General features: G+C 63.8%; 40 protein-coding genes and 1 pseudogene. 19 read left to right on the plus strand and 22 right to left on the minus strand.

The features are described from left to right. Positions 1-80: 80 nt before the first annotated feature. From VGH98_23085 to VGH98_23100, 4 genes are all read right to left on the minus strand, one after another. Entirely contained in the window at positions 81-1,076 is a 996-nt protein-coding gene (locus VGH98_23085; protein ID HEY2378883.1) for a pyruvate dehydrogenase complex E1 component subunit beta, read from the minus strand. 38 nt (positions 1,077-1,114) lie between these two features. After that, positions 1,115-2,185, minus strand: coding sequence for a pyruvate dehydrogenase (acetyl-transferring) E1 component subunit alpha (gene pdhA / locus VGH98_23090; GenBank protein HEY2378884.1), 1,071 nt, complete (start codon positions 2,183-2,185; stop codon positions 1,115-1,117). Positions 2,186-2,268: 83 nt separating this feature from the next. Then, entirely contained in the window at positions 2,269-3,177 is a 909-nt protein-coding gene (lipA, locus tag VGH98_23095) for a lipoyl synthase (protein HEY2378885.1), read from the minus strand. 145 nt (positions 3,178-3,322) lie between these two features. Continuing rightward, on the minus strand, positions 3,323-4,369 hold the full coding sequence (locus VGH98_23100; protein ID HEY2378886.1) for an FAD-dependent oxidoreductase: 1,047 nt from the start codon (positions 4,367-4,369) through the stop codon (positions 3,323-3,325). A gap of 119 nt (positions 4,370-4,488) precedes the next feature. On the opposite strand from VGH98_23100, the gene VGH98_23105 reads away from it, so the two are divergent. Next, on the plus strand, positions 4,489-4,713 hold the full coding sequence (locus tag VGH98_23105; protein HEY2378887.1) for a hypothetical protein: 225 nt from the start codon (positions 4,489-4,491) through the stop codon (positions 4,711-4,713). Positions 4,714-4,798: 85 nt separating this feature from the next. Here VGH98_23105 and VGH98_23110 read toward each other — a convergent pair whose 3' ends face one another. The 3 genes from VGH98_23110 to VGH98_23120 are packed head-to-tail and all read right to left on the minus strand — an operon-like array spanning position 4,799 to position 7,411. Continuing rightward, positions 4,799-5,800: a hypothetical protein gene (locus tag VGH98_23110; GenBank protein HEY2378888.1), complete on the minus strand. Its 1,002-nt coding sequence runs from the start codon at positions 5,798-5,800 to the stop codon at positions 4,799-4,801. Then, the gene (locus tag VGH98_23115) at positions 5,797-6,633 is read right to left on the minus strand and encodes a DUF3108 domain-containing protein (protein HEY2378889.1); all 837 of its coding nucleotides are present in this window, start codon (positions 6,631-6,633) and stop codon (positions 5,797-5,799) included. The genes VGH98_23110 and VGH98_23115 overlap by 4 nt, the downstream gene beginning before the upstream one ends. 4 nt (positions 6,634-6,637) lie before the next feature. Then, positions 6,638-7,411: a glycosyltransferase family 2 protein gene (locus VGH98_23120; protein HEY2378890.1), complete on the minus strand. Its 774-nt coding sequence runs from the start codon at positions 7,409-7,411 to the stop codon at positions 6,638-6,640. 180 nt (positions 7,412-7,591) lie between these two features. On the opposite strand from VGH98_23120, the gene VGH98_23125 reads away from it, so the two are divergent. Both VGH98_23125 and VGH98_23130 read left to right on the plus strand, forming a co-directional pair. Beyond that, positions 7,592-9,226: a M28 family peptidase gene (locus VGH98_23125; GenBank protein ID HEY2378891.1), complete on the plus strand. Its 1,635-nt coding sequence runs from the start codon at positions 7,592-7,594 to the stop codon at positions 9,224-9,226. Between the two features lie 120 nt (positions 9,227-9,346). Further along, positions 9,347-10,078: a hypothetical protein gene (locus tag VGH98_23130; protein ID HEY2378892.1), complete on the plus strand. Its 732-nt coding sequence runs from the start codon at positions 9,347-9,349 to the stop codon at positions 10,076-10,078. A 24-nt stretch (positions 10,079-10,102) separates the two neighbouring features. On the opposite strand, the gene VGH98_23135 is transcribed toward VGH98_23130, so the two are convergent. Beyond that, on the minus strand, positions 10,103-10,831 hold the full coding sequence (locus tag VGH98_23135) for a gamma-glutamyl-gamma-aminobutyrate hydrolase family protein (GenBank protein ID HEY2378893.1): 729 nt from the start codon (positions 10,829-10,831) through the stop codon (positions 10,103-10,105). A 203-nt stretch (positions 10,832-11,034) separates the two neighbouring features. Between VGH98_23135 and VGH98_23140 the strand changes: the two genes are divergently transcribed. Both VGH98_23140 and VGH98_23145 read left to right on the plus strand, forming a co-directional pair. After that, on the plus strand, positions 11,035-11,532 hold the full coding sequence (locus VGH98_23140; GenBank protein ID HEY2378894.1) for a hypothetical protein: 498 nt from the start codon (positions 11,035-11,037) through the stop codon (positions 11,530-11,532). Between the two features lie 16 nt (positions 11,533-11,548). After that, positions 11,549-13,306, plus strand: a complete 1,758-nt coding sequence (locus tag VGH98_23145) for a hypothetical protein (GenBank protein ID HEY2378895.1) — start codon at positions 11,549-11,551, stop codon at positions 13,304-13,306. A 7-nt stretch (positions 13,307-13,313) separates the two neighbouring features. Here VGH98_23145 and VGH98_23150 read toward each other — a convergent pair whose 3' ends face one another. The 7 genes from VGH98_23150 to VGH98_23180 form a co-directional block, all read right to left on the minus strand. Further along, entirely contained in the window at positions 13,314-14,906 is a 1,593-nt protein-coding gene (locus tag VGH98_23150) for a peptide MFS transporter (protein HEY2378896.1), read from the minus strand. A gap of 20 nt (positions 14,907-14,926) precedes the next feature. After that, complete coding sequence (locus tag VGH98_23155) at positions 14,927-15,994, minus strand: ABC transporter ATP-binding protein (GenBank protein HEY2378897.1); 1,068 nt, start codon at positions 15,992-15,994, stop codon at positions 14,927-14,929. Beyond that, entirely contained in the window at positions 15,991-17,028 is a 1,038-nt protein-coding gene (locus VGH98_23160; GenBank protein HEY2378898.1) for an ABC transporter ATP-binding protein, read from the minus strand. The genes VGH98_23155 and VGH98_23160 overlap by 4 nt, the downstream gene beginning before the upstream one ends. Positions 17,029-17,048: 20 nt before the next feature. Beyond that, positions 17,049-17,990 (minus strand): ABC transporter permease, encoded by a 942-nt coding sequence (locus VGH98_23165; GenBank protein HEY2378899.1) that lies wholly within the window; start codon positions 17,988-17,990, stop codon positions 17,049-17,051. Continuing rightward, on the minus strand, positions 17,956-18,924 hold the full coding sequence (locus tag VGH98_23170; GenBank protein HEY2378900.1) for an ABC transporter permease: 969 nt from the start codon (positions 18,922-18,924) through the stop codon (positions 17,956-17,958). Before VGH98_23170 ends, VGH98_23165 begins: the two co-directional genes overlap by 35 nt. A gap of 11 nt (positions 18,925-18,935) precedes the next feature. Further along, entirely contained in the window at positions 18,936-20,513 is a 1,578-nt protein-coding gene (locus tag VGH98_23175) for a peptide ABC transporter substrate-binding protein (protein ID HEY2378901.1), read from the minus strand. A gap of 159 nt (positions 20,514-20,672) precedes the next feature. Continuing rightward, positions 20,673-21,464 (minus strand): lipoate--protein ligase family protein, encoded by a 792-nt coding sequence (locus tag VGH98_23180; GenBank protein HEY2378902.1) that lies wholly within the window; start codon positions 21,462-21,464, stop codon positions 20,673-20,675. Positions 21,465-21,663: 199 nt separating this feature from the next. Between VGH98_23180 and gcvP the strand changes: the two genes are divergently transcribed. Then, the gene (gene gcvP / locus VGH98_23185; GenBank protein ID HEY2378903.1) at positions 21,664-24,585 is read left to right on the plus strand and encodes an aminomethyl-transferring glycine dehydrogenase; all 2,922 of its coding nucleotides are present in this window, start codon (positions 21,664-21,666) and stop codon (positions 24,583-24,585) included. A gap of 178 nt (positions 24,586-24,763) precedes the next feature. Here gcvP and gcvH read toward each other — a convergent pair whose 3' ends face one another. After that, positions 24,764-25,153: a glycine cleavage system protein GcvH gene (gcvH, locus tag VGH98_23190; protein ID HEY2378904.1), complete on the minus strand. Its 390-nt coding sequence runs from the start codon at positions 25,151-25,153 to the stop codon at positions 24,764-24,766. Between the two features lie 88 nt (positions 25,154-25,241). Next, complete coding sequence (gene coaE, locus VGH98_23195; protein ID HEY2378905.1) at positions 25,242-25,853, minus strand: dephospho-CoA kinase; 612 nt, start codon at positions 25,851-25,853, stop codon at positions 25,242-25,244. Positions 25,854-26,137: 284 nt separating this feature from the next. Between coaE and folE the strand changes: the two are divergent. After that, positions 26,138-26,707: pseudogene (folE, locus tag VGH98_23200) on the plus strand (GTP cyclohydrolase I FolE). A gap of 23 nt (positions 26,708-26,730) precedes the next feature. On the opposite strand, the gene VGH98_23205 reads toward folE, so the two are convergent. Both VGH98_23205 and VGH98_23210 read right to left on the minus strand, forming a co-directional pair. After that, the gene (locus tag VGH98_23205) at positions 26,731-27,360 is read right to left on the minus strand and encodes a thymidine kinase (protein ID HEY2378906.1); all 630 of its coding nucleotides are present in this window, start codon (positions 27,358-27,360) and stop codon (positions 26,731-26,733) included. Continuing rightward, positions 27,357-28,901, minus strand: coding sequence for a DbpA RNA binding domain-containing protein (locus VGH98_23210; GenBank protein ID HEY2378907.1), 1,545 nt, complete (start codon positions 28,899-28,901; stop codon positions 27,357-27,359). The genes VGH98_23205 and VGH98_23210 overlap by 4 nt, the downstream gene beginning before the upstream one ends. Before the next feature lie 767 nt (positions 28,902-29,668). Between VGH98_23210 and VGH98_23215 the strand changes: the two genes are divergently transcribed. Further along, a complete protein-coding gene (locus VGH98_23215) occupies positions 29,669-30,322 on the plus strand; it encodes an aminotransferase class I/II-fold pyridoxal phosphate-dependent enzyme (GenBank protein ID HEY2378908.1) in 654 nt (217 codons plus the stop codon). Positions 30,323-30,332: 10 nt separating this feature from the next. On the opposite strand, the gene VGH98_23220 is transcribed toward VGH98_23215, so the two are convergent. Continuing rightward, positions 30,333-31,604, minus strand: a complete 1,272-nt coding sequence (locus VGH98_23220) for a Xaa-Pro peptidase family protein (protein ID HEY2378909.1) — start codon at positions 31,602-31,604, stop codon at positions 30,333-30,335. Positions 31,605-31,839: 235 nt separating this feature from the next. On the opposite strand from VGH98_23220, the gene VGH98_23225 reads away from it, so the two are divergent. The 9 genes from VGH98_23225 (at position 31,840) to VGH98_23265 (ending at position 42,077) form a co-directional block, all read left to right on the plus strand. Further along, the gene (locus VGH98_23225) at positions 31,840-32,361 is read left to right on the plus strand and encodes a hypothetical protein (GenBank protein HEY2378910.1); all 522 of its coding nucleotides are present in this window, start codon (positions 31,840-31,842) and stop codon (positions 32,359-32,361) included. Between the two features lie 7 nt (positions 32,362-32,368). Continuing rightward, positions 32,369-32,647 (plus strand): Lrp/AsnC ligand binding domain-containing protein, encoded by a 279-nt coding sequence (locus VGH98_23230; protein ID HEY2378911.1) that lies wholly within the window; start codon positions 32,369-32,371, stop codon positions 32,645-32,647. Between the two features lie 140 nt (positions 32,648-32,787). Then, positions 32,788-33,417 (plus strand): O-methyltransferase, encoded by a 630-nt coding sequence (locus VGH98_23235; GenBank protein HEY2378912.1) that lies wholly within the window; start codon positions 32,788-32,790, stop codon positions 33,415-33,417. A gap of 104 nt (positions 33,418-33,521) precedes the next feature. Beyond that, positions 33,522-34,517, plus strand: a complete 996-nt coding sequence (locus VGH98_23240) for a hypothetical protein (GenBank protein ID HEY2378913.1) — start codon at positions 33,522-33,524, stop codon at positions 34,515-34,517. Next, entirely contained in the window at positions 34,514-36,481 is a 1,968-nt protein-coding gene (locus tag VGH98_23245; GenBank protein ID HEY2378914.1) for a hypothetical protein, read from the plus strand. The genes VGH98_23240 and VGH98_23245 overlap by 4 nt, the downstream gene beginning before the upstream one ends. 9 nt (positions 36,482-36,490) lie before the next feature. After that, a complete protein-coding gene (locus tag VGH98_23250; GenBank protein ID HEY2378915.1) occupies positions 36,491-37,345 on the plus strand; it encodes a hypothetical protein in 855 nt (284 codons plus the stop codon). Between the two features lie 91 nt (positions 37,346-37,436). After that, on the plus strand, positions 37,437-38,639 hold the full coding sequence (locus VGH98_23255) for a DNA repair exonuclease (protein ID HEY2378916.1): 1,203 nt from the start codon (positions 37,437-37,439) through the stop codon (positions 38,637-38,639). A gap of 4 nt (positions 38,640-38,643) precedes the next feature. After that, the gene (locus VGH98_23260; GenBank protein ID HEY2378917.1) at positions 38,644-41,100 is read left to right on the plus strand and encodes an SMC family ATPase; all 2,457 of its coding nucleotides are present in this window, start codon (positions 38,644-38,646) and stop codon (positions 41,098-41,100) included. Then, positions 41,100-42,077, plus strand: a complete 978-nt coding sequence (locus VGH98_23265) for a GNAT family N-acetyltransferase (GenBank protein ID HEY2378918.1) — start codon at positions 41,100-41,102, stop codon at positions 42,075-42,077. Before VGH98_23260 ends, VGH98_23265 begins: the two co-directional genes overlap by 1 nt. A gap of 8 nt (positions 42,078-42,085) precedes the next feature. On the opposite strand, the gene VGH98_23270 is transcribed toward VGH98_23265, so the two are convergent. After that, the gene (locus VGH98_23270) at positions 42,086-43,372 is read right to left on the minus strand and encodes a hypothetical protein (GenBank protein ID HEY2378919.1); all 1,287 of its coding nucleotides are present in this window, start codon (positions 43,370-43,372) and stop codon (positions 42,086-42,088) included. Between the two features lie 34 nt (positions 43,373-43,406). Then, positions 43,407-43,673 carry a helix-turn-helix transcriptional regulator gene (locus tag VGH98_23275; GenBank protein HEY2378920.1) on the minus strand — a complete coding sequence of 89 codons (267 nt, stop codon included), beginning with the start codon at positions 43,671-43,673 and terminating at the stop codon, positions 43,407-43,409. Positions 43,674-43,898: 225 nt separating this feature from the next. On the opposite strand from VGH98_23275, the gene VGH98_23280 reads away from it, so the two are divergent. Continuing rightward, on the plus strand, positions 43,899-44,426 hold the full coding sequence (locus tag VGH98_23280; GenBank protein ID HEY2378921.1) for a hypothetical protein: 528 nt from the start codon (positions 43,899-43,901) through the stop codon (positions 44,424-44,426). A 66-nt stretch (positions 44,427-44,492) separates the two neighbouring features. Further along, positions 44,493-44,784, plus strand: a 292-nt coding sequence (locus VGH98_23285; GenBank protein HEY2378922.1) for a hypothetical protein, incomplete at its 3' end; no start/stop codon positions are given.

Raw genomic sequence — 44,784 nt, forward strand, 5'->3', positions numbered from 1 at the left:
TGGGGCTAGGGGCTAGGGGTAGAGCATGATGAGAAAACCGGACCTTGATGCCTGAACGTTCGCACCCTAGCCCCTATTCTCTAGCCCCTCGCCCCTTCCTCCGCATACATGACTTTCTTCACCGCGGCGATCGTTTTCGCCGCGTCCGGTTTCGCGGCACGCTCGAGATTCTTCGCGTACGGCATTGGAACGTCTGCCTGGTGGACGCGCAAAACGGGAGCGTCGAGATAGTCGAAGCACTCGCGCTGCACGAAGTCGACGACCTGAGCACCGATGCCCGCGAGCTCCCAACCTTCCTCGAGCACGACGGCGCGATTCGTCTTCTGCACCGACGCGCGGATCGCTTCGTAATCCATCGGGCGCACCGTGCGCAGATCGACGACGTCGATGCGAATGCCATCCTTCGCCAACTGATCGGCCGCCTGCATCGCGACGAGCGCCATCTTGCCGTTCGTGATGATCGAGCAGTGATCGCCTTCTCGCTTGAGATCGGCGACGCCGATCGGGATGAGATACTCCTCGTCAGGCACCTCACCCTTGATGTTGTACAACATCTCACCTTCGAGAAAGCAAACGGGATTGTCGTCCCGGATCGAGCTCTTGAGGAGGCCCTTCGCGTCGTACGGCGTTCCCGGCGTCACGACCTTGAGGCCGGGGATGTGCGCGAGCCACGACTCGAACGCCTGCGAGTGCTGCGCCGACAGCTGCAGCGCCGCACCGTTCGGTCCACGGAATACGATCGGTACATTATACTGCCCACCGCTCATGTACAGCATTTTGGCGGCGGAGTTCAATACTTGATCAAGCGCGAGGACGGCGAAATTCCACGTCATGAACTCGACGACCGGCCGCAAGCCAACCATTGCCGCGCCGACGCCGACACCAGCGAAGCCGAGCTCCGTGATCGGCGTGTCGACGATACGCATCTCCCCGAACTCCTGGAGCAGGCCTTTAGAGACTTTGTAAGCTCCTTGATAGACGCCGACCTCCTCGCCCATGAGGAAAACGCGATCGTCACGTTGCATTTCCTCACGGAGTGCTTGATTGAGGGCGTCTCGGTAAGTGATAACGGCCACGATGAGGTGCCAGGTGATGGGTGCCAGGTGCTAGCGATTCAGTCTGCGGCGACCGGCTGCGCGGTCGAGTCGCTTGTCGTATCGACGTACACGTCCTCGTACAATGCTTCGAGCGGTGGCTCGGGGCTCTTGTCGGCGAAGTCCCACGCATCCTGCACGGTCGCCTTGATCTCCGCGTCGATGCGCTGCAGCTCTTCGTCGGTGAGCTCGCCGTTCTCCTGCATGTGTACGCGCAGAAGCACGATGGGATCCCGCTTCATGTACTCGTCGAGCTCGGCCTTCGTCCGATATGTGCCGCTGACGGCGTCGGACATCGAGTGGCCCATGAAGCGATAGGTGCGGACCTCGAGCAGCGTCGGGATTTGATCGCGACGTGCGCGATCGACCGCTTCCTGCGTCGCCGCGCGCACGGCGAAGACGTCCTGCCCGTCACACTGCGCGCGCGGCATGTTGTACGACGCGCCGCGCTCGTAGATGTCGTGGATCGCCGACGCGCGCTCGAGCGCGGTCCCCATGCCGTATCGATTGTTCTCGATGACGTACACGACCGGGAGCTTCCACAGCCCTGCCATATTGAGCGCTTCGTGGAACGCGCCCGTGTTCACGACTGACTCGCCCATGTAGCAGATGCAAACCTGATCGCCACCGCGGTACTTGATCGCGAAGCCAACGCCGGTCCCGAGCGGCACGTGAGCACCGACGATGCCATGCCCGCCGAGGAAGTTCACGTTGCGGTCGAAGAGGTGCATCGATCCGCCCTTGCCACGCACGACGCCGTCAGCTCGCCCAAAGAGCTCGGCCATAACGGCTCGTGGCGATATGCCGCGCGCGAGTGCCTGACCGTGATCGCGATAAGTCGTGATGACGTAGTCGTCAGGACGGAGTATCGAGAGCGTTCCGGTACTGACGCCTTCCTGGCCGATGTACAAATGGCAGAACCCACCGATCTTCCCGAGTGCGTACGCCTCGGCGCATCGCTCCTCGAACCGTCGCTGCAACAGCATCGAACGCAGAAGCTCGCGATCGAGGTCAGGGTTGGATTTTCCGTTGCCCGATGTCGCGGTCTCAGTCGCCGTCATCGTTGGTTCGTTCTTCTTCTTTGCCGGCATGAAAAGCAGATCCCTCCCGTCGCCGCTGGCGCTCCTCGAGGGCGAGCGCTTCGCTCGGGATGACTGTGTGTGATGAGAACCTGTTAAACGCCCGCGGCCTGAACCTGCTCCCAGGCGTGATAGCTCGATCGCACCAGTGGTCCCGATTCCACGTGCCGGAAGCCCATCGCCATTCCTTCTTCACGGAACGCCCGGAACTCGTCCGGCGTGACGTAGCGATCGAGCTTGATGTGCGATTCCGATGGTCTGAGATACTGGCCTAACGTGATGATGTCGACGTCCACTCCGCGCAGGTCGCGCAGCACCGCGAGTACCTCCTCGTTCGTCTCCCCCATCCCGAGAATGATTCCGCTCTTGGTCGGGATATGGGGCGCGAGACGTTTCGCGGTGGTGAAGATGCGCATCACGCGCTCGTAGCGTCCGCCGGGTCGGCACTTCTTGTACAGCCGTGGAACGGTCTCCGTATTGTGATTATAGATGTCCGGGGACGCGTCGAGCACGGTTTGAATGGATTCCTCATCACCCTGGAAATCCGGCACGAGCACCTCCACCGAACAATTGGGCACGTGCTGCTTGATCTGCCGGATCGTCTCGGCGAATGCCCAGGCACCGAAATCCGGGAGATCGTCACGGTCGACCGAGGTGATCACGGCGTGTTGGAGCCGCATCTCGGCTACGGCTTGCGCGACGCGCTCCGGTTCCGCGGGATCGAATTTCGGCGGCCTGCCGTGGGCGACGGCGCAGTACGCACAGTTCCGCGTACAGACGTCGCCCAGAATCATGAACGTCGCAGTACCATGCTCCCAGCACTCGCCGACGTTCGGGCAGTGGGCCTCCTCGCAGACGGTGTGGAGGTCCAACTCACGCATGAGCTGCTTGAGCCGAAGGTAGTTGGGCCCCCCGGGGGCTCGGACCTTCAGCCAGCCAGGCTTTCTTTCCGGCAAAGGCTCGACGCGGTGACGCCCGATGATCTGATAAAGAGTCTCGCCCATGGTTGAGTCGTAATGATATTGGGCGCAAATGTCGCGACCGAAATCGTTGAGCAGGCTAAATCTATCCCTCGCCCAGGGACGGTGGTAGAACAGCAGGCAGGCTATAACCGTTCACGACGGGACAGCGAGTTACGCAACTACGTGATCAGTCGAACCGCTCGACACCGAAGCGGGAAAGATCCATTGGCGGGCGCACGTCCCCGACGAGCGCCGCGACACACTCCGCGGTCAGGGGTGCGAGGAGAATCCCATTCTTCCCGTGACCACAAGCGTATAAAACGTTCTCGACATCCGGATCGCGTCCGATCACAGGAAGCCCGTCAGGAGTCATGGGCCGCAATCCCGCCCAGGTGCTCTCTACCTCGGCGCTCGCCAGGCTCGGAACACTACTCGCCGCAGACGCTCTCAGATGCGCAAGGGCGCCGGGCGTCGTCGTGTTGTCGTAACCAACTCGCTCCAGCGTGCTGCCAACGAGGGTGAACTCCCCGCGCGGAACGAGGTAGGCGTCTGGAGTGGACACCGCGTGCGAAAGCGGGCATCCGAGCAATTGCAGCATCTGACCGCGGACAGGTTCGACGGGCACGGAGCGCGGCGCGCCAACAATGAGGGCGCTCCACGCGCCGGCGGCGACCACGACGCACTCTCCGTGTTGCGTTCGACCATCCTCGGTCATGACCGAGCATCCACCAGCGCCGGCCTCGATCTTCGCAGCTCGGCCATCGACCACCTCGATGGACCACTCGCAGCGCACGGCTTCGCGCAACGCAGCGAGCAACCGCACGTTGTCGACGAACCCATCATCGCGGTGCAAAGTAGCTCGCCCCGGCGCGAGTGCGGGCTCGAGCGCGTGAAGCGTGGTGCTGTCGAGACGATCGGCGGTGGGGGTAGGCGCGCGATCGGCCTGGCCACCATCCAGTTCGATGATACCGAGCCGGTTGAGCGTTACCTCGATTCCGGTGCGCTCGGCAAGCCAGTGCATCCAGGACGGGTACCGATCGCGGGAGGCGATCATGAACTCGCGAATGTCGGGTTCGGCGGCGCCAATTGACGGCGCGAGCAAGCCGGCTGACGCTACCGAGGCCGAGCCTGGGACGTTCCGTCCCACGATGCGGCAGGATCCACCGCTCCGGGCGATGGCGAGCGCCGACGCGAGACCGATGATGCCGTCGCCGAGGATGAGAGCGTCAGTCATCCGAGGGGGGTAGCGCACGACGCCATGGCACGCGAGAATCGATGTGAAACTCTTGCCGGCGGCGCGGCGTACGACCGCTCGGTGACGGTTGTCCTTTCAACGTTTGGGAGATTCGCCGCATGCTCCGCACAATTTTCATGATCGGGCTGTTCGCGGTGCTCGGTCTGATCGCTCTTCGCGTGGTGTTTGGAATTCTGCCCGCGCTGATTGGTTTGTTCGTAGCGATTGCATGGTTCGCGATCAAGATCGCGGCTGTTGGATTTCTGATCTATCTCGTCATTCGCGTGCTGAGCCCGGATACCGCGCGGCGGCTGCGCGAGAAGTGGTCGGGACCAGCTGTGTGATTGGCAGTTGGTGATTGGTGGTTGGTGAATTTGGAAGGCCGGCCGCGCTGCGCGCGGGCCGGCTTTTATCTTTAGTCTGCCCTCGTTAGGCTCGGTGATCCGCCAGCTTCTCCGCCACCGCCCACGCCAGCAGCGGCACCATGATCTCATGGTGGCCCGTGATCTCGTAGCCTTTCCCGCTTTCGAGCGTGGGGCGCTGCACGACGTTCATGCGGGGACGATAGTGGCGCTGCATGTCGAGATCACAGGTCACGAAGTTGCGCGGCCGGCCCTCGTGCAGGTTGCGCGCAATCGTTAGGGCCTTGAGAAAGACCTCCGGCATGATGACCGCGCTGCCCAGGTTGAGTGCGACGCCCCCGTCGTCGAGAGAGGTGAGCGAATGCGCCAGTCGCCGAAAGTCACGATGGCTCGTATCGCCGATCGCGGCGCCGTCGGCTGCCGGGTGCTGGTGAATGATCTCGGCGCCTAACGCGGCATGCACCGTGACGGACACGCCGAGGCGCCACGCGCCGAGGAGCACTGAGAGCTCCGGATGGGTGAGCCGGCCGGCTTTGTCGGCGTCGTCGAGTCCGCGGCCAAGCGACTCGCCCATTCCAGCGTGTTCTCGCATGCCGCGAACGAATGCCTCGTTCATCTCGCGGCCCGTCTCTTCGGCCATACCAAAGCTGCCGTCGCGCAGCCCGGCAGCGACATCCTCGGATGTACCGCCGAAGCGCGCGATTTCAAAGTCGTGAATCGAGGCCGAACCATTCATCGCGACGTGGGTGATGACATGCCGGCGCATGAGATCGATGAGAAGCGGCGCGAGTCCCGTCTTCACGATGTGGCCGCCGAGCATGACGATGACACCGCGCTCGCGACGCGCGGCGTCGGCGATGGCATCCACGACCTCGAGGAAGTCTCGCGCGACGAGCACGTCTGGGAGCGCCGCGAGGAACGCCGCAAAACTCAGGTCGTGCGCTGGAGGATGTGCGAATTCTTCCGCGCGCACTTTGTTCGCCCGGCGCGCAACGGGGATCGTTCGCACGGCGGCGAGGTCCGCCTCCGTCGTCGCGCGTGAGGCGTCTGGTCTCGAATCGCCGCTCACGGCAGCGAGTCGGGGGCGCTACGCTCCGACGAGACGGCCGGTGCCACGCCTCGCTGATACGATGTCAGATACAAGTTGAGCGATCCGAACGGAAGCTTGGACTTCATCTGGAGCATGATGCGGTTCGCATCGTCGGAGAGCCAGATCTCGGCGCGGCCACCCTCGGAGAAGATGCCGTTCGTCTTGATGATCGGTTGTAGAACGATAGCATCGAATTCGCCGGCGGGAACACGAATGTGCTCGCGCCGCAGAACGCGAATGGTGACTGGATTCCGGTCGGGACGGAAGTAGCGATCGAATTCGTACGTCTTTCCGACCTCGAGTGGAATCGTCCGCACGAAATAGAGGAATGCGCCGTCGTCGAGTGGCGCGGCTACCGTTGCCGTTTCCGGCTTGCCCTCCTCGAGCACGATCCCGCGATCGGGCATGATCTCGAAGCGGCGCTCACGACTCCGGCGGCCTTCGCTGAGCTCTTGCCAGTGCCGAAGGGAGACGAGGTTGCTCACGTCGATCCAGCTCTCGAGGCGATCGTTCACCTTGAAGAAGAGCGTCCCGCCCTGCACGTGAAACACCGTATGCCAGGTCGCATGGCCGCGCACCGTGTCGATGCCGGCAACTTGCATCGAGCCTCTGCCGACGTGCAGGAATCCAAACTTCACATCGTACTCGAGTCGCTCGCCGCTGGCAAACGGCACGGGAGCCACCGACAATGAGGCAGCGGCCAGCGATGGTGCGCCGGCTTGCGCGACAACTTGGGCGCGTAGGACCGACGGAACGAGCGCGAGGAGGGCGCAAACTAGAATGGGCGCCGCGCGACGCGAGTGCCGCTGCATCCGCTCAGCGAGCGGTGTCAGCAGTTGTTCGCGACGACGAGGGCGAGCGACGGCGCGTACGCCCGAAGCGGAACAAGTCGACAGCATCTGTCCAGGGATGAATCCGACTCGCGCGCGGGCGGAGATCGTAACGAGGCTCGAGAACGACCGTCTCGATACGTCGCGCGTGTGGCGCGGTGCACACGAGCAGGTCGACGTTCGCCGCCCATACCGTCCCCTGGACGATCGGCTCGTCACCCGCGTGACGAATGAGATCGCGCAGCAGCGTTATGCGATATAGACGAAAGGTGCCGAAGGGATCGGATACGCCCGGCACTTTCATGAGTGGCGGCAGCGTCCACGGCGCCATTCGCCGCAGCCAACGCACGGGCCGCGGCGGCGTGGCGTTCTCCGTGGCGGCAGGGCGTTCGGCGACAACGAGGTCGGCGCCGCCTTCGAAGCGCTTGATCAGCTCGGGCAAATGTTCCGGCTGATCGGTGAAGTCGGCCTGCATGACGATCATCGCATCGCGTCGCGGATATCGCGTGCGCCGCGAGACTTCGCGGCTCAACGCGTCCAGCGCGCGCGCATAACCGACATGCTCCTCCGATCCGATGATCGTGAGGGGAAGCACGTCGGTGTACGCCTGCAACGTCTCGACGGTGGCGTCGGTGCTGCCATCGTTGAAGACGAGGATCTCGTATTCGCGCGGATAGTCCTGAAACACTTTGCGAATCCGCCATAGAAGAAGGCCAACAGTGGGCGCTTCGTCGTAAGCGGGAATGCAGATGTACAGCAACGATCACCTTCGAGAAAAATCGTACGATGAGACCGAATTTTTTTCGGCGAGAACGCCGGAGGCACGTTAGAAAATTAGACCCCAGGCAAGTGCCGACGCTACTCGTTTCAGTTGGTCCGAGTGGATCGTCGTTGTAGGCGTGGCGCACGAGCGCACCGCGACTGACCCCATTCTCATCACATGCACCGACGCACTGCCCTTTTCGCAATCGGAGCGCTCGCTCTCGCGGGATGCTCGCATGCCCCGCCGCAGACCGCAAGCGTAGTGCAGCAGGGAGCGCGTTTCGATCCAGGCTACGCGATCAACGCCACTGACCTCCGGCGCGATCTCTTCGCATTCGCTGACGATTCCTTCCGCGGGCGCGAGACCGGCACCGCCGACGCGCAGCGCGCGGCAGCCTACCTCGCGCGACGTGCGCAGCAGCTCGGCCTCGAGCCCGCGGGTGATAGCCTCTACATGCAGCGGGTGCCATTGGTGCGGCAAGTCTTCACGAAAGCGACACATATCGCAGTGACGCTGCCGCACGGTCGCGAGCACGAGCTGCGTCTGGGTGCCGACGTCGCGCCGATCCTCGCGCTCGGAGACGCTCGCTCCGAGACCAAGCGCAACGCCGAAGGCGAGATGATCTTCGTCGGCTACGGGCCGAGTGATGACAGCGAGAGCGAGTTACTTGCGCGCTTCGATCTCGAAGGCAAAGTGCTTGTTGCGATTCATGGCGCGCCGCGGGGCTCTCGGCCGGACGTGGTGCGAAAGCTCGAGTCGCCGCGGATGCTCACCGAGCGTATCACGCGACTGATCGCGCTGCATCCCGCGGCGATCGTAGTCCTGATGTCGGGCGGCGCCGAGCAACTCTACGAGCAGTCGTCGCCACGACTTCTGCGTCCAGTTGCGCCGGAGCGTCCAGGAGAGCGTCCGGAAGAGGCCACCACGGACTCGGCGCGCACCCTTCCAGTGATTGTCCTCGGCGTGGCGCGGCGCGGCTCACCGTTGCTCCCGATGGGATGGCCTAACGACGTTGCCCCGCAGGCGCTCGACCGAGGCCTCACGGTCCATCTCGACATCGAGCGGCAAGCATTCACGGGCTACAACGTTGCGGCCGTGTTGCGTGGGAGCGATCCGCTGTTGAACAAGACATATCTGGTGTACGGCGCCCATTACGATCACATCGGTATCATCGATCGGCGACAGGGTCGTCGGGCGAAGGTCGATTCAATCGCGAATGGTGCGAACGACGACGCTTCGGGCAGTGTGGCGCTGCTCGCCATCGCTCGCGAAATGTCGTATCTGCGACCGAGGCGTTCCGTGTTGTTCGTCTGGCACGTGGCTGGGGAGAAAGGCTTCCTCGGCTCCTCCTACTTCACGGCGCATCCGACCGTTCCGATCGATTCGATCATCACCGAATTCAACGCCGAAACCATCGCCGGCACGACCGAGAATACCGTTTCACTGGTTGGCCCGCGCGCAGCGCCTAACTACTTGAGCTGGCGCGTCGGTATGGTGGTCGATTCGGTGAATCGTGCGCTGATGGTACCGCTCCACGTAGACCGCCGTTGGGATGATCCGGACGACCCGGACGATGTGTACGAGCGCGGCGACCAATACAACTACGCGAAGCGCGCAATTCCCGTCATCCTCTTCTCGACTCCCACGAGCGCGGATTATCACGCGGCGTCCGACGTGGCGCAAAAGATCGAGTATGACAAATTGGCTCGCGTCGCGGAGTTGATGTTGGAATCGGGTTTCGCGGTTGCCAATCGGTCGCACCGACCGACGAGCGAAGTCCTCATGCAATCGATTAGCAGTCATCAGCATTGAGTGCCAGAGTTATTGCTTTTCCGCGATTCTTTCCGTCCGCGGTATAGCACCTGCCTCGTGCTGTCGCTGCTACTCGCGAGCGAGTTCGGGGTATAACACAGCGACGGAGGTAACTGCCTCATGATTCTCGCTAATACGAGACAGCATCTCACGCGCAACGACGCACAGCTGGCGATGCGCATTCTCGCACGCGGCTCCGATGCGGAGCTCGGCGAGCTGGAAGCGCGTCTCGCGAACGATGGCATCGACGCGTTGCTCGATGATCCGCGACTGCCAGTCGCACTCGTCCGTTCGGCGTCGGGCGCACACGCGTCGTTTCCGCTCTTCGCATACGTCATGGTCCGCCAGGCGCTGCGGCGACTCGGAGAAGGCGATCGTTCGCTGGCAGATTATGTCGCCGCGATCGTCGTTCACTTCGCCATGCGCGATCGTTCGACGCGGCTGGGCGAAAGCGACGATCAGGTGTATGCCGCACTCGCGGATCTCTACCACGACGTGAACGATCCCGATGCGCGGAGAAGCTTCCTCGTTCGCGCGCATCTGGGCAACTACGCGCTCTGGCTGAGCGGAATTTTTCCCGATCACGTCGAGCAGCGTCGATGGAATCGTGGCGGACCGCATCTTGGTTACTACGAGGAGATGGGGCGCCGCGGCTTTCAACTCGCAGCCGAGCATCGGCTCGCGGAGGAGCACGGCCTGGCGCCGCTCTACGCGGCCGCGGCCGATCGCTTCGGTCTACTTCGACTCGCGCTGAATTCGCTCAGTGACTGGTTGTTCTTCCCGAATGTCCACACGCCCGAGCGCTTGATGCGTCAAGTGACGGACGAAACGAGGTGGAAGCTGGCGTCGTAGAGCGTTGCGCGTCGAGTGTAGGCACTAGTGAGGCGTAACTGCCCGTGCGAACGCAGCGAAGAGATTGCGGTCCCATGGCTCGGGGGTGTCGGTGAGCTCTTCTGGGTGCCACTGCACGGCGAGCATCCACCAGTGCGGATCGACCGATTCGGCCCCCTCGACGATGCCATCGGCCGCGCGGGCGGTGACGCGGAGGTCGTTCGCGACGCGTGCGAGCGACTGATGATGAAAGGAATTCGTCGTCAGGCAGTCGGTGCCGAGTGCGTTCGCGAGCGCGGATGCTGCGTCGACGCGGACCTCATGGACGCGGGCATCGCGGCTTCCGCCGGGATCGTGATCGATCGCTGTGGGGCGCTGACTCGGAATGTCCTGCACCAGGGAGCCGCCGAAGGCGACATTGACGACCTGAATGCCGCGACAAATCGCGAGCGTCGGAAGCCGTCGCTGGCGAGCCTCCAGAACGAGCGCAATCTCGCTCTCGTCCCGGCCTTCGTGCGCTTCGACGGTTGGATGCGGCTCCTCGGAATAACGCGTTGGGGCGACGTCCTCACCACCTGTGACGACAAGGCCGGCGACGCCGTCGAGAATAGCCGGCGCGGCAACGTCTACGAGCGGCGGTACGACCAGTGGTATCAGACCGACCCGCGCAAGCGCCGCGGTATATGCGAGATTGACACGCACGCGCGGAGCGCCACGGATGATTTCGGTCGTTCCCGTGACCGCCACGAGTGCGGATTTGGAGGTGATGGACACGTGAAAAAGGCGTTGGAAGAGCAGATTCCGCGTCGCTTCGGTTCTCGGGATGACAGCATTGCGTGGGTCCTGCGCGCTTCACTATCCTAAGCCCGCTCCGCAGGAGAGGCTACCAATCCGTGTTCGAGAGTTTGCGAAAGTCGCTTGACGATCTGTTGTCGCGTTCGACGCCGCCCGAAGAGCGGCGTGAAATTGTCTCGCGCATGCGTGATACCCTCGTTCAGGCGAAGGTTGGCCTTCAGGACCTGCGTGATGCGCTGGAGAAATCGCGACGCCGGCTCGACGTCGAACGTCGAGAGCTGGAGACGGTTCAGCGACGCAAGCGGCTCGCCGAACAGGTCGGAGACGCCGAGACGGTGCGCATCGCTGGTCAATACGAACAGATGCACCTCGAGCGCGTTGAGGTGCTCGGGCGAAAGCTCGAGGCACAGGAGAACGAGCTCGAACTCGCTGAGCGCGACGTGACGCAGATGATGACGGAACTGCGGACCGCGGCGAGCGGGATTTCGTCCGGCAGCGAGCGCGGAAACGCGGCGGCAATGAAGGCGGCCATGGACGAGGTCGAGTCGGATCTCGGGCAGGGGAAGAACGAGTCACTGCGCGCGGAGATCGACGGTCTCTCGCGCTCGCGCACTCGCGCGGACCACGAGGCGGACGCGGCGCGAAAGCTCGAGGAGCTGAAGCGTCGCATGGGTAAGTAGCGGTTTTTCGACGGTCATGCGCCGAACGCGCCTCGCGCTGATCAGGGGCGTTTCGACGCTGCTCGCCTCGTCGTTGGGGGGAATCGCCCACGCGCAGGATAGTATCCGCGCCCAGCCGGCAGGCGACGCAACGCGGCGCCCGGTCGCGTGCACGGGACAGCGCGTCAACGACATCGTCATTCATTCCTTCGCGCCGACGACGGCGGCGCTGCGCAGCGTACCCGTCATCGCGGACATCGCGCGTTCCGTCCATGCGACGACGCGGCCGGACCTCATTCGGCGCTATCTGCTCCTGGCGCATGGCGACACGTGCACGGAGCTGAGACGGTCGGAATCGGAGCGCATCCTGCGCGCGCAGCCCTTCCTGGCCGACGCCTCGGTGTTGGCCTATGCGGCCGAAAGCGGCGGGGTGGATCTGGAAGTCAGAACGATCGACGAGACCTCGGCCATCGTTGGTGGAACGATCACGTCGGCGAGTCCCTACCTCACCTCGGCGCGGGTCGGCAGCTCGAACCTCGGCGGAGGCGGTCTCTATCTCGTCGGGAATTGGCGCCACGATCCGAACTTTCGCGACGGCTTCGGCATCCGATTCACAGACTATCAACTCGGTGCCCTTCCGTACATACTCAACTTCGAGGCGCAGCAGGATCCGCTCGGCAACCACCTCGTCATTTCGTCGGCGCATCCGTTTCTCACGGATCTGCAGCGTCTCGCCTGGAGTGGTGTCGCCGGCTCGACGGACGATTACGTGTTCTTCTCGACGGCCCAGGACATACAGCACGCGTTCAACTCGCAGCGACATTTCTTCGACGTCGGTGGGCTCGTTCGCGTTGGACCGCCGGGGCGGCTGAGCCTGTTCGGCGCATCGATTTCAGGTGAGCAGGAAATACCTGGCCTGACGCCGATTCTCGTGACGCCGGCGGGGCCGCTCGTCGATACGACGTCGGCGTTCGCCAACCGGTACGTGCCGCACAAGATCGCGCGCGCCAACGTCCTGTGGGGCATCCGCGACATCGGCTTCGTTCGCGTGACCGGCTTCGACGCGCTTACGGCGACTCAGGACATTCCCGTTGGCTTTCAGCTCGGGACGCAATTCGGCCGCAGCCTAACGGTGCTCGGCGCCCGCGACGACGACATCTTCATGTCGGGGAACCTCTACATTGGTGCCGCACGAGAGAACTCGGCCCTTCGCGTCCAGCTCCTGGGTGAAGGCCGGCGCAGCAACGACCTGAATGCCTGGGATGGTGTCGTCACGAGCGGACGCGCGACGCAATATACGAAGCTCACCGATGTGCAAACCGTGATCGCGTCGTTCGAGTGGAGCAGCGGCTGGCGGCTGCGCATTCCGTTCGCCTTGACGCTCGGCGACCAGCGAGGCGGCGTGCGCGGCTATGCCGACGAAATGGCGCCCGGCGGCCAACGGGGCATCGTTAGGCTCGAGGATCGGCTCGTCGTCGGCCGGCCCTGGGGTCTAGGCGACGTCGGCATCGGCGTCTTTTCCGACGCAGGACGACTCTGGGCGGGCGACGTCCCTTTCGGCGAGTCGACGCCCGTACGCGCATCCGTCGGATTCAGCGTCCTCGCCAGCGTGCCTCCGCGGTCGGCGCGTCTCTGGCGCCTCGACATCGCCGTGCCGATCAATCCGGCTGGCGCGCGCCGACTCGAGCTCCGCATCACGAGCAACGATCAAACGACATTCTTCTGGCGCGAACCGGACGATGTGCAGATCGCGCGAGAGAAGACGGTGCCTTCATCGATCTTCAACTGGCCCTGAGGAGGGCCTACGCCAGTTGCCCCTCGCTTCCGTCGGATGCTCCGAGCAGGCGACGAATCGGAATGATCATAGCGGCGCACACCACCGCAGCAATGAAGAGGGACATCGCGGTTCTCTGAAAGAGCAGTGGCATCTCGTTCAGCTTGTTCGGATCGACGTTACCGCCGACGATGCCGGCGATGAGATTGCCTAACGCGGACGCCATGAACCAGATGCCCATCATCTGGCCGACGAACTTACGCGGCGCGAGCTTGGTCATGGAGCTGAGGCCGACGGGACTCAGGCTCAACTCACCGAAGGTTTGAAACAGGTAGCTGATCGTCAGCCACCACATGGAAACGCGCGTCGACGCCCCACCCGCAATCACTTTGTTGGAGGCGATGAGCATGACCCAGAAGCCAGCGCCTGCAGCGAACAGCCCGAACGCGAACTTGGCGGGGCTCGAGGGATTTCTGCCACGCTTTCCGAGCGCAAGCCAGAGTACTCCGAATACCGGGGCGAGCACGATCACGAACACAGAATTCGCCGCCTGCATCCACGTTGTCGGCGATTCCCAGCCGAAGATGTGGCGATCGGTGAAGTCGCGGGCGAACAAGTTGAGCGACGTCGGTGCCTGCTCGAATGCGCTCCAGAAGATCGTGGCGAAGACGAACAGCACGATGATGACCGCAACGCGTTTCTTCTCGTGCCCGGTGAGACCCGCGAAGAAGAAGAGATAGGCGAAGTACAGGAGCGCGAGGCCGAGAATCACCACCGTCAGGTTCTCCGCCACCGCGACGGGGTTGACGTGAATCACGCCGGTCATGGCGAGGATCGCCACGAGCGCGATGATGCCGAGCAGCCCAAACGAAAGGGAGCGCACGCGGCGCTGCTCTTCGAGTGTCCCGTTAGGCTTGAGACCGATTGGGCCCAGCGTACGCGGGGCCATTGCGCGGAAGGTGATGAGGCCGAAAAGCATCCCGATGCCCGCTGACGCGAAGCCCCAATGCCAATCCACTCGTTCGCCAAGGAAGCCCGTCACGAGCGGCGCGAGAAAGGCGCCCAGATTGATGCCGGTGTAGAAGATCGAGAATCCCGCGTCGCGTCGTGAGCCGCCTTCCGGATACAGATCGCCGACGATCGCCGAGACGTTGGGCTTGAGCAGGCCGGTTCCGATGACGATCAGCACGAGACCGAGAAAGAACGCGCTGCGCGCGAAAAACGCGGAGAGGCCGATCGACAGGTGGCCGAGCGCGATGAAAATGCCGCCGACCCAGACTGACCGCTGCAGCCCAAGCCAGCGATCGGCGATCCATCCACCCGGCAGTGACGACAGATAGACCGATGACGCGTAGATGCCGACGATCGAGCTGGCTGTCACGCGGTCGAAACCAAAGCCGCCCTGCGCCAGGGCTGCGGTCATGAAGAGGACGAGAAGGGGCCGGATCCCGTAGAACGAGAACCGCTCCCACATCTCGGTGAAGAAGAGCGTCGCCAACCCGCGCGGCTGCCCGAAGAAACCACGGTTTTGGGTGTATTGCGCGAGATCGTTAGGCGGCAGGTCGACGGTGACGGCGCCGGCCTGTGGCTGATCGAAGACGGGCTTCTGGTTGATCGCCATGTCGATGTCCGATGGGTTCGTTATGCGCGTGCGTCGACCGCTATCACGGGCAGATACCGCTCTGGGGGCTTCGTCCCCCCTCTCGCCTGTTGTTGCTCCCAGCTTATCGCCGTCGGTGGTTGCTTGATGCATGCCGCCCAGTGCGCCGGAGCCTTCTCTTCCAGTGGCGGGACGATCGCCGCGCAGGCAGCGTCTTTCATGGGGTGGGTGCAGCGCGGATGAAAGACACAGCCAGGAGGCGGATTGGCGGGGGATGGCACGTCGCCCGAGAGCACGATCCGCGATTTCTTGACCTCTGGATCGGGCACCGGTACGGCCGAGAGCAGCGCCTGCGTGTACGGCATCAATGGCTCACGATACAAATCGTCGCCGGAGGCGAGCTCGACGATCTTCCCGAGGTACATCACGGCCACGCGATCGGCGATGTGCTCGACCACCGAGAGATCATGGGCGATGAAGAGATATGACAGATCCCGCTCTCGCTGGAGGTCTTGAAGCAAATTGACCACCTGCGCCTGCACGGAGACATCCAGCGCCGAGACAGGCTCGTCGCAGACGATGAAGCTCGGCTCGACCGAGAGCGCGCGCGCAATACCGACGCGCTGCCGTTGGCCCCCCGAGAACTCGTGCGGGTAGCGCGACGCGTACTCCGGGCGGAGCCCCACCTCGTCGAGCAGCTCGCGGACGCGCGCGTCCGCGGCGGCGCCCTCGGCGATCTTGTGAATCGTTAGGCCCTCGCGCACGATCGCGCCGATCGTCATGCGTGGGTTGAGCGACGAGAAAGGGTCCTGGAAGATGATCTGCATCTTGCGTCGCAGACGTCGGAGCGCGGCCGGGTCGAGAGCAAAGACATCCTGCCCGTCGAAGTGCACGGAGCCCGAGGTCGGCTCGAGCAGTCGGAGGATTACACGGCCCGTGGTCGATTTGCCGCAACCGGATTCTCCGACGAGACCCAGCGTCTCTCCTGCGCGGACGTCGAAGGACACACCGTCAACGGCGCGGACCGGATTCTGCCGGCGCCCAAAGATCCCGCCGCCAACTGGAAAGTATTTCTTCAAATGCGAAACGGAGAGGAGCGCCTCGCTCATGACGCCGCCACGCGTTGCGGCTGCTGCATAACGAGCGGCTCGTGGGGCTGGTTGCGCCGCTCAGGCTCCTCCGCAAGATGGCAACGCGACAGGTGTGCGCTCCCGATCTGATAGAGCGGTGGATGCTCGGTGGTGCAGCGTTCCCACGCGTACGGGCAGCGATCGTGAAAGCGGCACCCGCTCGGCCAACGCGTCGGCGGCGGTACGGTGCCTGGAATCGTGCGCAGCCGCTCGCGGGCCTCGCCAAGCCGCGGCATCGCCGCGAGCAACCCCTCCGTATATGGATGGTGCGGCTCCGCAAAGAGCGTTTTCACTTGCGCCTCTTCGACGATCTCGCCGCCATACATGACGATGACGCGCGAGACCGTTTCGGCGACCACGCCGAGGTCGTGCGTGATGAGCAGGATCGAAGTCCCGAAGCGGCTCTGCAGCTGTTGCAGCAGCTCGAGGATCTGAGCTTGGATCGTGACGTCGAGCGCCGTCGTCGGTTCGTCGGCGATGACGAGCGCGGGATTCATCACGAGCGCCATCGCGATGACGACGCGCTGACGCATGCCGCCAGAGAGCTGATGCGGGTATTCTCTCGCCCGCTGCGCGGGCGATGGAATACCGACGATTTGAAGCATCTCGACGGCGCGGTTCCAGGCCTCACGACGCGACGCCTTGCCGTGAATCCGTACGACCTCCGCGATCTGCTCGCCAACGGTGAAGACCGGATTGAGCGCGGTCATCGGTTCCTGGAAGACCATCGCGATCCGCGCACCGCGTACCGCGCGCAGCTCGCGATCGCCGAGAGTGACGAGGTCGCGCCCCTCGAAAACAATCTGGCTTCCGGGCTCGATGCGCCCCGGCGGCATAACGAGTCGCAATACCGAGAGTGCCGTGACCGACTTGCCGCACCCTGATTCGCCAACGAGACCGATCGTTTCCCCCGATCCGATCGAGAAGCTCACGCCGTCCACAGCGCGCGAAACGCCGCCGTCGCCATAGAAGAACGTGCGCAGATTCTCGATTTGGAGGAGAGTATCGGCCATGCGGGATGAATGAGCGTGCGTCAACGCGTCTTGCCGCCCGCAAGCTGGTGCGGGTCGAGCGCGTCGCGCAAGGCGGAGCCGAAGGTGTTGAAGGCGAGCACCGTCATGATGATGGCGAGGCCCGGGAAGAGTGCGATCCACCACGTCGCTTGAAAGGCGTCGCTGCCGTCGTAGAAAATGGACCCCCAGCTCGCCGTTGGCGCGCGCGTGCCGATCCCGAGGTACGAGAGCCCCGCCTCGAGGATGATAACGTTGCCGACGCCGAGCGTGGCCGCGACGAGGACCGGCGTGAGTACGTTCGGAAGAATGTGTCGCCAGACGATGCGCAAGCCCGGCGTGCCGAGCGCGCGAGCAGCTAATACATACTCGCGCCGGACGACCGACAGCACCTCGGCGCGAACCAGTCGCGAGACCTCGAACCATCCAGTGAAGCCAATGATGAGAATCAGCACGGTGAGCGGAACATGATTCCAAAGCGAGAGCAGTGCGATGAGCAACAAGACGCGAGGGATCGCAAGCAGCGCGTCGAGCAACCGCATCATGACCGCGTCGATTCGTCCGCCGACATAGCCGGCAACGAGTCCGTACGCCGTTCCGACGGTGGCTGAGAGCAGCACCGCGAGCATCGCGATCGACAGTGAGATGCGGGCGCCGAAGAGCATTCGGCTCAGCAGGTCGCGGCTGTACTGGTCGGTGCCGAGTGGATGGGCCAGCGACGGCGGCTGACTCTTCAAGCCGATGATATCGAGCTGGGCATTGGGATCGTACGGTGAAAGCTCACGAGCAAAGAGCGCGATCAAGCACAGCAGGAGGATCAGTGTGAGCGACCACCAGAGGGCGCTCGTTATGCGGCCACGTCGCTGCAGCGCGCCGAGGTCGCGCGGCGGCTCGTCGACGGCCGACGCGACGCTCGATGCGGCGAGTCGTTCAGCGGGTGCGGAGACGGGGATCGGCGACCGCATAAAGCAGATCGGCGAGGAAACTTCCGAGCGTGACCATGATGCCGCCGACGATCACGCTCCCGGTAACGAGGTCGTAGTCACGCGCCTGAATCGCGTTCGCGGCCACATAGCCCATCCCTGGCCAGGCGAAAACTTTCTCGACGAAAAAGGTGCCGCCAACGAGGCTTGGCAGCATGAGGCCGAGAAGCGTAATCACCGGCAGCAACGCATTCCGCAACGCGTGCTTCAACACCACCGCGCTTTCACCAAGTCCCTTGGCGCGTGCGGTGCGCACGAATTCTTGTGGCAGTACGTCGAGCAGGGCAGCACGCTGATAGCGCGCGATCCCGGCCGACGCGAGCAACGCGAGCGTCAGTGATGGCAACACGAGGTGCGCTGCCACATCGCGAATGCGACCACCTAACGACATATAGTCGTGCATGATCTGGTCAATCATCCCGCCGGCCGGAAACACCGGCAGCCAATATCCGAAGGCAAGGAGCGCCATGAGCGCCAGCCAGAAATCCGGAATGGAGTAAAAGAACAACAAGACGGCGGACAGCGACCGGTCGAACCAGCTGCCGCGTCGCAGGGCTTGCCACGCCCCGACGATGATGCCGAGTCCAAACGAGAGAACCAGGGCGACGGCCATGAGTAGCAGTGTTCGCGGCAGGACCTCGGCCAGGACATCACCAACGTAGCGGTGCATGGAGTGCGAGTACCCCAACCGGCCCCGCGCGACATTCCCAAGAAACAACACGAACTGCTCGAGCATCGGCCGGTTGTAGCCGAACTGTGCGCGAAGCTGGTTGCGCACGGTGGCGCTCATCGAGGTATCGCCGACGAATGAGAACGGATCGCCGGGGGCGAGACGGATGAGGAAGAAGCTGATCGTCGTCACGAGCAGGACGACGACCGCCGATTGCGCAACACGGGCGGCCAGATACCGCCGCACTCAGCTCCGACTCATGGCGTTCTCGTGCCAAGCCCGACGCGGTCGCGATCGATTCGCTCGTTAGGTGGGATCGTCCAGTCGGCGAGATGCGCCGACCAGCTGTCTGCACGAAGAACAGTCGGGTGAATACGCTTCTGCAACCCTGCGATGGTCGTCGGGTCGTAGAGCCAGATTCCGGGTGCATCGTCGATTTGCAGCTGGAACGCGCGCCGCATGAGCGCGCGCTGCTTCGAGATGTCGAAGGTGGCGACGGCGCTGTCGAGAAGCGCGTCGTACGTGGGATTCGAGTAGCCCGTGTAGTTTTGGCCGGCTGGCGGTACACCAGATGATCCCCACTGCTGCTTGTATCCGCTCGGGCTCGGGTCAGTGGATTCCCCGATCAGCATCGCGTCGAACGAACGATCGAGCATTTTCTTGCCGACCACGTTCATCTGTAGCTGGTCGAGATCGACCTCCGCACCCACGTGCCTGAGCTGCTCCTGAATGAGAACGCTATACGCGACTCGCGGCCGGCTGGAAACCGGCAGCGTGAGCGAAAATCGTAACGGTACGCCGTTCTTTTGTCGTACTGCGCCGGCCGACGGCTCGCGCCAGCCAGCCGAATCGAGGAGGGCTTTCGCCGCATTAACGTCGTAAGGCAGTAGAGGCAGCGTCGTGTCGGCAAATGAAATGCTTCGTGGAAATGGGCCGTGTGAAAGTCTGCCGAGGGATCCAAAGACGTTCTGAAGCATCGCCTTCCTGTCGAGCGCCATGGAGAGCGCTCTACGGACCTGGCGATCGCCAAATATTGGATGTGGGCGAGCTGAATTCTTTGGATCGACAAGATTGAAGCCCAGAAACGCGTACTGCACGTTCCCGTACGAGAGCGTTCTGTCGGCCTTGCTGCTGTCGACGAGGTGCACCTGGTCCGCCGGGACGATCTCGAGGTAGTCGGCTTGTCCACCGAGAAGCTGTGCGAGAGCAGCGCTGGCATCAGGAACGATGCTCCACACCACGCGATCCAGCTTCGCTCGGCCGAAATAATTCCCCGTGTCGGCAACGATCTCGAGTCTTCGGCCCGCGTCCCAACGCGCGAGGCGGAATCGACCAGAGCCGATACCCTTACGCGTGATGTCTGATGTACGGAGTTGATCGGGTGGGATGTCTTTGAGCAGGTGCTCCGGAAGGATGTAGATCTGGTAGACGAAATCGTAAAACGCCTCCGGTCGCCGCTGCTTGAACCACACGACTGCGGTCAGGGAGTCGTGTACGGAGACCGAGTCGACGGTGGAGATTTCCGAGCTGACATTTGCTCCAACCTTCGGATCTGTGAAGATCCCGTAGCTGAAGCGCACGTCGTTGGCGCGCACCGGCTGGCCATCGTGCCACCGAGCGCGCGGATTGATGTGGAATGCGACCGATAAAGAGTCGCGTGACCAGTCCCACTTATCGGCGAGATGCGGGGTGAATCCCTTGTCGCCGATGGTGTTCAGGTCGTCGCCGATGTCGGCGAGGCGGTCATACAGTTGATCCTGCAGGGCCCTGCCGACCTGCTCGAACGTGTACGGCGGAAAGATCGTAGCTGCGTCGGCCGGGACAGAAATAACCATGGTGCCGCCGGTCGCAGCTGCCGACGCGGGACCTTCTCGGCCACCACAACCTATCAGAGCGCTGCACACCACCAGAGCGAGGATTCTCGTGCGCATTGGGGAGGAGGAGGGAGCTAATTACAACTGCAGAAAAGCGCGAGAAGGGGAGTCGCGCTGCCGTCAACGCCGCCAGGTCCAGTCGTCGTCAAGATAGTGTCCTTGAAGCGCCTGCGCGCGTTCCATCAGCGCCGCATCGATCTCGATCTCTCGTGCGTTCGCGTCTTCGTTGTCGCGAACCGCGTCGAACAGGACTCGCGCGATGTCGCGATCCGTTGGGGCGCAGCCCAGGACTTCGCGGAGCGTTGCAGGCTTCGGAATGGCCTCGCCCTTCTGGATCAGGAGCGATGAGAGCTGCATCTGATCGTCTTCAACGAGTATCGAGCCGTGTTGCAGGAGTGCGCCGTCGCTGCGCCACTGTGCACTTCCGACGAGCTTGCGTCCATCGAGAGTGATCTCTCCGACCGACGGATGATGAAAGCAGGGGAGAAAGCCGGGATTCGCGGTTTCCGCGTCGTCGTCGCCGCGGCCGATGCGCTTGTCGACGACGGCGACTCCGCCGACGCCCAACGCGCGCAGACCAGCGATCAAGAGACGATTGATGCGGGCGTACGATTCTCCGAGATCACCGGCATTGTCCATGGATCCGGCAACCGCGTAGGTGACTTCGCGGTGATGAAGAATGGCGCGACCACCCGTGGGCCGTCGCACGACGTCGATGGCACGCTCGGCGAGTCGCGCGGGGTCATAGCTGCCGAGTGCCCTCTGATTTCGTCCAAAAGAAAGTGTTGGCGATCTCCACGAGTACACGCGCAACACCCACCCATTGGCGTCGCGAGCGAAGCGCATGAGCGCCTCGTCGAGCGCCATGTTGAAGGCGCCGCCAGCCGGCGGAGTGTGAAGCAGATGCCACATCGGTGACTGGAGGAGCGGAAAAGGCGAACTGTGCCCAGAAAACGAATCTTGCTTGACCCTTTCCTTAGATTCCAAGCGCGGAATGACCACCGAACGATACACCGCGACAGACGGATGCGGTTGCTTCAGCCGGCCGCTTCACGTGCGCGGCTCTACTTAGAAAATAGCAGGAGACGCGACGCGTCTCGTGAGGGTTCGAATGACCAGCAAGCCGTCGACGAGATCCGCCGAAGCGCACATGGATAGCGGCAGCTTCATAGCTCGCCACATCGGGCCCTCGGACGCCGAGCAGCACGAGATGCTGCAAACGCTCGGCTTCGACTCCCTCGATGCTTTTATTCAGGCGACCATCCCTGCATCGATCCGCTTAGTATCACCGCTCGCGATCCACGGCGGTCTGAGCGAATACGAAGCACTCGGCACGCTCCGACGCATTGCACTGAAGAACCAGGTGTACCGATCGTACCTGGGTCTCGGTTATAGCGACTGCATCACGCCGCCCGTTATCCAGCGCAACGTGCTGGAGAATCCGGGGTGGTACACGGCGTACACTCCGTATCAGGCAGAGATCGCGCAGGGCCGTTTGGAAGCGCTGCTCAACTTCCAGACGATGATCATGGATCTCACCGGGTTCGAGATCGCGAACGCCTCGTTATTGGACGAGGGCACCGCGGCGGCTGAGGCGATGACGCTGGCCAACGCGGCGCGCGGGAAGGACGGGAAGGAAGTGTTTTTCGTCGCCGACACCTGTCATCCGCAAACGATCGACGTGGTGCGCACGCGCGCCCACGCCCGCGGGCTCGAGATCGTCGTCGGGGATTTTAAAGATTATCAATTCGGGGCGAACGTGTTCGGCGCCCTCGTGCAGTATCCGGCGAGCGACGGTGCGATCGAGGATTATCGGGATTTCTGCGAGCGCGCCCATGCCGCCAACGCCCTGGTCGTCGCTGCGGCGGATATCATGAGCCTCGTGCTGCTTGCGCCGCCGGGTGAGTGGGGCGCCGACGTCTGCGTCGGCAGCTCGCAGCGCTTCGGTGTACCGATTGGTTTCGGAGGACCGCATGCGGCCTTTTTCGCGACGCGCGATGAGTTCAAGCGCTTGCTGCCGGGACGAATCATCGGCGTGTCGCGGGATGCGGACGGCAAGCCAGCGCTGCGCATGGCGCTCCAGACGCGCGAGCAGCACATCCGGCGCGAGAAGGCGACGAGCAACGTCTGCACGGCGCAGGTATTGTTGGCGGTGATCGCGAGCATGTACGCCGTGTATCACGGGCCCCAGGGGCTTCACTGGATCGCGCGGCGCATTCACCGGCACGCGGCGATTCTCGCAGCAGGCCTCGAAGAGCTTGGTTATGAGCTTGCTCATCAGGACTTCTTCGATACGTTGCGCGTTCGCGTCGCGGCAAAGCGAGGAGTGACTGCTGAGCAGATCATCGGTGCGGCGCGGCAACACCGCATCAACGTGCGAGAGGTGAACGGCAACGTCATCGTCGCGTTGGACGAGACGGTCACCTTCGTCGATCTCGCCGAGCTGCTCGAGGTATTCGCCGTCGGCAATGCCGCGCCGCGGCCGGAAACGCTCGCGCGCAGAGTCGACGATCGGTACGACGAGCGATTTTCCCGTACGAGCCCATATCTCACGCATCCCGTTTTCAATACGCACCATTCGGAAACGGAAATGCTTCGGTATCTCCATCAGCTCGAGGCGAAAGATCTGTCGCTCACGACGTCGATGATCCCACTCGGCTCGTGTACGATGAAGCTCAACGCGACGGCGGAGATGTATCCGATCTCCTGGCCCGAGTTCGCCCGTCTGCATCCGTTCGCTCCGGCGGACCAGACGCGCGGCTATCAGGAGATGTTCAAGAATCTCGAGCGCGCGCTCGCCGAGATCACCGGCTTCGCCGGTGTGTCGCTGCAGCCTAACGCCGGCTCGCAGGGCGAGTTCGCCGGACTGCTCGTCATTCGCGGCTATCACATGTCGCGCGGCGAGGCGCATCGTGATGTTTGCCTGATTCCGCAGTCGGCCCATGGGACCAATCCGGCGAGTGCCGTCATGGCCGGCATGCGAGTGATTGTCGTGAAGACAGACGAGAACGGCAACATCGACGTGGCCGATCTCGAGACGAAGGCCAAAGCCAATCGCGACCGACTCTCCGCGCTGATGGTCACCTATCCATCGACTCACGGCGTGTTCGAGGAATCGATTCGCGACGTCTGCCGCATCGTTCACGAGAACGGCGGCCAGGTGTACTTCGATGGCGCGAACATGAACGCGATGGTTGGCCTCTCGAAGCCGGCAGACATCGGCGCCGACGTTTGCCATTTGAACTTGCATAAGACGTTTTGCATTCCGCACGGCGGCGGAGGACCCGGCATGGGTCCGATTGGCGTCGCGAAGCACCTCGTGCCTTTCTTACCGGGCAATCCTGTAGTGAGAGTCGGCGGTTCCGAAACCGTAGGTGCCGTATCGGCGGCGCCCTGGGGCAGCGCGAGCATCCTGCCGATCTCGATGATGTACATCGACATGATGGGCGGAGACGGGCTCACTCTGGCAACCAAAGTGGCGATTCTCAATGCGAACTACATGGCCAAGCGGTTGGATGAGCATTACCAGGTGCTGTACAAGGGGCAGAACGGAATGATTGCCCACGAGTGCATCATCGATCCGCGGCCGCTCAAGGGCTCGTCAGGCGTCGACGTCGAGGACATCGCGAAGCGGTTGATGGATTACGGCTTCCATGCGCCGACGGTCTCCTTCCCGGTTGCCGGAACGCTCATGATCGAGCCGACGGAGAGCGAGTCGAAATCAGAGCTGGATCGGTTCTGCGAGGCGCTGATTCAGATCCGTGAAGAGATTCGCGAGATCGAGCTCGGTATCGCCGATCGTAACGACAATGTTCTAAAGAACGCGCCGCACCCAATGACGCGTGTCGTCAGCGACAGTTGGCCGCACGTGTACAGCCGCGAACGCGCGGCATTTCCCGCTCCGTGGACGCGCGCTCACAAGTTCTGGCCGACCGTTGGTCGCGTGGAAAGTGCGTACGGAGACCGGAATCTCGTGTGTTCGTGCCTGCCGACGGACGCCTACGCGGATGTCGTGGCGGAGGCCGATCGCTAGGGTGGAGGGCAGAAGACAGAGGGCACAGGGTGGACGGCAGAGCGTGAAGAGCAGACAGTGAAGGGCAGAGAGTGGGGAGCACAGGCTGGAGAGACACGGTCAAAAAAAATGGCCGGCGATCAAATCGCCGGCCTTTTCGCGGAGCCACCCTCTACTCTCCACGTCGACCCTCTGCCCTCTACTCACCCAGTCTCGTCGAATACTCCGCCGCGCCAAGCAACTCGTCGCGCTCGCTCGGGTTCCGGAGGCGGACTTTGATCATCCAGCCGTCCGTGTAGGGCGCCGTGTTCACGAGCGCGGGCTCCTTGTCGAGCCGGTCGTTGACGTCAACGACCTCACCGGTGATCGGCGCGTACAGTTCGGATACCGCCTTCACCGCTTCGACAGTTCCGAAGACGTCGTGCTTTCCGAAGTTGGAGCCGATCTGAGGTAGCTCGATGAAAACGATGTCGCCAAGCTCACCCTGGGCGTAGTCGGTAATTCCGATGGCGACCACGTTCTCCTCGTCCGTGGGCTTTACGTATTCGTGCTCCTCGGTGTAGAGGAGATCTTTCGGGATATCTGACACAGAAGTTCGATGAACGTGTAAGTCGAGGCGCGGCGGAGTTTAGAGGCAGCTGAAACGGGTGTCAACGCGACGCCCGCCCGTCAACGCCTCAAACGCAGACCTCCGACTCCTGCAGCAGTTGCGCCCACACCTCCGCAACCTGCTGTTCGAGCGCGTTCAATGTTCCCGCGTTCACGAGGATGAAGTCGGCACCCGCCCGTTTGAGCTCCGCGGGCATCTGCGCGGCGATCATGTCCATCGCCTCCGTCTCGCGCAGACCACGGTCGCGAACGAGGCGCTCCAATCGCAGTGGCCGGGGCGCATCGACGAGCATGATGCGGTCGAAGCGGGGCGCCATGTGCTTCTCGAAAAGCAGCGGAATGTCGCACACCACGACGCGATCGCCACGCTGGCGCGCATCGTCGAGGAGACGCTGGCGGAGACTCTCGACCTCCGGGTGGACGATCTCGTTCAGCTCCTCCAGTTGTTTCGCGTCGCTGAACACGGTTCGGCGTAACGCCGACCGGTCGAGTTGCTGGTCTGGCCCGACAATCGACGTCCCCCACCGCGTCACGATCTTCTCGTACGCCGGGGTGCCGAACTCGACGGCTCGCCGCGCGAGCACATCGGCATCGATGATCGTCGCGCCGCGCTCAGAAAGCAGCTGCGCAACCGTCGATTTTCCGCTGCCGATGTTTCCTGTCAGACCGATAACCAGCATCGCCTTGCCCCCTCCGCCACACGGTGATCCACACCTACTCGCGCGCCAAGGTAGGTTTTATGCGCCCAGGCGTCAACGCCGCACATCCGGGAACGGATGGCGGTACTGCACCATTCATAGCCGCATCAGCCGAACCGACGGAGATCATCGTGACGAAGGACTCGACCATCAATCGCAGGGCCAAGCCGTCGGCCACTCCGATGGAGCAGCGTCACGTTCTGGACGGAAGTAAGACACCTGAGCCGGCGGGGGACGAAGGTTGGGACCTGGACCCCGGCTCGACGAGCGCCGGATACGCCTCGATGGTTGCTCGGCAACTCGCTCTCCTTGGCGAGGATCCATCGCGCGAGGGGCTCATCAAGACCCCTGTTCGTGTGGCGAACGCGATGGCCTGGCTCACCCGCGGCTACGACGAGTGCGTCGAGGACGTGGTTGGAGATGCCCTATTCGTCGAAGAACATCGCAACATGGTGATGGTACGCGACATCGAGCTGTACAGCCTGTGCGAGCATCACATGCTTCCATTCTTCGGAAAGGCGCACGTGGCCTACATCCCGAACGGGCGCATCGTGGGGCTTTCCAAGCTGCCGCGGATCGTGGAGGTCTACGCGCGGCGACTGCAGGTGCAGGAGCGACTCACCGAGGAGATCGCCGGTGCCATCGAGCGAGTGCTCGAGCCCGCGGGCGTGGGCGTCGTGATCGAGGCGTATCACCTCTGCATGATGATGCGAGGCGTCGAGAAGCAGAACTCCAAGACAATAACGAGCGCGGTGCGCGGTTCTTTCCGCGACGACGCGCGCACGCGGGCGGAGTTCCTGTATCTGGCGCACGGGAGGGATACGTTTGGCCCATGAGGGCTAGGGGCTAGGGACTGCGCCTAACCCCTAGCCCCTGTCAGCACCAGCTGCTCCTCGTCCTTCCTTGGCACCGAATGGCACGATCGGCATCGCGCCTCGTACGTCTCGGCGCTCCCGACCATGATCGTCGGTGAGTCGTACCGCGCGGGACGACCGGCGATGAGACGCTGATTCCGGCTCGCGGGATTGCCGCACCGCACGCAGATCGCGTGCAGCTTGTCCACCACTTCGGCGACGGCGAGCAGTTGTGGCATCGCGCCGAACGGTTCACCGCGAAAGTCAGTGTCGGTGCCGGCGACGATGACGCGAATGCCGCGACCGGCCAGCGAAGTCGCAAGCGTGACTACCGATGGATCGAGAAACTGCGCTTCGTCAATCGCGACGACTCGCGTATCGTCGTCGATGGCGCGTGCGATCTGCTCCGGTGTGTCCACGGGGATGGCCTCCACGTGACGGCCGTCGTGGCTCGAGATCTGGTAAATCCCTGTGTAACGCTCGTCGAGATGGGACTTGAACACCTGCACCTTGTGGCGCGCAATGATCGCGCGGCGCACCCGGCGTATGAGCTCTTCACTCTTCCCACTGAACATCACGCCGCAGATGACTTCGATCCAACCACCACTGCGGCTGAAGTACAGATCCGATATCACTCGTGATCTCCGGAGTGCGGCGGACGCGCGGAGCGATCGGTACCACGCTCATCAGAGTCGCGGTTGTTCCGATCGCGATTGGCGTCGCGACGCATTCCAGAGTCGCGTCGAGAACCACGATCTGCAAGACGTCCACTGCGAGACGCACCTGGCCGGCTGCTGCGCTCCTGGTCTACGCGCGCGACAACTCGACGGCCACGAATTGTGCTCCCCGCCAGCTTCGCCAGGACGCTGTCGGCGACGTCACTCGCGATCTCGACGAGGCTGTGATTCTCGCGAATATCGATCTTACCGATCTGTGCGCTCGTTATGTGCGCCTCATTGGTAATTGCGCCCACGAGATCACCCGGCCGCGCATTGTCCATCGCACCGACGTTGATGAAGATGCGCGTCATCGCCGCCGGTGCCGCGGTACCTCCTGGCGCAGCATGCGCCGCGCGACCTTCCATCGCGCGCGCTCGCGCGGAGTCACGCTCGAAGCGCGCCTGCTCGAGTAGCCGCAGCGTCGCGGCGGCGATCTCGATCCCGTCGTAGCTCTCGAGCAGCGGCTCCAGCGCAAGCAGCTCGCGCGCGAACGCGCCCGACGACAGGATCTCTCGCAGCTCGATCCGCAACAGCTCCTCGCGACTCCTCGCGCGGAGCCCCGCCTCCGAAAGCGTGAATGGCGTCAGCGGCGAGCCACCCGCGAGCACGCGCAAGCTCGCGAGCAACCGGGGCTGCGCGAGCGCGACGACGCGCCGCGGCTGCGGTCCGACGGCTTCGCTGAGCTCCTCTCGTGAGGCTGGGATGTCGTACAGAACGACGACATCGGACTCACCAGGGCCAGCGGCGCGAGCGACGCGAACACCCGTTTCGTCAGCCGCTTCAGGCTGTGCGTAGCCGAGTGCGCGGAGCAGATCGCGGACGTCGCGTTCGCTTTCGTCGGTGCGAACGTAGACCATTCCACGCGCCGGATCGATGTCGTCGAGCAACCGGCGCAGCGCGGGCAGACGTGACGCCGCGGCGACCGAGACGTACTGCAAACCCACAGCGAGTGCTGAGGCGTCGGCGGCCGGCGGTGCGACGCGTCGGGCGCGGCGTGCATAGCGCTCGATGAGCTCTTCCACGTCGGCGTTGATCTCGTTCGCGACGACGATTCGCGCAGCATCCTTGGGAATTTCCGCCATCAAGGTTTCGAGGATGCTCTCTTCGCCGCCAGCAATCAGTTCGTCGACCCAGGCGAGCACCACACCGCGTACTTGCTGGAGTTTGAGCGACGAACCCTGCACGAGCGCGAGCAATTCGGGTGGCGCCCCGGCGACGACCTGTGCACTCGGCGCGCCACCAATGCCACGCAGCAGGCGCGCTGCACGCCGCGCCGTGGTCGCCGCGATCGCGCGTAGCGGCCGGCTGCCGGCGAGCCGAACGACTGACGCCGATGCGCTTGCAGCAGCTTCCGCGTCTGCGCACACGATCAAGAGTTGGACGTCTGGCAGTGAGTCATCGATCCGATCGAGCACGGGAGCGAGGACGTGCGCCAGCGACGCCCAATCGTGGGGCATTTGGTAAACTACGTTTTGCCCTCGCGTCACGGCGGACTCTTTTGCTTCGTGATCCAATTCGGCCTCGACAGGGCTCTGGCCACGCGTGTGACGTGGCACACCGACCAGACGGTCCCTAGTATTGCCGGGCCGACAAGTATAGCGGGCCCCGGAACCCCAACCAAATCGATCCCAGATTCCGCAACGACCGCGCCCTTCGCTCATTTCGCACACGATGTCCGCACGCTACTCCCCTTCCGTCAACATTGCCGATCTCGAAGAGTCGGCAACGATCGCGGTCTCCGCGCGCGCGAAAGCGCTGCGCGCCGCCGGTCGAGCCGTCATCGACCTCGGCGCTGGAGAGCCCGACTTTCCAACACCGTCGTTCATCAGAGAGAGCGCGAAACGCGCGCTCGATGCCGGCGCTACTCGATATACGCTCGTCGAAGGCATTCTCCCGCTCCGCCAGATCATCGCTGACCGCGCCAGCGAGCGACTCGGCGAAGCGGTCATCGCGCCGAGCGACGTCGTTGTCTCGACAGGGAGCAAGCAGTCGTTGTTCAACAGCTGCTTCGTTCTGTTTGGTAGCGGCGATGAAGTACTGGTGCCGACGCCGGCGTGGACGAGCTATTATCAGATGCTCAAGCTCGCGCGGGCCGCGCCCATCGTCGTTCGCGGCCACCGTGAGAATTCACTAAAGGTCACGCCGCGCGATCTCGAGCAGGCGGCCTCTCCACGTACGCGCGGTGTGATGCTCAACTCGCCGACGAACCCGACTGGCGCGGTCTATTTCGCTCGACGAGCTGCGCGCGATCCTGCGTCTGGCAGCGTCTCGCGGCTGGTGGGTAGTGAGCGACGAGATCTATCGCGAGATCAGCTACGACTCGCCCGCGGCGTCGCTGCTCGACGCGGCGCGTGGCGATTCGGCTTTACGCGAGCGTCTCGTCATTGTCGACGGCGTCGCGAAGGCGTACGCGATGACCGGCTGGCGCATCGGCTGGTCGATCGCGCCGCGCGCTGTCGCGCAAGCAGTGTGCGCCTTCCAGTCACACACCACGTCGAACACGAGTACGATCTCGCAGCACGCCGCGTTATGCGCACTGTCGTCGCGCGATCAGTCGGACGCCGCGATCGAGACGATGGTCGGCGAGTTCCGCCGCCGGCGCGATGCCGCAACGGAGCTCCTGCATGCAGCGTGTGTGGATTTCGTCGATCCGAGTGGCGCGTTCTACCTGTTCATAAGAGTGCCGGCGCGCGAGAATGATCTCGAGCCTGGCAGCACGTTCGCGCGCGAGCTGCTCGACGCGCACGACGTCGCCGTTGTCCCGGGCGCGGCGTTCCGCGCACCGGAGTGGATACGCATGTCCTACGCGGCGCCGATGGAGGATGTGGTCGAAGGGGTGAAGAGAGTAGTGGACTTATTGGGCGGGAAATTGAAGTAAGGGTTCCGGCTCAAACTATCGGCGCCCGCCTCGAGAGAAGCTGCCCTCCGCTCTCAGTGCACATGTAGTCATCCTCGATTCGCACTCCCCACATTCCCGGCATGTAGATCCCAGGTTCGACTGAGAACACGTACCCCGGCGCCAGCAGCTTCGTATTCCCCTCGACCATCCACGTCGGTTCGTGACCGTCCATACCCATGCCGTGGCCTAACCGGTGGGTGAAGTACTGCCCGTACCCACCTTTCGTGATCACCGCCCGCGCGGCGCGGTCGATCTCCTGCGCCGGAACGTCAGGGCGTACGCGCGCCATCGCCGCGTCCTGCGCATCGTGAACGAGGTTGTACACCTCGCGAAATCGTGCCGGTGGGGCGTCGCCGAACCAGCGTGTACGCGTAATGTCAGATGTGTAACCTTGAAACTCGCCGCCGGCGTCGATGAGCACCACGGTCTGGAGGGCGAGCTTCGTCCCGATCGTCCCCCCGTGAGGCAGCGCGGACTGCGCGCCGAATTGCACCAGGCCGCCGCCATCGATGCCGCGCTTTGCGTGCTCTTCGGCGACCATCTTGGCGACGTCTTGATCGCGCATGCCGACCTCGAGCCGATCGAACGTTGACGCGATGGCGTCTTCGGTGATCTCGATGGCGCGACGCATTCGTATGATCTCTTCCGGAGTCTTCACCAATCGCAGTTGCTCGAACACGCTGCTGCCGTCGATCAGCTTCGCGTCCGGCAGCGTACGAGCGACCGCCATCGCCGTCCAGTAATCCGTCTTTGGCTCGACGACTATGCTCGGGGCAGTCGACGCCGCGCCCGAGGCACTCATCGCATCACGGACGAGCGCGAACGGATCGTCCTGTTCTTCCCAGCCGCGAACCGGCGCGTCGACGCGCGATCCGCGCCGCACTCGCTCGACCTCGAAAGAAGGAGCAACCAGAACCGGCGAACCGTCGACCGGAAGGAGGAGCGCGATCAAACGCTCGCTGCGACCATAATTACTGCCGACGAGGTATGTGAAGTTCGTCGCGCCGCTCGTCGCGAGGAGGATTGTACCGCCGGCGTCTCTCGTCAGTTGCCGCGCTCGTTCCAATCGACGCGCAAAGACCGACGGATCGAACGGCGCGATCGGGGGATAATGTGACTTGACCGTGATGTTCGTCTTCGGAAGCGTCGGCACGCGTGGAGCCGAGAGGGAACTGCGGTCGACGTTGGCGAGATAGCCGACGTCGAGTGCGGCGCCGGCCCCGAGCACGGAGACGGATGAGACGAACGATCGACGATCCATGGTAGCGTCCGATTGAAGGCTCGGAGGAAAGTGACGCGGCAAACGACCGCGCCGCTAGCGAGCGACTGAGGGAACGATATCTTAGCAGCGCCGTGCTGACTTGAAATATCGCATTCGTCGCTCGCGTCACCTCGAGTCCGCGCCTCAGAGTTTGGAAAAGCCACGAGCCGTTCGCTTTGGTGTACGCTCGCGCAGCAGAAATCACCGAAATTCGCGACCGACAAGGAGAGCCAACGTGAACATTGCGGTCCAGCTCGAGCCAGCGAACGGCGCGCCTCCCGAAGTCGAGTACAAGTGGGACGCCGACACCGACATTCTGTCGGCGCAGTTGAAAACGCGCAGCCTCGGCAGCGGCATGTCGGGATCCGTCGAGGTCGAGGGGAAGGACGGCTCCTGGATCATTCTCGACGTTGCCGAGGGACGCATCAACGGCGTCGAGGTGGCGGTGTGGCCCGACGTGCGCAAGCTGCCGACGCTCTCGCCGCCTAACCAGGTGGAAGATGCGCGCGTCATTCTGCCGTCACGTCAGTCGCAGCCAAACATCGCGGCGGTCGAGGTGGACACGCCGCTCATCGCCGAGGCGGACAGCACCGAGCGCGTGATCCACTTCAAGCTGGGCAAGACTCGTGAGGCGCGCACCGTGCGCGTCGGCCGCGATCTGCTTCTCGACGTCGATCGACAGAGCCAGATCGCTGGCGTCTGGTTGCTGAACGTTCCTCCATTCCCGGACGGCATGGCGCGCCTCGACGAGCTCTGAGCCGAGCGTGATTACAACCATTGTACTGATTCGGGTCGAGCCGCCGATGATTCCGAAGGCGGCTCACATGTTGGCAGGCGTCGATGGTGTAACGGAGGTCTACTCGGTGTCGGGCGAGTGGGACCTCGTCGCCATCGTGCGCGTGCCGCAGTACGACGACATCGCGAAGGTCGTCACCGAGGTATTCCCGACGGTGCCGGGCATTCAACGCACGCAGACGCTGACGGCGTTTCGCGCGTACTCGAAAAACGATCTTCAACAAGCGTGGGATATTGGCGTTGAATGAGGGACTAGGGGCGAGGGCCTAGGGGTTAGAGAATGCGGAGCGCGTCGGATGGGATCTGATCATTCAGAACGGCTTCTCAACGAGCGCGCTATCCCAATTGACCCTCGGACCTACTTCCCTAGCCCCTAGCCCCTCTCACCGTGTCAGACCGAACCGGCGATTACATCTCGGCCCTCTTCGCGCCCGAAGACCAGCTCCTCGCGTCGCTGCGTGAGGAAGCTGATCGCACTGGCCTGCCCCCGATTTCCGTTTCGGCGGACGAAGGCCGACTTTTGCAAGTTCTACTCACGTCGATTCGCGCGCGGCGCGTCCTCGAAGTCGGCACGCTTGGGGGCTACTCCGCGATCTGGATGGCACGAGCGCTGCCCGCGGACGGTGAGCTTGTCACAATCGAGATCGAACCAAAGCACGCCGAGTTTGCCCGTCGCTACATCGAGCGTGCTGGCCTCTCTGATCGCATCGACATCCGGATCGGCCGCGCCCTCGACGTGCTGCCCAGTCTCGACGGCGAGCGATTCGACGCCGTCTTCATCGACGCCGACAAAGAGCCGATGCCCAATTATTTCGAGTGGGCGCTCCGGCTGCTCCGACCGGGCGGACTGGTGATCGCCGACAACACGCTGTGGGGCGGCAAGGTCTACGACGACGCGGAACAGGACGAAAAGACCACCGCCGTCCGCGAATTCAACAGGCGAATGGCGACCGATCCGCGGATACTGTCCATTCTCGTTCCCACCCACGACGGCGTAGCGATTGGCGTCGTCCGCTAGTCTCTCTACTCCCAGCCGTCCGCACGCAGCCCTCTACGCTCAGCGCTCTACACTCGGCGCGCTGATCTTCCCTCTCGTCGTGCGCACCCTTAGTGTGCACACGGATGACCGTCGTCTTGCGCGCCGCCACCGATCAGGGGCTACTAGCCCTCCAGCGGCAACTGCGCGCCCTCGCGCCCGACATCGCGCTCGTCACCAACGGTGACCAGGCGCTCGAGCGTGTCACACCCGACGCGCGGCCGCCTCGACTCGTGGGCGCCGACGTCATGGAGGGGAGCGTGATGCGCGCACGGCGCGTCTTCGGTGATCACGAGGCGGCGTTCGCAGCGTTCCTCGACGGAACGCAGACGAGCCGAGTCGTCGCCTATGTCGACGGGACGCCGATCGTACACGGCACGGTGGCGGCCGTGGTGCGCATGCGGCGCAACCGGCGCCTAACGACATGGCATCGCCCGATCGTCAGACGTCGACTTTACGCGTGCTTGCGCGCGTTCACGCCCGAGCAAGTGCGCGCGTTGCACGCACTGGGCCTCGAGGTCGTCGACACGACGCCGGCGTCGCAAGAGCCGGCCCTGCACCCGTTCATTCTGCGCGACGAAGCAGTGCATCGTGTCCAGGAGGATCGGGAGGAGGCCGAGCGCGAGCTCGCCGAGCGTTGGTGCCACCACGAGCGTGAGCCGCTTTTCATCGACGGCGGCATCAGTGGCAGCGACAAGGTTGCCGTCTCAGCGTGTACTGTTGGCGTAGTGAAGAGCCACCGCACGCTCTACGCCGAGGGCGACGCGCTCCAAACGATCTTTGGCCTGCGGAGTGGCGAGCGCTCGAGTGTATTTCGCGTGACGTCGCCGAAACGTATTCCCGTCGCGAGCTGGTATCTGCGACTGCGCGATCCGCTCGGCTACGATCCAATGTGGGGTCTGGTCCGCGTCGAGATCGCCTGTCCGGCTCACATCGACGCCGATTCTGTCGGGCCCACGGCCGACAGAGTCTCCCTCTGGATTTTGGCGGAAGCAACGCCGCTTGCTCTGCCCGACGGTCGCTGGGACAAAATGGTCTATGGAATTCGTGATTGCGAAGAATTTCTTCACGCGGTGACATGACGACGGCTGCACTCACTCCACTCGGCCGCGTCGTCGCCACCGAGCGACGCCCCAACACGCCGCACGAGTTTCATTTCTGGACGTCGCTCGACTCGCCAGTCGGTGTCGGTACGATCGTTAGGGTGGAAGGGAAGTATACGATCAACGGGCAGATCACGCGCGTGTACGGCGTCGTCGTCGAGGGATTCAGCTACTCGGATCTCCAGTCGCCGCTGCATGACGTGTTGGGACACGATGGGAGCCCGGCGTCCGCGTCGCTCGCCTCGACGGAGCGCGCCGAGATCAGGCTGTACACGGCGGCAGTTTTGCGCCAACTGCCTGACGAGCCGCTGCAGCCCGTGCCGTTAGGCGACGTCCATCTCGCCGATGACGCCGACATTGCCGTCGCGCTCCGCATGGATGGCTACCTCGCCGACGGGGCACGCACGGGGATTCCAATCGGCGTCTATCACGCTGGTGGCACCGACGCGCCCATCTATCTCGATGCGGATTTTCTCATCGGACCGGAGGCGGCGCATCTCAACATCACCGGCGTGTCTGGCCTCGCGACCAAGACGAGCGCCATCGAATGGATCCTCGCGTCGCTCTTCACCCACTTTCCCGAGCAGAAGGGCTCGATTGCCGCCGTCTGCTTCAACGTCAAAGGTCCCGATCTGTGCTTTCTCGACCAGCCCGGCGAGATCGACGAGCGGGATCGGGCGCTCTACGAGAAGTGTGGCGTTTCGCCGGCGCCGTTCGGAAACGTTCAATATTTCGCCCCATACAAGTCCGATGGCGTCTCGCTCAACACGCTCCGTTCGAACGAGGCGCTCCTGGATAACGTGACGGCGTTGACGTGGGGCCTTCGCGAAGTGCTCCAATACGCCGAGGTGCTCCTCAACAAGGACGACGTCGACGCGAAGGCGGATGCCCTGATCGATTTCATACGAGAGCGCATCGTCGACCGGGATTTTCACGATGAGCTGGTTCTGCCGGGAAAACGATACCGGGTCCGATCGTTTGCCGATCTCGAGCAGTGGTTCAAGGACCTGCTCGTTGCCCTGGAACATCGTGGCAACGAGAGCTGGCGCACGCACCACATCGCCACGATTCGTAAGGTCCGTAACCGTCTCTCGAACATCTCGACTCGGTGCGCCGGTCTCGTGACCGACGACGGGAATGTCGGTGACCTTCCCTTCGGGAGCTTTCAGGACCGCACGGTGTATGTGATCGACGTCGCCTCACTCGAGGAGGACGCGCAGGATCTGGTCTTTGCGCGCGTCGTCACGAAGCTGCGGGAGCACCTTGAAAAGCGAGACCTCGGCGTCAAGCACGTCGTGGTTTTCGTGGACGAGCTCAACAAATACGCGCCGAGCGACGGGCAAGACACCTACGTTCGCAAAATGCTGCTCGATCTGGCGGAGCGCGGACGGTACTTGGGTCTCGTCCTGTTCAGCGCGCAGCAATTCCGCTCGCAGGTGCACCGGCGCGTTGTCGGGAACTCGGGAACAGCGCTGTATGGTCGTATGGACGCGGACGAGCTGGCGACACCGGGTTATTCGGTCCTCAGTCCGGCCGTGAAGACGAAGCTTGCAACGCTCGAGAAGGGACAACTCATGGTGCGGCACCCGCACTTTACACAACCGATCTTCGTGCGCTTTCCGCGGCCGGCCATCATGCGTGGCCGCGATGGTGCGGAGCGGTATCCGCAGGCACAGGACGTTACGCTCGAGGCAGCGCTGCTCCGGTCGCTCCGTCCGCTCGATCCGACGCTGACTCTCAATTGGATCCAGGACGTCGTCGTGTTGCACGAGGAGGAGGATGTGATTCGGGCGCGCAATGCAACGCTGCGCGAGCGGCCGTCCGACGTGCGGCGGTTTTTCAAGGCGCAGCTCGCGTCGCGCGTGCCAACGACGCCGGTCACGCCGCGACCGATGGTCACTCCGATCCGCTCGGCGCCAGCCGACGATCCGTACGGCCCCTGATCGCTGACCATGCTTCGCGCACGCTTGCGCCGCAGTCATCTCTTGATCGGCGTCGTTATGTGCCTGACGAGGGCGCTCGCGGCCGGTGCGCAATCCGTGTTGCTGGAAATCCGCCCGCGCGTTGGTGACACGCTGCATTTGCGTCTCGATCAGCAGACGGAGCTCACCGGCCTCCGTCGGCCCGGCAGTTCCTCGGCGACGTCGGTCACGACGACGATGCGCGTCTACTCACGCGCGATTGTGGAGCGGAGCGTCCCGACCGCGACGTACGTACGAGCCGTCACGGATTCGATCCAGCTGAGCTCAAACGATGAGCGAGCGTTCAATCTCGAGAACGAGGCACGCCGCTCGCTCGAGGGGCGCGCGATGATGCTCCGCATCTCGCCGGACGGAACCGTCTCGCTCGCGGACACGACGGACACTGCGCCCGACGTTGCCGAAACGATGTCGCTCATGCCAGCGGCGTTCCCACGCGGTCCAATCGAAGTGGGCTACACCTGGAGCCGTGAGATGCCCGTGCCGGCTGGCGGACGACCCGCGCCCGGCGGCGTCATGAGCGCGTGGCTGCACACGAAGTTCCGTCTCGATTCGCTCTCTCGTCATGGCACCATCGCGTATGTGTCCATGCGTGGAGAGATGAGCCCCGATCCCGACGCGGGATTGACGCAAGGCGCGGGGCCCGTGCTCGAAAGGGGCACGGTGACGGGGACCATGCTCGTCGACCGCACGCGTGGATGGCTAACGGAATCGCAGTTCACGATCGTTGCGCACTCGGTCGTACGCGTCCCTGGCACAGATGACACCGTGATGCGATTTGAGACCCGCGTCACACAACGCATGAAGACCGTCGAAAAGCGTCCGTAGAATTCTCAGGCGAGGGGAGCCGAAGCGAGCGCAAGCGAGTACCTTCGGCGTATATTTGGCGCCGGGCTCTCCGCGTCTCGACTCCCGCAGCATGCGTCTCGTCCATTTATCGGACCTGCACCTCGGATTTCGTCAGTATCAACGTCTCACTCCCGGCGGGATCAATCAACGGGAGGCAGACGTTGCGCGATCGTTTCAGACGGCGATCGATCGCATCATCGCGCTGCAGCCCGATATGGTGCTGGTCGCGGGCGACATATTCCACAACGTCCGTCCGACGAATCCGGCGATCGTGCACGCGTACTTGCAGTTCAGCCGCTTGCGGGCGGCGCTGCCTAACGCTCCGGTCGTGATGGTCGCGGGCAATCACGACACGCCCCGCGCGACCGAGACGGGCAGCATTCTGCGGCTGTTTCGAGAGTTTGGCATTCACGTCGCCTATTCGGAACCAGAGCGCTTCTATTTCGGCGAACCAGGCATTTCGGTGCTCGCCGTTCCCAACGTGCCAAAGCGGCCTTCGCTGAAGCCCGATCCAAATGCGCGCTTCAACATTCTCGTGCTCCACGGCGCCGTGGAGGGTACGTTGCCGGCATACTTCCTCACGGCTGATCGCGCCGGGCTGGAGATTCCACGGTCAGAGCTCAACGCCGCCGCGTGGGATTACGTCGCGCTTGGCGATTATCACGTCCATCGCCAGATCGAGGCTAACGCGTACTATTCGGGAGCGATCGACTATACGAGCCAGAATGCGTGGGGCGAGCTCTACGAGGAGCGTGTTTCCGGGCTGCCCGGGAAGGGATTGGTCGAGTGGAACCTCGAGAGCGGCGCGCACACCTTCCACGCACTGCCACCCTCGCGTCCACTCATCGACTTGCCGCCGATCTCGGCGCGCGGCCTCACGGTGGCCGAGCTCGATGAGCGTATTCAAAGTGCGGTCGCCGGCGTTCGCGGCGGCATCGAGGATAGGATCGTGCGTCTGATCGTACGCGATCTGCCCCGCCACATTGCTCGCGATCTGAACCACAAGGCGCTCCGTGATCTCAAACGGCGCGCGCTGCACTTCCATCTCGATACGCGCCGACCGGAGGTCGCGCGACTCTCCGTCCAGGGTGCACCGGGACGACGTCCGTCGCTCGCGGAGGTCGTCCGCGAAAAATTGATGAGCCGCGTGCTCGAGCCGGACATTGATCGCAAGGAGCTGGTCGCGTTAGGCCTGCGTTATCTGAGTGAAGCCGAGAACACCGTCAGCCCGGCGCACTTTGGCGCCGACCCGGCGACGGATGGGAGCGGATGACTCCGTGCGTCTGAACTCGCTCCATCTTAGCAACTTTCGGCAGCACGCCGACACGCATATCGTCTTCGACTCGGGCCTGACGGGAATCATCGGTCCTAACGGCGCCGGCAAGTCGACGATCCTCGAGGGCATCGCGTGGGCGCTGTACGGCACGCCAGCGGCCCGCGGCACTCGCGACTCGATTCGATTCAACCGAGCGGGCGCGCGCGCCCAGGTGCGTGTCGAGCTGGATTTCGAGCTTGGCGGCCATCGCTATCTCGTCTCGCGCGGCCTAACGAACGCCGAGCTGTTCCTCGACGGCGCGAGCTCGCCGATCGCGAACACGATCACCGGGGTCACCGAGCTGCTCCGGCGGCGGCTCGGGATGAGCCTCGACGAGTTCTTCAACACGTACTTCACCGGCCAGAAGGAGCTGAGCGTGATGGCGGCGATGGGGCCGTCGGAGCGCGCACAGTTCCTCTCGCGCGTGCTCGGCTACGAGAAGCTACGAACGGCCCAGGCGCTGGTTCGCGAGCGCCGTCGCATCATTCTCGCCGAGGCTGCTGGGCTCCGCGCGGGAATGCCCGATCCGGAGAGCGTCGCGCGCATGCTCACGGATGCGCACACCCGGATGGAGCTTGCGGAGACGCGACAACGGGACGCGACCGAACGCCGTGCGCGCGCCTCGAGCCTCCTCGATCACGTCACGCCACGCTGGGAGACGTTGCAACGAGAGCGCGAGCGGCTGCAGGCGCTGCTCGCCGAGCTTCGCGTGGCCGAAAGCGAGGCTGCTGGCCTCGCACGCGATCGCGAGCGGCTGGATCGGGAGCTCGCGGACGTCGCCACCGCGCGCGTCGAGCTCGAGAAGATCCGCGCGGAGATCGCGCCGTTAGGCGAGATCGTCGCCGCCCTGCACGAGATGGATCGTCTGTACGCGGAGGAGGGACGTCGCCGGACGCTACTCGAGAGCGTGCGGGCGCTGTCCGATGATCTCGGGCGGCTGCGCGAGCGGCGAGCGAAGGTCGAGGCAGCGCCCGGGTTGGAGGAGCAGGCGAACACTGAGCTGGCGGAGAAGCGGCGCGAGCTGCAGCGGACGGACGAAGAGCTCGAGGAGAAGCGAACCGATTGGGTGCGTGACCGGCAGGAAGCGGAGACCAAGCTCGAGGCGTTGCGCCGACAGCACGCGGAGCTGAAGGACCAGCGCGAGCGACTCGTCGCCGCCGGCGAGAACGGCATCTGTCCGACGTGCGCGCGACCGTTGGGCGATCATTATCGTTCCGTGCTCGATCTCATCGATGATCAGCTCAACACCGCCGTCGTCGACGGGAGCTACTACCGCAAGCGGCTCGATCAGTTGGTCGAGATGCCGCCGACAGTCAAGACGTTAGGCGAGCAGCGCCGTCTGGCGCTCGAGAGCGTCGGGAAGCTGGAGCGGCGGCTCGCTCGCGTGCAGAGCGCCATCCAGGAGTTGGCCCAGATCGCGCGAGAAATGACGCAAAAGGAAGAGCGCGAAGAGGTCTTGCGCCGCGAACTCGCCGACATACCCAGCGGCTATCGGGCAGACCAACACCAGCATCTGCGCCACGAGCTCGAGCGGCTCCAACCGCTCGATGCCCGAGCAGCACGGCTCGGCGCGCAAGTCGAGCGCGACGGCCAATTGCGACGCGAGCGCGAACGGGTCGGCCAGGCGTCCGACCTAACGACGAACCACATCGCCGAGCTGCGGTTGCAACGCGACGCGGTGCAGTTTTCCGAGCAGTCGTGGGATGGGATCCGCGGCGAGTACGAGCGTGCGGCGACGGAGCTACGGGCTGCCGAGCTGGCCTGCGTGGCCACGGAAGGCGAAGCGGCAGCCGCACGTGGCGCGCTCGACACGGCGCTCCAGGCGCAACGCGATCTCGCCAAGTCGCAGACCCAGCTCGACGAGCTCAATCGCGACAAGCGGATGCACGACGAGCTCGATCGCGCATACTCGGACATGCGGACGGACCTCAACGTGCAGCTTCGACCCGAGATCTCCGAGCTCGCCAGCTCGTTCCTGACCGAGTTGACCGACGCCCGATATTCGGAGTTGGAGCTGGACGATCAGTACAACGTACTGGTTCTCGAGGAGGGCGTACCGAAGCCGGTGATCTCGGGGGGCGAAGAGGATCTGGCGAATCTCGTCCTTCGCCTCGCAATTTCGCAGATGATCGCGGAGCGCGCGGGCCAGAGTTTCTCCCTCCTCATCCTCGATGAGATCTTTGGCTCGCTCGATGAATCCCGGAGACACAACGTGGTCGAGCTCCTGCGGCGGTTGCAGGACCGATTCGAGCAGGTCATTCTCATCACGCATATCGAATCGGTGCGTGAGGGGCTCGACCGCGTCATCACTATTCGCTATGACGAAGAATCTGGCGCCTCGCGCGCGGAGCACGAGCCCGCGTTAGGCGCGGTCGCCGTCGACGATTCGGCGCAGCTCACCATCGGAGCCGCCGACTGATGGTCGCGACTCGCACCTGGCGTCCCTCGCACTCCGTCGACGGCCCCTTCCGGGCACGGCTCGACGACATCGCCGACCTGAATCAGGTCTTCAGCGATGCGTTCACCGAGCGGTATCGTCGCGACGGCATGGTCGGCGTCCGCGTGCCGTATCTCAATCCCGCCGTGTGGCGCTACGCGATCGCAGACGCGGACGCGGGCGCGATGCTCTGGCGTGATGACCGCGGCCACATCGCTGCGTTCAACATGATCCATCGCTCCGGAACGGAAGGATGGATGGGCCCACTCGCCGTGCGTACGGAGTACCAGGGCACGGGACTCGGCAAGGAGATCGTGTCGCGCGGGATCGAGTGGCTAAAGCAGAGCAGCGCGAGGGTGATCGGTCTCGAAACCATGCCGCGGACGATGGACAACATCGGCTTCTACTCGCGGCTCGGCTTCGTACCTGGCCATCTGACATTGACGACGACGTTGGACGCGGCGCTTTCCGATCGGCCGGCGCTCCTCCTCGCACGTCGCTCGGCCCAGGAAAAAGAGGCGACCATCGCCGAGTGCAAGTCGCTGCTCGAGCGGCTGGCGCCGGGGTACGATTACACCAGGGAGATCCAGCTGACGGACGAATTGTCGTTAGGCGATACCGTCATTCTCCGTGGCTCCGACGGCTCCCTCGAGGGTTTCGCGCTCGCGCACACGGTACCGCTCGTGGAGGGACGAGCGCGCGAAGAGCTACGCGTGCTGAAGCTCGTGCTGTTGCACGAGGAGCAGTTTCCGGACATGGCGCGTTCCTTGTGCGACTTTGCGCGACGCGGTGGCACACGGCGCGTTGCTTTACGAGTTCAGGGCGACTACCAGGCGACCTATCAGCGATTGATCGGCATGGGTGCGCGGGTGCGATGGACGGACCTCCGCATGTCGCTCGCGAAGCACGAGGAACAGCATCCGAGCCAGGCGCTCGTGCTATCCAATTGGGAGATTTAGAGCGCGAGCTAAGACGTTGCGGCGTCAGCGCTTTGGCTCGCCGTTGGGCTCAAACTGGGCTTGTCTGGCGCGTTTTCGACGACTCTGAGCGTCGTCGCGGCGTCCGGCTGCTGATACGCTTGCTTCATCGTCGCGAGATCACGCCAGCCACCGGCGCGACTGACGTCGACGTCCGGAAGGTGCTTGCGCTCCGATGCCCACAATCGCCGGTACGCATGCCACAGCCCGCGCTCGAGCTTCGGCACACCTGCGACGGACTCGGCGCGACGGAGCAAGTAATCGGCGCGGTTGCGGGTGATTGACTCGCTCGGCGTGCTCGGGTCGCGCATCTCGGGGAACAGCGGCGCGTCGCCGAGACGCGGCTGCAATCGGAAGTAGCGATCGATCGCCGCGCGCCCCGCCGTAGAGAGCGGCGTCAGCTCGAAATAGCCCAACTTGTCGTGATCCTCGCGGAACGCGAGCGCACCGTGCGGCATGTGCTCGGCGCGCCGCTCGTCCTGGCCCGCGGCGCCGAGCGCGCGAGTGACCTGATCGCGCGTGAGGTAGACGTCATTCGCTCTGAGATGCGCAATCGCGTTGACGCGACGGCCAGTGAAGCGTGCCAGCGCGAGCATGCACGCGAGTCGCCCGTGCGGATCGACGCTGTCGGCGACCTTGAGCGTTTTCGTGTAGCGGTCCTCGGACGCGATCGGCCGTTTGACGTTCTTCTCGCGGGGGAGCTGCACACCGGCGAGCGGATCGATCGTGAGCAGCGGCCGGCCGCCAACGCGGAAGTTCCGCGCCCAGCGGATGACGCTCTTCAACCAGCGCAACTCATTCCCGACCGTGCCGTCGCGCGGCGCCGTCGAAACGCCGCGGGCCTTGGGTGAGACGATTGTGCGCGTGCGCCGGCCGGCGACGTAGCTGTCGACCTGCGTCTGACTGAAGTTCTCGAGCGCGAACGACTCGCCGAGGTGCCCGGTGAAGTAGGGCTTGTACATGTTCTCAGCGAGTGAGCGGCGTTTCGCTGACAGATGCGGCGCGCGCTCGGCGAAGTAGAGTGTGAAGAGTCGGCCGAGTGTGAGCGTACGGACCGGACCCGTGAGACGGAGCTCGGCGATCCGGCGGGCGAGCTCCCGCGCCTGCTCCAGCGCGAGAACTCGATCACCGTGACCTAACGACTTGCGATCCTGCGTGCCGTCGTCGCGGCGCACTTCCCGATAGATGGCCGTCGAGCCCGGCCGCTCGAAGACGTACACGGTCACGCCCGCCTCTTCGATCGCTTTGCGCCACGCCTTTCGCCGTCGAGTGGTCATTGGTTTCCTCGGATGCCGTTGCGCGCGTCGCTCATCACTTCCCTCGTCGCTTGCTGACGCTCTCGTCCCGTACGATGAGCAAGCCAGGCGGCGAGACGCCTAACGCCGCAGCCAACTTCTCGAGCACTTCGAGATCGATCGACCGCGGCCGACCGTTCTCGAGTCGGTTCACTGTGGCACGAGTAACGCGCGCGCGCGTGGCAAGCTCGCCCTGCGACCAGCCCCGCCCCTCGCGCAGCGTTCGGATCTCCACGCGAAGCGGCGTCATCGCTGCCTGTACGAGTTGGGTTGCTGCTGCCATGGCCGTTCCCTCGGAGAGCTCCAGTAAGCTGTATAGTAGCTCATACACTAGCCCTTGCGCAATAGCGCTGGTGGCTGTAACTTCACTCGTACAGAAGTCGACCGAGAAAGAGCCAGCCCGGTTCCCTTTGGCAGAGTGACGCGGGACTGGCTCCCCACAGACCCGAAGGCCTGCACGCGCAACGTAGTGCGCTCCCGGCCTCGGGCGCAACGGAGGAGGTAGCAGATGGAGTACTTCGACGAGTGCTACACGGCCACGCTCGACTCCGAGATCGACAGTCGCATCGCGAGTAGTCGCGCACAGCCACGGCCACCTACAGCGTCGGCCATGCACGACCCGACCGAGCAAGACCTCGCGATCGCCGACCGCGCTAACGCTCACGGTGCGTCCGCCTTCGCCCCCGGCACTAGCCTACGCGAGGCCGCCGGGCAGCAGTTGCGGGCATACGAGCGAGCGAGCGCAGCGTCGGCGCCGCGGAAGACGTCGGGACGGCTGTATCAGCCAGCTCCCGGCCTAACGATCGTCATCGCGGCGACTGGTGAGGCATTCTGGGGCCTGCATCACGTCGATGGCGTCTACGTCGCGGATCCGGATATCTGCCGTAGGGCGCAAAGGAATTCGGTCGACAACGACCATCGATCGGCGCTGCGGCGGAATGCCCTGTACGATCTCGAGCGCGCCCGGTTCGCGCTCACCGATGCCGGCCACGCTGCGCTCGTCGGCCGCAACACTTCGACCACCAGCGCCGCGTAAAGTTCGCCCCAGGGACCGCCGGCACTCCCGCTGGCGGTCGCTCACTCTCATCTGGAGAATCAGAGAATGCTCCGACGAATCAGCGACACGACCGTCCGCCTAACCGTCAGCCTCAGCGTGGAGCGCCAGAGCGCTGGCGTCGACTGCTACGCGTGCGGCGTGGAAACGCACATCGAGTACGGGCTCCCGGTCGACGAGCACGGCGACTTCTACGAGACCGACGATCAGGGCGACTTCACCATCGTTCCTGCCTGCCGCGAGTGCTTCGCCGTCCATGCGGAACACGGCGCTGCGGGCCTGGCCATCCGGCTTCGCGCCCTTGAGCAGATCGCCGCGGAGATTCGCCGCGAGATTCGCC

The organism is Gemmatimonadaceae bacterium (assembly GCA_036496605.1).
GTDB lineage: Bacteria > Gemmatimonadota > Gemmatimonadetes > Gemmatimonadales > Gemmatimonadaceae > AG2.

Excerpts from the sequence above, each read along its gene's own strand:
- pdhA (HEY2378884.1), bottom strand. The coding sequence starts at position 2,185 with ATGCCGGCAAAGAAGAAGAACGAACCAACGATGACGGCGACTGAGACC.
- lipA (HEY2378885.1), bottom strand. The coding sequence starts at position 3,177 with ATGGGCGAGACTCTTTATCAGATCATCGGGCGTCACCGCGTCGAGCCT.
- VGH98_23100 (HEY2378886.1), bottom strand. The coding sequence starts at position 4,369 with ATGACTGACGCTCTCATCCTCGGCGACGGCATCATCGGTCTCGCGTCG.
- VGH98_23105 (HEY2378887.1), top strand. The coding sequence starts at position 4,489 with ATGCTCCGCACAATTTTCATGATCGGGCTGTTCGCGGTGCTCGGTCTG.
- VGH98_23115 (HEY2378889.1), bottom strand. The coding sequence starts at position 6,633 with ATGCAGCGGCACTCGCGTCGCGCGGCGCCCATTCTAGTTTGCGCCCTC.
- VGH98_23125 (HEY2378891.1), top strand. The coding sequence starts at position 7,592 with ATGCACCGACGCACTGCCCTTTTCGCAATCGGAGCGCTCGCTCTCGCG.
- VGH98_23130 (HEY2378892.1), top strand. The coding sequence starts at position 9,347 with ATGATTCTCGCTAATACGAGACAGCATCTCACGCGCAACGACGCACAG.
- VGH98_23140 (HEY2378894.1), top strand. The coding sequence starts at position 11,035 with ATGCGTGATACCCTCGTTCAGGCGAAGGTTGGCCTTCAGGACCTGCGT.
- VGH98_23145 (HEY2378895.1), top strand. The coding sequence starts at position 11,549 with ATGCGCCGAACGCGCCTCGCGCTGATCAGGGGCGTTTCGACGCTGCTC.
- VGH98_23150 (HEY2378896.1), bottom strand. The coding sequence starts at position 14,906 with ATGGCGATCAACCAGAAGCCCGTCTTCGATCAGCCACAGGCCGGCGCC.
- VGH98_23155 (HEY2378897.1), bottom strand. The coding sequence starts at position 15,994 with ATGAGCGAGGCGCTCCTCTCCGTTTCGCATTTGAAGAAATACTTTCCA.
- VGH98_23160 (HEY2378898.1), bottom strand. The coding sequence starts at position 17,028 with ATGGCCGATACTCTCCTCCAAATCGAGAATCTGCGCACGTTCTTCTAT.
- VGH98_23165 (HEY2378899.1), bottom strand. The coding sequence starts at position 17,990 with ATGCGGTCGCCGATCCCCGTCTCCGCACCCGCTGAACGACTCGCCGCA.
- VGH98_23175 (HEY2378901.1), bottom strand. The coding sequence starts at position 20,513 with ATGGTTATTTCTGTCCCGGCCGACGCAGCTACGATCTTTCCGCCGTAC.
- VGH98_23180 (HEY2378902.1), bottom strand. The coding sequence starts at position 21,464 with ATGTGGCATCTGCTTCACACTCCGCCGGCTGGCGGCGCCTTCAACATG.
- gcvP (HEY2378903.1), top strand. The coding sequence starts at position 21,664 with ATGACCAGCAAGCCGTCGACGAGATCCGCCGAAGCGCACATGGATAGC.
- coaE (HEY2378905.1), bottom strand. The coding sequence starts at position 25,853 with ATGCTGGTTATCGGTCTGACAGGAAACATCGGCAGCGGAAAATCGACG.
- VGH98_23210 (HEY2378907.1), bottom strand. The coding sequence starts at position 28,901 with ATGCCCCACGATTGGGCGTCGCTGGCGCACGTCCTCGCTCCCGTGCTC.
- VGH98_23220 (HEY2378909.1), bottom strand. The coding sequence starts at position 31,604 with ATGGATCGTCGATCGTTCGTCTCATCCGTCTCCGTGCTCGGGGCCGGC.
- VGH98_23240 (HEY2378913.1), top strand. The coding sequence starts at position 33,522 with ATGACCGTCGTCTTGCGCGCCGCCACCGATCAGGGGCTACTAGCCCTC.
- VGH98_23245 (HEY2378914.1), top strand. The coding sequence starts at position 34,514 with ATGACGACGGCTGCACTCACTCCACTCGGCCGCGTCGTCGCCACCGAG.
- VGH98_23250 (HEY2378915.1), top strand. The coding sequence starts at position 36,491 with ATGCTTCGCGCACGCTTGCGCCGCAGTCATCTCTTGATCGGCGTCGTT.
- VGH98_23255 (HEY2378916.1), top strand. The coding sequence starts at position 37,437 with ATGCGTCTCGTCCATTTATCGGACCTGCACCTCGGATTTCGTCAGTAT.
- VGH98_23265 (HEY2378918.1), top strand. The coding sequence starts at position 41,100 with ATGGTCGCGACTCGCACCTGGCGTCCCTCGCACTCCGTCGACGGCCCC.
- VGH98_23270 (HEY2378919.1), bottom strand. The coding sequence starts at position 43,372 with ATGACCACTCGACGGCGAAAGGCGTGGCGCAAAGCGATCGAAGAGGCG.
- VGH98_23275 (HEY2378920.1), bottom strand. The coding sequence starts at position 43,673 with ATGGCAGCAGCAACCCAACTCGTACAGGCAGCGATGACGCCGCTTCGC.
- VGH98_23280 (HEY2378921.1), top strand. The coding sequence starts at position 43,899 with ATGGAGTACTTCGACGAGTGCTACACGGCCACGCTCGACTCCGAGATC.